The organism is Oligoflexus sp. (assembly GCF_035712445.1).
Taxonomy (GTDB): Bacteria; Bdellovibrionota_B; Oligoflexia; order Oligoflexales; family Oligoflexaceae; genus Oligoflexus.
The window spans coordinates 1-55,518 of record NZ_DASTAT010000070.1 but is presented as its reverse complement, the minus strand read 5'-3'; the positions used below and the strand labels follow the sequence as shown (position 1 = coordinate 55,518).

Below are 55,518 nucleotides of genomic sequence, written 5' to 3'. Positions count from 1 at the left end.
CCGCGGCCGCCGGTCAGATCACGCAGGGCGATCTGAATATCGAATTCTTCGAAATTAAGGGGAATCACCCGGCCCTCGGGAACGCGGGTTAAAGCCATATCAAGCCTTTCCGGCAAGCGGTCGATCACGATGACCCGCTCGGCGCCAAGGAGCAGCGCGCTGCGGACTGCAAACTGTCCGACCGGGCCCGCACCCCATACGGCGACGGTGTCTCCGGCCTTGATCTGACAATTTTCAGCCGCCATGTATCCGGTCGGCAGAACATCGCTCAAAAAAAGAACCTGCTCATCTTTCATCGCGTCGGGTATTTTGAAGGGACCGACGTCGCCATACGGCACGCGAACGAATTCCGCCTGTCCACCGGGATAACCGCCCATCATATGCGAATAGCCGAAAATTCCTGCGGGTGAATACCCGTACATTCTCTCGGCCATGGCCCTGTTGGGGTTGGAGTTATCACAGAGGGCATGCATGGAGTTCTGGCAGAAATAACAGTGACCGCAGGCGATAGGGAAGGGGACGACGACCCGATCACCGACCTGCAGCTTGCGGATGGACGAGCCGATTTCGACGACTTCGCCCATGAATTCGTGACCCAGGATGTCCCCGCTATTCATTGAAGGGATGACGTCATCGTAAAGGTGGAGGTCCGAACCGCAGATCGCGGTGAGACTCACTTTCACAATGATATCGGTCGGGCTCTGGAGGGTCGGTTCAGGGACCTGATCGACGCGAACGTCCTCCTTTCCATGCCACACGACTGCTTTCATGATGTCCTCCGAGCCAAAGATTGCATGGTTCTGACATGAAGATGCGATTTCAGGCGATTCTGCCAGCCGCCGACCGGATCCTTGATGCCATGCGGAAAGCGACTCTGACCGATGGTGATGGTGCCGGTTTCCAAAAGTTGCTTCAGCTTGTGCAGAGCTTCATCCAAAGAGTCCTCGGTCACCGGACTGAACCATTTCATCAGCGTCGATCCCATAATCCCGGCGGGCGGAATCATATGCACGGTGACGGTGACCTCGGTTTCCTCGGGGTGCGGACCGGCTTTGAACTGCAGCGTTCCATTCAGGCGGAAATGCGATTCTGGAAAAGCCGTCCAGGTGATCTGCTCATCGGGGGTTTCATGCGTGATTTCCACGGTGACGGGAATCGACACCAGCTCGGCCGTATCACTGAACATCCAGATGCTACGGTGATTTTCCAATTTTTGAATCTGCTTGACCGTCGGGAAACAGCGGGCGATCTGCTCATGGTCACGGAAGAATTCGTAGGCGTCATGAGGCGAACGCTCGATCGTAATCGTCTGCCGCATTTGAACGGGATGCGGATCGGCCACTCCCCGATGATGCATGCGCCCATTGGGGGTGGTATCGACGCCCAGGGCGGAATAGATCAGGCAGCGGCCGGTCACGGCACGGCCGACAAGGTAGAGCCCGCTGGCGCTCGATAGCTGCCCGGGCAGGGTCAAAAGATTCGGGATTCCATAAAACAAAAGACCGCCACCGACCACGCCGGATGCAAGGCGTTCGTTTCGGGACACATTCTGCTTGGAACTCTCCGGATAGTCCTGCTCGGAGGGTTCCGCCGTCGGCAGGACCTCGGGCACTGGCTCAACGGGAGCGGGAGCCGAAGCCACCACAGTGCTCGGCTGTCTTTTCTTCTGCGCAGAATTCTTCGACATGACAAACTCCTGGTATTGTAAATTTTCGCTAACCTTGCGCGGACCTTAGCATGAATTTTCAAAGATTCCTTCCCAGGGAAAACGTGTAACGGGCACGCCCCATGCATCAGGGCAGCGGTTTTCCAGCTTCTCTCCAGCCCACGGCACAAAGTCCATGCAGGTGTTTGGATACAGGAGAGTAGGTTTTTTAAGGCAGGGATTTTCCTGCGAAAGGTGAAATCTTCATGAAAATGCGTATCGAGACCGATTCTCTTGGCGAAGTTTCTCTGCCCGATGAACGATATTATGGAGCCCAGACCCAAAGAGCGCTGGAGCACTTTCAAATCGGGGATCACAGGTTCCCGCGCGAGGTGATCAAGGCCTTCGGTCTTGTGAAGAAAGCGGCCGCGCTCACCAATGCCGACTTGAATCTTTTGGCTCCATTCAAAGCGGAAGCGATCATCACCGTCTGCGACGAGGTGATCCGCGGGGATCTGGATGCAGAATTTCCCTTGCTGATCTGGCAATCCGGTAGCGGCACTCAATCCAATATGAATGCCAATGAAGTGATCGCCAATCGGGCCAATGTGCTCCTGGGGTCAGGCAAAGGCAAAAAGCAGCCGATTCATCCGAATGATGATATCAATCTGTCCCAGTCATCGAACGATGTTTTTCCTACCGTTATGCATCTTGCGGCTCTGGATCAGCTGCAGAATAAACTCCTGCCCGCTCTGCTTGAAATGGAAGCCGAGCTGGCGAATCAGTCCACGCGATTCGCCCAGATCTATAAGATTGGTCGCACGCATCTCATGGACGCCACACCCATGACATTGGGTCAGGAGTTCAGTGAATTCGCGGCCGAGATTGCTTTCAATCGACAGAATATCGCCGATGCGCGCAAGCCCCTTTACGAAATCGCCCTGGGCGGCAGCGCGATCGGCACGGGACTCAACACCCATCCGGCCTATGCGGAAAAAGTTGCGGAAACCCTGGCAGCTTTAACGGGATTTCCTTTGATCACAGCGCGTAACAAATTTTCGGCCCTGGCCTCGCATCAGGCTCTGGTGCATGCGAGTTCCTGCCTGCGCACGCTCGCGACCGACTGCATGAAGATCGCCAACGACATTCGCTGGCTCGGCAGTGGCCCGCGCTGCGGCCTTGCGGAATTGAAACTTCCAGGCAACGAACCGGGGAGTTCCATCATGCCCGGCAAGGTGAATCCCACCCAGGCGGAAGCCCTGACGATGATCGTGGCGCGCGTGCTGGGGAATGATGTGACGATCGGCTTTGCGGGAAGTCAGGGTAATTTTCAGCTGAACGTCTTCAAACCGATCATGATTTACAGCCTTCTGGAATCCATCACGCTCCTTTCCGATGGCTGCGGGAGTTTCACCGAATTTTGCCTCAGGGGCCTTGAGCCGCGGGTGGATGTGATGAAGCGTTATCTGGAAAGTTCCCTGATGCTGGTCACCGCCCTGTCCCCCATCATTGGTTATGATCGGGCGGCCCAGGCGGTGAAGACCGCCCAGGAGACCCAGCGGAGCCTCAGGGACGTGGTGATCGAGCAGGGCGACCTTACGCCTGAAAAATACGATGAGGTGATTTCCCCGGAAGCGATGACGAGGCCGGGACTTTGAGCGCGTCAGTTCTGCCGTAAACGGTCATTCCTTTGGCACAAAGACTGCAATCCCGCAGTTTGAGTTTCATCCGGGAGGAGATTCCATGATTCATAACGAAGAGCCCATGCAGCAAGGTATCGCGAAATCCAGTCGGCTTCGTGCGATCTTCCGTCCGAACCACAAGGCCCATGATCCCATCGGGCCCGCCCTGAAAGAAAGAGCCAGCGATTGGATGGATGCCCATCCTTGGGGTGTGATCGGGGCCGTGCTCGGCGTCGCTGGAGTCCTTGGCTATAGCCTGGGTGTGCGGTCATGAAGATCGAGAGCGCTGCGCGCGTGAAAGAGGAGATCCAGGATCTGGGGCGCCTGCATGTGACCTTCATCAAGGAACAGGTGAAAAGCTCCAGTTCCAGGCTGAAGCTCGGCGTCCCACTTTTGTTTCTGGGAATCGCGCTGTCCATTTTCGGAATCGTCAGGCTGTTCGATGGCCTTGCGATCCGCCTCATGGACGAAGGTTCCGGCGCTGCTCAATTTTTAAGCGGCGGCCTTCTGCTGTTGGTGTCCATAATTATGCTCGCTATCGCCGCCGGTTCCCTCAAACACATTAAACAATACGCGGGGGAAGTCTCCCGTGAAATACGTGAGGACATCACATGGTTGAAAAGTCTCTTGTAAGCAGCTCGGAAATCCAGGAGGCCATGGCCCAGAAGCGCGCGTCGCTGCGGGAAAACATCTATCATATGGAAAAGGAAGTTGAGAAAAAAGTTCTCGACACCGTTGATCAGGTGCAGCATAAGGTTCTCGCAGCCACGGATGCCGTCACGCAGAAAGTGACCCGGCCGGTTTATGCGGTTCAGGAAAAAATTGAAGCGGTGCCGCGTGCTCTGCACAGCGCGCCGATGAAAACACTCCTGACTGTAGCTGCTGTGGGTGTGACACTTGGGTTTTTGATCGGTCGTCGTGGACGTCACCGTCATCACATGACGCGTGCGCTTTTGGCGACAGCTGCTCCCAAGGCGTTGCAGAAAATTCAGAAAGTGAAAAAACCAGTTGCTGAGAAGAAATCCAAGCTTGCACGGGGATTTTTTGCGACTATCGCGACAGAAGCAGCCCACCAACTCTTTATGAATTCTCTCTCAGGCCTCATGCGCCGCCGCGCTTGAACGCAATCCATGCGTTCTTTTCAGCTTTCCTCTTATTGACAGAAGAGTCTTCTCTATTTAGTAGATAGGAGGACTCATCCACTGACACCCGCCTTTGATCTAGATACCGACGCGTGAGTAAAAGGAGAGATTCATGAGTGGTTTAAATTGGTCGAAATTGCCGGGACTTATCTGTGCAGTTTTTTTGCATGTGCTTGGGGTATTTTTCTTAGTTAAGGCGACCAATCTCGATTGCAATGCCATCGGCCGTGCCGCGGCCCTGCAAAGACAATTGGAAGGCTCGGACTATCGCTACGACCCCGCAATTCGTGAAAGTGAAGTGAAGTGCAATCAGAACATGACGATCCATATCTGGGCGTCCATGGGCTGCTGGTTCTTCTCCCTGGCAGGCCTGGCCCACACCATGGTCCTTCTGCATCGTCGCAATAAGCTACCGCTGTCGGTAGGCGCAGCCTTGGCGAAATCACAGGATGTGAAAAAGCCCTTGGCCGAACCCGATCTTGGTCTCTTCCATTCCATCAAAGATGGTCTGGCCGAACTGGAAAGCGCTCTGAAACAGCAGTCCGCGCCTGTGGCGGCTGGGATTTCGATGCAAATCCATCAGCATAATATCAAAATGCTGCAGTCGCAGACCTCGCAAACCTGTCAGATTCTGATGAATAGTCATAGTCTTTTGGGCAAGGGTCTGACCCGGGTTCAGGCTCTGGTCGCGATGTGCCGGGAAAGTGCGAACTTCACCGCATCGAACCGCATCGAGTGGAAGAAGAACAACCTGTCCGGTGTTCTTTCGCAAATTCGTCAGAATCACGATCAGCTGCTCGATCGTTCGAAGAGCATTGCCAGCATGCATGCCTCGACCATGCGGCTTTTGCACGAAGCCATTCTGAGTGAAAAGATCATTCATCAGAAGGTGAACCGGATCGAAGAGAAGCTGAAGGAAGTCCAGAGCGGATCCTTCTCGGTGCATAAGACCATCGAAAAAATGGTCGAGGCGATCAGCGAATCGCGCGAAGACGTGCACAGCGCCAGCAAGCTGGTGAACAGCTATAAGCAGAAATCGGAAAACATGGGCGTCGTGCTCTCGCGCATCGACGAACTGGTCGAGAAAATGAATCGGCATATGATGTCGATGTCCCTCGATTACGCGCGCAATTCTGATACGCAGAATGATTATTTTTCGGTCAGCTCGGAAATCCGCAGCCTCGCGGTGGAGTTCCACAACTATACCATCCAGCTGAAAGAATACGTGGATGTAGGACAGCCGGAGCTTGACAAGGCTCAGCACTTCCTTCTGGAAGCGGGACAGAAATCGGAGCATGCCTTCGTTTCCGTGAAGCGCATCGAAGAGGCCTATCGCAACGATGTGGCGGCCGCGAAGTATGCCATCTCTGATTTGTCGCTGCTGAGCAGTGAAGTTCATATTCACATGACCAAACTGAACGAAACCCGTGATCTGGGCGACGACACCTCGCGGATTTCCCAGGAGATCCTCGTCCTTTTGGATGCCGTCGGATCCCTGCATCGTCGTTTCAACGAAGAAAGCGGTCACATCACCCTGCAGTGCGAGAAGCTGTCGAACCTTCTCACCAAGCAGCACTTCGAGCTGGGTCACTGTGAAAAACTGCTGATGGAGAGTTCGCAGGCGGTGGCCTCGGCCATTCGTCATGCCAATGAAACCAAGCAGAATGCGGCCACCTGGGTTGTCAGCATGAGCCAGACTTCGATTCAGGAGAGTCGTGATCCTGGAAGCAACACGTTGCCCCCCAACTCGCAGCCGGACAATCCCAATCCGCCTGTCGAGGAGGTGATCGTTCACAAGATCGCTGATTTCAAGAAAATGGTCGCGAGGCTGGAACAAAATCTTGAAGCCGCCGAGCCGGAAATGAAATCGCAGTCGAATCCGAACCGCGTGCCCAAGGTCACGCTGGCTTCCGTGGGACAATAAAAATGGGGCGGGGGGTTCGCTCCTCGCCAAACCCTCTTCTTTCCTGCCTTCACGCCCTTATTTTTTCCGAAAGCCCATAAAAATTTGCCGCAGCTGCCTTTATTTTTAGCAGGAAGCGCCGATTCCTCTTTGGATACCTGTGTTAAAGATCGGAGGAGCTGCGTATGTCCTGCTGGAAACCTGCATTTTTTTTAATCAGTCTCCTGATGCTGATGTCCCCGGCCCAGGGTGCTGATATCGTTCCTATTCCGCTGGATCCTGCCACCGGCAGCAGCCCGGTGGGGCCATCGAGTTTTGTGCTGGTCGATCCAGGCAAGGACATGGATCTCAATGCCGCGATCAAGGCCTGGGAAACCGGGCAGTTTCAAAAGGAAATGGCCCAGGATCCCAACTATGGCTTCACGGGTCATGCCTACTGGTACAGGTTTTCCGCCCAGAATACGGCCGCGGAATCCCGCGAATGGTTCTTCGGACTGGAATACCCGCTCGTGAATCATATCGACCTTTACGTGAAGGCAGCTGATGGGCAGTGGATCCGTCGCGAGGCCGGCAACGCCCTGGATTTCGAAAAACGCGATCTGAAGAGCCGCTTTATCTATTTGAAATATCAGTTCGCAGCCGGCGAGCAGAAAGATTTTTTCCTGCGCCTGCAGACCGATGGCTCCTCGGAATTCCGCATGACCTGGAAGGATCTTCCGACCATTGCCAAGGCGGATCATGATATTCAGTTTTTCCTTGGCCTTTGCCTGGGTCTGCCCCTTATCATTGCCGCCTATTATTTTGTGATGATGATCAATACCCGGCAGGCCGATGCCATGTGGCTCTGCATTTTTCTCGTGGCGCTCTTCCTTTTCCGCATGGTGATCAATGGCTATGCTTATGAGTATCTTTGGCCCCATGCCCCGGACCTCGCCCATGCGGCTGTTGCGTTTACGATCCCTCTGATATTTTTGACCTCGACGACGGCCACCCAATCGTTCCTGCCGATGGCCAACTACCCGCGTTTTCGTTTGGTGCTGCGGGGATTCATGGCCTTGAATGCTGTGCTCATGGTGCTATCCTTCGTGCTGCCCTATCGCATGGTGAAAGTCTATACTCTGGTCGGCATCCTTACCGCGACTGTGATCATTGCTACCAGTATTCATTCGCAGATGAGAGGTTTCCGGCCCGCACGCTACTTCGTATACGCCTGGGCGGCCATGCTGATTGGTTCCATTACCTTCGGCCTGCAAAAATTGGGAGTGCTGCCGGTGACTTTCCTGGGAACCTATGGTCCCGAGATCGCGACCGTGCTGCAGTCCGTTCTGATGTCGCTTGGTGTCAGCGATAAGATCAACGATACCAACCGCCAGCTTCAGATCGCGCAGGAAGAAGCTCTGAAAGCCCAGATCGAGACGAACAGGCTGCAGGAAGTCATGAACACCGAACTGGAAAAGCAGGTGGCTGAGCGTACGGAAGAGCTGTGGAAGCAGACCAAGGGCATGAGCGTTATGCTCGACAATATCCGGCAGGGTATCTGTACGGTCGATGGTGAATTCCGCATCCATCCGCAGCATTCGCGTTACCTTGGGGATATCCTCGGCACGGGGGACCTCGATGGACGGCCTTTAACGGAAATCCTCTTCCAGCACAGCGACCTTGGCAAAGAGCAGCGCGATATGCTGCATTCCACGGTGAATGCGGCCGTGGGCGGGGATAGCCTGCAGCTGGAGGCCAACGAACATCTTCTGCCGCGCTCGGTGCATTTCCGTGCCGCGCGGGATGCGAAGGTGCTGGAACTGGACTGGGCGGGCATCGAGGATAAGGATGGAACCATCGAAAAGATGCTGGTCTCCATTCGCGATGTGACCGAGATTCGCCAGGCCGAGGAAGCCGCAGCGGTCAAGCAGAAGGAGCTGGAAGCCATCGGCAAGATCCTGGATCTTTCCGCCAGCAAGTTCCGCCGCTTCATCAAATCGTCTTCGATACTCCTGGAAGAATCGCGTCAGCGCCTGGACTCGGTCAGCCGTGAAAACTGGGGCGTGATCCTGCGCCATGTGCATACGATCAAGGGCAACGCGCGGACCTATCGCCTGACGGATGTATCGGCGGCCGTGCATGAAGTGGAAAACGAACTCTTTGCCATCAATCCTGATAAGATTACGTCGCGCGAAGTCGAGACCTGCATCCGCGGCCTTTCGCGCATCGAGGCCATGATTGGCTTTTATCAGCGCATTCATGATGAAAAACTGAAACGCGGTGCGGTGGCGGAAACCGAAAATCTGATCGTCCAGGCCTCGCGGATGATGTCCGATGTCTGGAGTGAGCTGAGCGTGGACAAACGCCGCCGGTACCGCCAGACGCTTCAGCGTTTGGATGCCCTGAATACCAATAGCTTCATCAAGGTCATCCAGCCTGTGATCGAATCCCTGCCCGGCCTTGCGCAGCAGCTGAACAAGACGGCCCCTGAAGTCGTCGTGAAGGGGAATGATTTCTTCGTCGAGCCGGATCACCTGAACTATTATGAGGACATCTTCGTTCATATGATGCGAAACAGCCTGGATCATGGCTTCATGCTGGGTGATGTGGGCCGTATCACGATTGAAGTGAAGCATGGGAAGGACGAGACCGAGATCCTTTACTATGATAACGGCCGCGGTTTGAACCTGCCGGCATTGAAGAAAAAGGCTGTGGAAAAAGGCGCTTTGAAAGACACCGCGGATGAACTCACAGTGGCCCGCAGCATCTTCGTCGCTGGGGTTTCGAGTGCCCGCGTGGTGACCGAAATTTCGGGGCGCGGCGTGGGGATGGATGCGGTGAGGGCCTGTGTCGAACGCCTGCGGGGGCGCATTGACCTGAAACTCCTGGGCGAAGCGAATATTCCGGGCTATCAGCGCTGTGAATTCCACATCGTCTTGCCAGCCCAGAATCAGGCCCTGGAAGCGCTTTCGGTGGACGAGGCGGCTTGATCGGCCGCTTCCTCTTTCTCCAGTCAGCGCAGAATCCTTCTGCTTGCACGCTGAGCAAAAAAAATTCCGGGAAGACATTTCCGTAGTCTTCCCAAAAAAAATTATTCCTGCCATAGTCACTCCCAGAGCAAGCCAGATTTTCGTAAATAATTTCAGACTTCCATGGGGATTAACTCAATGCGAACGCTCCTCCGGGCCCTTTTGGGGTTCGCCTTTTTGATCGGCTGCGGACCCAGTCAGACTCCTGATTCCACTCTGGATTTCAGCTCCGGCGAGCATGTGATCCTGGGCGAACAGGGCTATCGCAAGGCCTGTGACCAAAGGGGAGGGCTCTGCCCGGCGTCGCTGGTTCGTGCGGACAGCAAACAGAGCTTTTCCTATGGTGAGCTGGTGGCCTTCAGCGGTGATTTTTATGCGAACCCGGAAGGCATTTATGAGGAACGGGTCGAACCCTTCCTGAAGTGGAACAGGAATGATGTGAACGATGTGAAGGGCCGCTTTCAGAAGGAAATCGAAACGATCGAAAACTTCCTTCATGGACATTCCGATGAAGAGTATCCCGACTTCAATCTCAGCTATGCCTGGAACTATCCTGACTATCTGAATCTCGCTCTCGCCAACGAAGCGCATTTTGGTTTTTATAATATGCTGGCCTATGTGAAATATCACGGGCGGGCCCTGAATCTGGCGCTGGAGGCCCATGCTCTGGCTTTGACCGATAGCCTTCGTTCCCAGCGGCTTTTCACTCAGGCTCTTTTCATGAACGCCTTTGCCGATCATTTCCTGACCGACGGTTTTGCGTCCGGTCATGTTCGTGATCCACGCATTCAAATTCTGCAATGGGGCCGCGCGAACGGGCTCAGTGATCGGGCTGCAGGAACTCTGGCCAAGGTCATCCATGACAGGGACGGCGAGGTTCGCGTCTCGGGCGAGCATGGTCTTCAGGTCACCAACGCGCGCGGTGATAGCTGGCTGACCCGCTGCGATTCGCAGCTTTTTTGGAAGAATACCATGGACGATCCCTCCATCGTGGTTCCTGTGCGTGCGGTGGAAGCCTCCGTGCGCGAGGTGCTGGATGCTTATGACAACGGCGCGGCTGTGCCAGGTGTCTATGCCGCCACCGAAATGGTGCCCTTTCCATCCCGCGTGGAACGTCGTCTGATTGAACTCTTTCCCAAGGATCTGCCCGAGGCCGAGTACGATAGGATCATGAAGCAGATGGCGTTCTATACGCGCATCAAAGCCTTTTCAGGTGTTGATAAAACGGTCCTGAAAAACCTGACAGCCTCGCTGCCAGGCATCATGCAGAACTTCCGAACGGATGTGCAGAGCGAAATCCTTCGTGATCCCATTCTTACGCAAAGGCTGCCTCAGGCTTACCTGGATGCTTACCAGATGATTGAATAGTCTGTGATTTCCGATGTTTATAAGATTCCTATCCCAATTCGATAAGGCCAATCGTCTCTTAGTTGTCGATCAACAGGAGACGATGCCATGAACAATCGAATCGTTATCGCCGGTGGAGGTTACGCCGGACTCTTCGCAGCCGCCCGCTTGAGTCAGTCGTCCGGTATGAAAGTCACCCTTATCGATGCGAGTCCGCAGTTTACCGAGCGGGTCCGCCTGCATGAGTACCTTGCAGGCCGCCCGCTGAAGTCTTATCCCTATCGCGAGATCTGTAAAAACATGGGCCTTGAATTTATCCAAGGCCGCATTACAAAACTGCAGCCCGATCAGCAGTCCCTTATCGTGGAAGGTGCGGAGGGTGCGCGGTCAGTGACTTACGATGGGCTGCTCTATGCCCTTGGCAGCCGCACGCGTCACGCCCCGGATATGCCCGGACTGGATCATCATGCTTTCCGTTTGGATGCCGGTCATTCTTTGGATCAGGCGCGTCTAAGGCTGGCCGCGCTTCCTGCAGGTCGCACGGTGACGGTCCTTGGCGCTGGCCTGACAGGATTGGAAGCTGCCACCGAAATCAAGGAAGCCTACCCGCATCTTGATGTTGCCCTTTGGGAAGCCGGCCTTGCTTTTCAGAACTATGCACCGGGAGCCGCACGCGAGATCAGGGCCGTGCTGGAAAAACTCGGTGTTTCCCTGCATGAAAATCACCGTGCTGCTTGTGTGCGTGAAGACGCCGTGCAGGCAGCCGATGGCAGCTGGCATGCGAGCGCATTCACCCTCAATTGTCTTGGCCTTGAAGTTGCGCCACTCGCCCGTGAATCCGGCATTCGCACCAATGAGAGGGGCCAGATCCAGGTGGATCCCTTCCTGCGATCCTTGAGTCATCCGAATATTCTGGCCCTTGGTGATGCCGCGGAATTGGATTCCCGGTCCGCCCTTTTTCAACGCATGTCCTGTGCCGCGGCCTGTCCCATGGGGACCTATGCCGCGGATGTGCTCCAGCGTTTGCAAAGCGGCAGGAAATTGCTACCCTTTCGTTTTGGGTTCACGGCCCGCTGCCTTTCCCTGGGACGCAAGGCTGCTCTGGTGCAGATGGTGAACGTGCGTGATGAACCCCGGCGCCTTTATTTCCGCGGCCGCCTTGCGGTTTGGATCAAGGAAATGATCTGCCGGGCCACGGTGAACGTTCCGCTTTGGGAGGCTCGCTCGGGTTTGGCCTTGAATCAGTGGTATCAACCAAGGGAACTGAAATGAACGAAAGGTTGAACGATTATCTGCGCGAACGGCCCATGCTTTTGCGCATCGCCTATAAAATACTGGGTTCACAAAGCGAGGCCGAGGATATCCTGCAGGATCTTTATATGAAGATCATGGCCCAGGACGGGCAGGAGATTCAAAACCCGCGGGCCTGGATGATACGCCTCGTGGTCAATGCCGCGATCGATCAGAAACGGGGTTTTTATCGGCAAAAAGTCGATTATATCGGATCGTGGCTGCCTGAGCCTTTCGTCGATGCGGGGAAAAGTGAACGCGAGGTGAAGGACGATGTATCCATGGCTTTCATGGTGCTGCTCGAACGGCTGAATCCCGTCGAGCGGGCGGTTTTTGTGCTGCGGGAGACCTGTGAACTTCCCTATCAGGAGATCGCGCCCATCCTCGGCATGACGGAAGCCGCCTGCCGCAAATCCTGGCAGAGGGCGGAAGCCGCCCTGGAGCAGGGGCGCAAACGATATGCCCCGGATCCGAAAATGCATGAGAGCATGACGATGGCCTTCCTTCAGTACTGGGCTCAGGGTCAGACCGAGGAGCTGATCAAACTCCTTCAGGCGGAAGCTGTGCTGTATTCCGATGGTGGTGGCAAGGTATCGGCGACGGCCGTGCCGATTGCAGGCGCATCGCGTGTTATTAAGTTCCTCTTCAGCCTTCTCCGTGCTGCGGGACCGAATGTCCAGGCCAGCGTGAAATTTCTGCCGCCGGATCAGGCCTGTTTACTGGTGGATGGCAAGCTTGCGACTGTGATCTGCCTGGAAGCGGATGGGGAGCGGATTCGGAATCTTTATTTCATGAGAAACCCGGATAAGATGGCTCGGATTCGGGCGCTGGTGGAGGCTTAGCGTTTATTCTGCGAACAGATAGCAGCAAAAGAGTTCGGCCAGCTCCTTCTTCACCGTATCAACCACAGCATCGGCGCTATCGTCCTGCACCAGATCTTCCAGCACGCCGTGAACACAGCCCACGATCAGCCTCGCGGCCATCTGGGGGGCTCGTTTGGGGATGTGGCTGGAAAATTCCTCCAGCACGTTTTCAATCTCACGGCGAAAGCGCTGCCGCGACTGCACCAAAAACTCCAGGGCGCCCAGCTGCGGCGCGTGACTATAAAGAACCATCACGAGCTTGCGCCGCTTCATCACAAGGTCCACGATCGCACCGACCACCGGCTCCACCCGCTCCCGCGGCGGCAGGTCGCGGACCGAGTGCAGGGCATCGCGCAGCTGCTGCCGATGATTTTCCTCGACGCGCTGGATCAGCGAGATGAAGATGGCTTCCTTGTTGGGAAAATAGCGATAAAGCGAGCCGATGCTGACGCCCGCGAGTTCGGCGATCTTGTTGGTCGTGGCGCGATCAAAGCCAAAATCGGGAATGAGTTTGGCGGTGGCTTCCATCACATCGTCCACCAGACTCTGGGAGCGTTTCTGCTTGGGAGCTTTGCGAAATGGGGTCATATTAACGCTCCATGCAAACCGGAGTAAAGCCGAAAAAACCGTCAAAATCAGCCGGCGTTTTTCCGAAGATTCCCAAGGTATTCCAATGGGATAAGTTCAGCCGCAAACGTGAGTTGAACGCGAGTATCCGGCGCGATTTTGCCGATATATACTGGCTAAGTTGGGAAATTAAAACACCGAGGTCACGTCGATGCATTCCATGCTCACGATTCATCCTGTCCCCGTGCGTGCCATGAACCTTCCGCGGCTCTGGTACCAGAATAATCCGGTGAAAACTCATTTCTTCAATGCTCTATCCACGCTCTTCCCGCAAGGTGAAAATTTCTTTATCGCCTCGGTCCGTGCCTTTGAACACTGCGCCCGGACCCCGGCCCTGCAGCAGCAGATTCGCGATTTCGTAACCCAGGAAAAAAACCACGCCGCCATCCACAAGGCGTACAATCGTTGCCTCGCTCGCGCCGGTTACGATGTGGCCTGGATGGAAAAGCTGCTGCATGAAAAGATCAGCTTTGGTCAGCAGCACGTGCCGCCGCTCATTCTTTTGGCTGTGACGGTCGCGACGGAACATATCACGGCGGTGTTGGGCGAAAAGGTCCTGCAGGGCGATCTCGTTCCCGAGGGCATTGATCCTGAGCTGCGCAAAATCTGGATCTGGCATGCCCTGGAAGAGGTCGATCACAAGGCGGTGGCCATGGACCTCTTTCAAGCGGCTGGCGGTACCTATGGACAGCGCGCGCGGGCCATGATCTATGCCGCGTGTGGCCTTGCCTGGGATACTTCGATCCGCATGTTCCATATGCTGAAGCGCGATGGGATCCTTTGGAAGTGGAAAACCTGGTGGCAGCTCACGGAGCTTTTATTCGGCAGAAAGGGTCTTGTGCCGCTGATCACCCGCGACATTCTCCGCTTTTATGCGCCCGGGTTTCATCCCGCGCGCCATGACAACTACGAACTGGTCGCCCATGGGCGCCGTCTGCTCGGTTCCGAAGCGGCGGCAGGGAATTTCCAGTAACTTTGATTGACTGAAGGGAAGCGCCCGCTCCTATCGGGGAGGCGGGCGTGTTTATCATCCCAGTGGAAGCCCCGCTTCCTAGAGTGGCCGCATCTTCGCGATATCCTCAGCTGTAATCCCACGACGATCAATCTCTTTCTGAAAATAGGCCCGGAATCTCTCCGTATCCGTGGTCGGCGCTCCGGTCTGGGTGCGGTCGAAGCCGAAGTTATCTTCCGGCGGAATCTGCCCGAAGACGGCCGAGGACACCTGCCCGCCCAGGATAGCCACGCCACGCGGCGTCAGCTGGTCGGTCCAGATATAGGGTTTATTGATATCCCAAAGAGCATAATCACTCATCTTTGATGTGTCGTGGCAGCATGCACAGCCGCACGAGCGAACCTGCTTTGTGATCCAGGCCACCTCTTCCATGAACTGAGGATCCTGCAGGCGTGCATCATTCGGATCAGGCTCTCGCGGCGCCGGAATAGGGCGAAACGGACGGCCCTGCTTCCGCACCACCTGGCAGCTGACGTCTTCTGCATAATTACGGCCTTCGATCGTGCAGCCCTGAATGGACACATGCGGTTTCGGGAGTGTCTGACTCCAAAGGGAAAAAGGCATGAAAACCAGGGCACCAACCATCCAATTCTTCATGAGCATCTCCTTCATTGCAAATGCCGCCTATTCTAGCCCGCGTCGTCTCCGCCCGCCATGACCCGAAAGGATGTATCGCTTTTAGGGTGGCCCTGGAATTGCAATACATTTGCGCCGTCATTGGCAACAACAAGGAGAATCAGTCCATGGCAAATCAATTTCTTAAAGGTCGTCGCGTCGCCATTCTTGCAACAGATGGATTTGAACAGTCGGAGCTTTTCGAGCCTAAAAAGGCTTTGGAAGCCGCCGGAGCCGAGGTGGATGTGGTGTCCCCCAAGGAAGGCTCGATCAAAGGCTGGAGCGGCAAGGACTGGGGTAAATCCATTGATGTCGACCTCATGCTCTCGGAAGCCGATGCAGATGATTATGCAGCGCTCATGCTTCCCGGTGGCGTGATCAATCCTGACAAGCTGCGCATTGATGAAGACGCTGTGAAGTTCGTGCAAAAATTCGTCACAGCGAAAAAACCGATCGCCGCCATCTGTCACGGACCCCAGGTGCTGATTGAGACCGGCATCGTCAAAGGCCGGCAGATGACCTCATGGCCTTCCCTGAAAACCGACCTTATCAACGCCGGCGCTCATTGGGTCGATGAAGAGGTCGTCACCGATCAGGGGCTGGTGACGAGCCGCAAGCCGGATGATATCCCGGCCTTCAACAAAAAGATGATCGAAGAGTTCGCAGAAGGCAAGCACGACCGTTCCCGCAGCCAGGGTCGTTCGGAATCCATGGAAACTCATGCGTAAAGATCAAGGGTGAAGGAGGACTTATGGATACTGACGCCATTCCCGAATTCTTCAAGGAACCATCGAGCGGCGCGGAGGCGGAAATCCGCGCGATCGAGCATGAGCTTGCCCTGGCCATCCGCGCCGGCGACCTGCGCAAAATCATGTCCTTTTACAACGAGGATGTGCGGGCTTTCGATATGATGCCGCCCCCGCAATTCATCAATAAGATTTCCTATCAGAAAGAAGCCTGGGAGAATTGTTTCACTCAGGTCTTTCGCTTCCCGGTGGAATTCGAGCAGCATGATCTGCGCGTGCATGCCGAGGGCGACGTGGCCTATAGCCACTGCCTCATCCACATGCGGGGCGAGACGCTGGATGGCCAGAGCATGGAATCCTGGTGCAGGAATACCACGGGTTGGCAGAAAATCGGTGGGCATTGGCTCATTGTCCATGAGCACAATTCCGTGCCGTTGAATAAGGAAAACGGTTTCGCGTTAATGAATCTTGCGCCCTGATTGTGCAAGCCTTCGCTCGCTGCGGGCTCGGTTCGTGAACGCCCCCCGCAGCGGCCCGCCCACCTCTTCTCATCAAAACGAATCGTGCTGCTCTGACGGCTCATCAGAGTCAATTGCATCCGTGAGAAAAATAATATAGAAGTGAAAATAATGCAGCGTCATAGAAGAGGGAGCATCACGCGATGGACGGCCTCGAACTATATGGCAGCGAATATCTTCATATTCGCTTTCGTTCGGCTTTACTCGAAAAGGTCGCCAAGCTGGAAACCAAGGCTCAGAGTCTGGCCCAGTCGCGATTGTCGCGAGCGGAGTTCGCGGATAAACACGCCCTGTTGGTCGGACGTTTTCTTCTGGGCGTTCAGAATCTCCTTGCGGCGACCAGCACCGAAAAAAATGATTACGTGCTCTGGACCAGCCGCCTTTCCAATCAGGATTTCGCCAAACTGATTTGGGATTTTTATCAAGTTCCGCATAAGCTCGACAAAGTTTCTGTCCTTGCGCAGTTTTTGGAAAGTTGGAGCGCCCAGCAGCCTTATTTTTCACCAGCCGCCCTCCGCAGCCTGACGATGCTCGCAAGGATGCTGGACCCAGCGAACTGGGGCTTTCTCGGCTGGCGAACGCTCGCCTGTCTCGGTTACCATTCGATGACCGAACTGAAGCAGGTGCGCCTGCATAATGCCCAGAGCGAGGTTCAGGACGAGTTTGCAGCCGTGACGGCTCAGGATATCGTCGCTGCGATGGAGCGCATGCGGACTCTCATCCGTAAGGACCTGCCGACTGCTGCCAGTGTCGCGGCTGCTCTTTACTGTATCAGTCTGGATCTTTGGCCCAAGGAGGCTGACTACGAACGCCCCGATCCCTTGGCCAGCTTCGTTCATACGACCTGTGAATCCCACGCCGCCACCGTTTAAGACTAGACTCTTTGTGCGAGGAATCATAAAGTGCTGCGCTGTCAGGAACGTGACAGTTGTCAGCGGTTTTACCCCGGCTTCTGCCCTTTAACCACCTGAAAAAATTAAAAAAATGGGAATGAACACCTCTTGCAAAAAGACGGGGCCGACCCGGTCCTGGTGCCTTTCCCTTTGTTGAGGATGAAGCGAATGATGAAGAAGCTGCTGTCTCCCGGCCTTTTGCTGCTGGCCTCCACCCCTTTCCTGGCCTGTTCCCCGCAATCCAGTCAGACGAACAGCCAAAAAGGCCAGACGGTGCACCGCTACGTGCACTGGAACATCAAGGAAATCGACAGCACCAAGATTGATGCCTATGAAAAATCGCGGAGCGGCATAGCTTCGCAGGATCGCAACGCACCCGGGAAAGCGCTGCAGGTGAAGTCCGCGCTTCAGCTTTTGAATGAGCTGAAACCCGAATATATTTCTTTGAATGAAATCCAATATGATGTCGATAAAATGGAAAGCGCGATGGCCGCTGCCACCTGCGATTTTTCGCAGGTCGTGGCCGAGCGTCGCCGTCTTCCCAACACCCAGAATCATGATTTCATGCTGGAACGCGTGGAAGGCGCGCGGTGGGACACGACCTTCTGTCCGGCGAATACCGGAGCCATGGCGAAGCGCGATGGCGAAAACTTCCTAAGCGATCGCCCGAATGAAAGCGATTCGGAATTCGCGCGGAAAGATGCCCTCATCGATAAGGTGAACTTCGGCTGGACGCCGGGTCAGTATTCCACCGTCTTTGCCAGTTCGACGCCGATTCAAAAGCGTTTTGTCAACGCCGGCCTTATGTGGGCGGACTGGGATCCGAACATGGATATCACCGGCTTTGACCTGGGCTTCACCAACATCAACTATCGTGACCAAACGCTGACCGAAGAGAAGATCCAGGCCATGGCCCGCGCTGCGAACCTGGACGGAGATCGCTATAAGACCTATCCGCTCTTCGACAAAAACTTCAATGTGAGCTGGGTGGTCATTGACGGCCGCGATGTGGCGATGGTGACCTTCCACACCGTGCCGGCCTTTGGTTTTGATCGTGAAGGCAAGATCGTGAATCCGAATCCTGAGCGGAACAAGGCTCAGCTGGAATTTTTGGAATGGTACCTCCTTGGCCAATGCGAACCGGAATCGAAAAGCCGCGTGCGCAGCTGCCAGACCGATATTCGGCCTTTGGACGCCGGCAGTTCCTTTATCGCCGTCGGTGATCTGAACGTCGCCATAGATTCGCCGATCTATCCCGGTTCGAAAGTTCTGCAGCGCATCCTGAGCCATGCGGGAACTGCGAATGCGCGCCTTCTGGACAGAAAATTCGGTCTTCCCATCATTTCCCGCGAAAACCTGCCGGCGGAAGTCCTGGCGAAGATGGATGCGGGAACCTATAACGCAGCGGAATTCGGCGGCTTCCATGAGTATACGACCTTCATTCCCTACGGTTTCGATTACCGGGGGCGCGGCCGCAGCAAGACTGAGCAGCTGGATTATTTCATCGTGTCCCAGGACCTTGAGATCAAGCGCCTGGAAACCTTTTTCGTGAATCCTGAATTCAAGGATCATGGCTGTTTCACGGATGCGGCGGCTGCCGACGCCGTGATCGCGGCGGAAAAAACCGCGGGTCGCGCTGTGGATGTCTTCAAAAAGGATAAGACCACGACCTGCGTAAAATCAGGAGCGGCCGCTTACGGAACCCTGCGTGAAGGGAGCGATCACCTGCCCCTGATTCTGGAATTCAGTTTCCGCTAAGACGACTTTATGATATCCCCCTTTCTGTCCGGCACGCACGCCGCACCAAGGGGGAAGCATGAACGCCAAGGCCCTGATTTTTGACTGTGACGGTACCCTGACGGATTCCTTGGGCCAGGCCCTGGAATCCTTCCACTATGCCCTGGATCGTCTGGGCGAACCCCGCAGCACTCCTGATGTCATCCGCTACTTCGGTGTCTCTGCCGATCGTATCCTCTTCAATCTTTTGGGTGATGCCGCCCGCGCGCAAAAAGCCTATGAATTTTATAAAGAGCAGCAGACGCGTCTGGCTCCAGGAACGCTGGTTTATCCGGGTGTGACTGCACTTTTGGAAAAGGCGCGCAAGGCTTCCGTTCCCATGGCTGTCGTCACGGGTCGCCATCGGCAGGACCTTGAGATCCTGCTTCAGCCGCTGGGGCTTTTGGATTTTTTCTCCGTGATCGTCACCGACAATGAATTGGCCGAACCCAAGCCTTCACCGGAAGGACTTTTCAAGGCTTTGCAGCTTTTGGGGCTGAAGGATGGATCGCAGAGCTTTTACATCGGCGATTCCCTGACTGATATGCAGGCCGCGCACGCCGCGGGGATGAAGCCGATCGCTGCCCTTTGGGATTCAAAGGTCGCGCGGGAAAAACTCCTGAATGCTCAACCTTACGCCTTGGCCGAACATCCGGATGATGTTTGGACGACCTTCATGGCTCAAGTCTGATAAAATAGAGAACGGCCGTCGCCACCCCTGCGCCTACGACCTATACGGCTCTGATGCTCCGCAGTGATGGGGTGCCGCTGGCCGCTTATAACCGCCGTTCCGTGGAAGAAGGCGCGGCCTTCAATGCCTCGCTGAAGGGCGATGAGAATTTTTTCAAGATCGTGGCGAATGAGGATGGATCATTCGAGCTGACGGAAGGCGCGCCCGATTCCACCGCAACGCCCACCTATCGAGCCTTCCAGCCGAAGGATCATACCGGCGAGCGCCTGATGCTGAATGGGATCGACATCGCGCCTTACAAGGCCACGCTGCTGCCTTAAGGTTTGATTTCATTCCGCAGGATTTCATGCAAGACGCGCCCTTCGCTCCCAGTCGGGGGAAGGGTGCCCGCAAAGAACGCCAGAGTCGGCGCGATATCTATAATCTCCGCTTTTTGTCCATACACACCGGCCTTGATCTGTGGCCCGACCAGGGCCAGCGGCACCATGCGATCATAGGAATAGCCGCTCATATGTTCGGCTGTGGAGCCTGGCATCACGTAGTTGGGTTTCAGGATCATGACCACGTCTCCACTGCGACCGGCTGTGAAGGTGTTCTGAATCTGTTTTTGAAACATGCCGGGCGGCAGGGTGTTCAGGCGAACATCAGCAGCGGAAAAGACGTGAAGAATTCCGTTACGGATGCTGCCTTCTTCGCGATAGAAACGGGCCAGACGGTTTGCGACGTCCTCCTTGTTCAGCTTGCTGTACTGCTTCAAAGCCTCGGGATTCAGATAGAAATTGAAATTCGCCTGGTAGGCGATCCAGTTCCCGCCTTTCACGGATCCAAAGGTCTTGGCCAGAAAGTTTTCGCCTTCCTCCATCAGCTTGTCTTCATCCACGCGGCCGGCATCCAGCTTATGGGCATGAAGCCACTCGGCATTGGGCATGCCGCCGTGATCGCCGGTCAGCACGATGATGGTATTTTCAAGTCCCACGGTTTGCTTGATGGCTTTCAGGAAACGCGCGATCTCTTTGTCTTCGATGATGGTCAGCTCTTCAACCTGACGACTGTTGGGGCCGAAGCTGTGCGAAAGGTTATCATGAGTCGAGAAGCTGACGCCCAAAAGATCGGTATCGGGACCGCGACCGAGTTTCAAAGCCTGCAGAGCAGCGATCGCCGTGTCCACGGTCCAGGTCGTGCTTTCGGGAAAATAGCTGGCATAGGTGTTGCGGCCGGAAAGCTGATGCGGAAAATCGCGGCCCATGGCTTCGGTGGCCTTGGATTTTTCAACGAAGCTGTTGTCGGTCCATGAGGTGCCTGTGCCTTGACCCTCGGGGCGGTTCCAGCTGAGCGTGGCCTTATGATTTTTATGAAAGGCCGCGTTCACATCCTGCACCCAGGTCGGCAGCTTGCCCTCTGGAAGATAGTAGCGGCTTGAGACCCAGTTCTGCGATTCCCGATCAAACCAAAGCGCAAGGTCTGCGCGCGATCCGCCCAAGAGCACGGCGGCTCTGTCCTTCAGAGCTAAGGTTACGACGCGGGAACCATAGCCGGAATTTTTCAGCTCGTCGCCCAGAGTCGTGCCGCGGAAATTTTTCGGCGACACGCCGCGCTGGGATCCGGGATCGGCGACGCCCACCTGGGGATAGCCGGAGTCCTCGACGCAGTACATCGGTTTTTGAATACTGGCATCGTACCAGATATTGCCGGAAATCCCATGCTGATAGGCATAGGCCCCGCTCAGGATAGTGGCATGGCCGGGACAGGTCATATTCTGCAGGAGTCCGAATTCAGCCAGCGGATAATAGGCGCCTCGCTCGGTCAAATAACGGAAGCCACCGGGTTCGCCCTGGGGACCGACCGGCGGCAGGAAGCGGTTCTGAAAGCGCGCCACTTGATCCGCGCGGAACTGATCGACGACAAGGGTCACTATCAACTTGGGTTTTTTGATGCGGGAAAGCTGGGCCCAGGCAGGTGTTGCGGTCCAACTGACAACGCAGGCCATGTATACCAGAATTAAATTGAAGCGACGCAGCATGATCACGTTTCCTTTATTGACTCCTAAGTGAGCGGAGATTGCCATTAAATGTCGAGGTTTGTCGAGTTTTTCTGGGGCTGGTTTGGAAAAAGATGACGGCGGAGTATGGGGCGGCGGAGCAGGGGGCTTGGAAAAAAGATGAGGCCTGTGCAGACTGCACAGGCCCCCAGGGATCAGGAGTTGGCCAGCTTGCGACGGCGTCTTGCGTCGACCACAAGCGAGAGCACGATGGAGGAACCGATCAAGAAGGAGATGATCATGAGCGACCAGCTGATGGGGAATTTGCCGCCAAAAGCTTCATTCAACCAGACCATCTTGAGGCCCACGAAAACCAGGACGGAAGCCAAACCATACTTGATGTAAGCGAAGCGATCCATGACACCAGCCAGCATAAAGTACATCGAACGCAGACCCAGGATCGCGAAGATATTCGAGGTGAACACGATCAGGGGCTCCTTGGTCAGAGCGAAGATCGCGGGCACCGAGTCGATGGCGAAGATGATATCGCTCAGTTCCAGGAAGACCAGGGCCAGGAACAAGGGCGTCACGTAACGCAGGCCGTCCTTTTTAATGAAGAACTTATCGCTTTCAATGACGGGATGAATCCGAAACACTTTCTTCAGCCCGCGCACCACGATGTTCTTATTCAGATCCGTCTGCTCGGTGCCGGCAAAATACATTTTGATACCAGTCAGGATCAGAAGAGCACCGAAGAAAATCACGACCCATTCATAGCGCATGAGCACCGATCCCATCGCGATGAAGATCGCGCGGAACAGCAGCGCACCGAAAATACCCCAAAACAGCACGCGGTGCTGATAGACTTTGGGGATGCCGAAGTAGGCGAAGACCACGGCGAAGACAAAGATGTTGTCTATGGCCAAGGATTTTTCGACCACAAAGCCTGTGAGAAATTCGAGCGCGACCGACTCCGCCTGCTGCTGCGCATTGAAACCCGGTATCGTAAAATACTGGGGATCCGTGGAAAAACGCCAAAGCGCATACTGATAGAATCCGAAATTGAAAAGAAGCGCGAGACTGATCCAGATCGCGGTCCAGATGGACGATTCCTTGAAGGAAACTTCATGCGCCGTCTTATGGAAAACGCCCAGGTCCAAGGCCAGGACCAAAAAGACAAAACAGGTGAAAGCGAGATAAAACCACCAATAATCTGCGAATGTGAAAAGTACCATAGGTCCTCCGTTCTCATCCGAACCATTATCGGGATGATTTTTGTATCTCTCAAATCAATAAAAATGTTATCTTGCAGTGTTTAAAGCAATGCTAAAAGCGAAGGATCGCCCCATGAATCCTTGGATCAATTACCACCATCTCTTTTATTTCAAGACCATAGCCGAAGAGGGCTCCGTCTCCAAGGCCGCGGAAATACTCAGGATTGGGCAGCCAACCCTCAGCGCCCAGCTCAAACTTTTTGAAGATACTATGGGGATACAACTTTTCGAGCGCCAGCACAAAAAACTCATCCTGACCGAGCAGGGTCGGGTCGCCCTCGACTACGCCCGGAACATTTTCAAGATGGGCTCGGAAATGTATGAAGTCCTGCATGATCGTCTGAAGCCCATGAAAACGTCGCTGCATATCGGGGCGATTGATAGCATTCCCAAACAGATCATCCTTGAACTCGTGAAGCAGGCTGTGCAGCTGGGTCCTTGTCAGATCACTCTGTCGGAAGGAAAACCGGATGAACTTCTGCGGGAGCTGAGCGCGCATCGCGTCGACCTCATGGTGACGAACTTTCTGCCGGCGGGTGTCGATGCCAAGGGCCTCAGTCCGCGCAGCATCACCAAAAAGAACGTCGCGTTCTATGCGAGCCCCGCCTTCCTTCACCTGCGCAATGATTTTCCGCGCTCGCTATCGGGCCAGCCGGTGATCCTTCCCACCTACGACAGCAAACTGCGGCAGGATCTGGAACACTGGGCCCACATTCATCATGTGGACTGGGATATCGTGACGGAAAGCCAGGACGTGTCGGTGAAAAAACTCCTCGCCATGCATGATCTGGGACTGATGGCCGCGGCGGCTCACACGGTGACGAGACAGGTGAAAGAAGGGGCTCTGGTCGAGATCGGCATTCTGCAGGGCGTGCATGAAGAGCTGTTCCTGGTCACCGCCGCCAGGAAAATAGAAAATCCGATCGCGATCCAGCTGCACAAGGATTTCATGATATAAGTTAAAGCGATGCAAAAATGCTTTTTTATGAATTTCAGCCGCGGGCATTCTTTTCCGTAGGATATCTTCATAGGCCGGAATGGGCGTTGTCCCAGTAATGCCAAGGAGGATTTATGATCACGGAACGTCGGTCCATTCTTGAACCCCTTTTTTCGTCCCAGGAAGGTTTGCATCTTAGCATTTACCTTGTGAATCGCGGCGATCCCAATGATGTGAAGTCGCAGCTGCGGCGCGCTGTGAATCATGCTCGGGAGTGCCTTGAGCCGGTTCAGAGTGAGGACGCTCTGGAGAAATTCCTGAAGCCGGTCCTGGGACTTCTGGCGGATGCCCGGGTTTTGCAGGATGTCAAAGGCCACATAGGGATTTTTCGGAATGAAAATTCCTTCCGCATTCTCAGCATCCCGATCGAAGTCGACTTCCTTTGCTCGGTGGCGACCACCTTTCACATCAAGCCGCTCTTGCGCTGGCTGCAGATGGATCGGGAATTCCTTCTGCTCGGTTTGGAGCCCGGCGTCTTTCATCTTTACCAGGGAAGTCAGCATGCCCTCAGGCGGCTGGAAATCCGGCGGCGACCGCATGGAATGGACCACGAGGCTCCGGGCGCGACCGGCTCGCACCGGCCGCATCGCGAGCTGATGCAGGAGGTGATGGACTGGCTCAACGAATGGCTCAACCGCGTGCCCAGCGAGGTTCGGCCGAAACTCTATGTAGTCGGCGAATCCACGCTCTGCGCTGCAGCTTTCAAACGTCTGCGCGTGGGACGTGCGGTGCGGCTGGCCCATTACGCGTCCTTTCATCAGACGAAGCTCGCGGATATGTGCCAGGACATACGGCGTGCCCTGAAAAAAGAGGCGAGGCAGGAGCTGGAGCGAGCCTTCATCGAATATCGCTGCGCCGCCGAGATGAATCTCACGACCAGCAACATGGATCAGATCGCTCAGGCCGCGATTCAAGGGCAGGTCCGCAAGCTCATCATTGCCGATGGCCTGCACATCTTCGGCAAGTTGCATCCCGAGACCGGCCGCCTTACGCTGCATCCGCGGGATATGGATCACGAGGACGACGACATCCTCGATGATCTGGCGCAAGCGGTCTTAGCGCATGGTGGGAATGTGCTGGTGGCTTCACGTCATCAACTGCCGCAGGGACGACCCGCTTTGGCGATACTTGACCACGAGCGAGCCGCTGCAGCCATGCCAACCCCGGTCAATGTGCCCTTTGCTGCCTATATCGGATAATCTGTGACAGTAGGCTGCGTGTCCATTATACTCCCGCCCTATAACTATGCACGCGGGGTTGTATGCAGAGGTTTGTTCGACTTTTCCTGCCGCTGCTTGGGCTCGGGTTTGTTATCGTGGGGATGTCTTTTCTGTCCCCGGGCACAAGCGGCGTCCTTACTACCTTGTTGGGATTGGTCACGAGTGCTGTGATTTTTCTGGCCTACGAGCTGAGGCGCGAACGCGTTCGCTTTGCTGAGCTTGAGGCCAGTGAGCAGCTTTATAAAGACAGCTTCGAACGATCCAATGTCGGTATCGCCCATGCGACCGAGGATGGTCATTGGATACGGGTGAATTCCCGTTTTGCCCAGGTCCTGGGTTGCTCGCGCGAAGAGGTGATGGGTTCGACTCTTCGGGACTTTACTCATCCTGACGATCGCGCGATGGATGACGAGCTGACCCGCAAACTCTGGAGCGGCGAGCTTGCCTCGGCGACTCTGCAGAAACGTTTTATTCGGAAAGATGGAAGCATCGTCTGGGTGTTCCTGTCAGCGACTCTGTCCACGGCGCGCCCGGGGCAGCCGCGTTATATCCTTCGCAGCATCAAGGACATTACAGCCTGGAAACAGGCCGAAGCGGCTCTGACCGAATCGTCCTTGCAGTTGCGTCTGGCGACCGAGGCCGCGCAGCTCGGCATTTGGGAGCAAGATCTGCAAACCGGCAGAACACGCGGCAATGATCTCTTCTGGGACATGCTGGGCCTTGCGAATCCTGGTCCGACCGGGACCACGGAATTGAATCGCTTCATCCACGATCTGGATCGAGCGGCAGTCCTGGAGGGTTTTGAGGAATCCAGGCGGACAGGTGCGGACTACATGTGCGAGTACCGCTTCCTTAAAGGTGAAGGAACGAAGATCTGGCTGGAGACGACAGGCAGCCCCATTCGCAATGAAAAAGGCGAGATCATCCGCTTTGTTGGGGTGACGCGCGATATCACCGATCGCAAACTCGCGCAGCTTGATTTTCAGCGCTGCGTGGATGTTTCGCCTGCCATACTCTGGATCACGGAAGAGGGAGGATCCTGCACGTATCTGAGCCAGCAGTGGTTTTCCTTTACGGGGCAAACCAGGAGTGAGGCGCTCGGGTTTGGCTGGCTGGATGCCGTGCATGACGACGATCGCGAGACGGTCCGTCAGGGTTATTTGGAAGCCACTGCGCGGCGCAAGCCTTTTTACATGGAATATCGTCTTCGAACCGCGTCGGGGGCTTATCGTTGGGTGATCGACGCCGGTCATAGACGCTTTGATGCCGATGGCGTGTTTTTGGGATACGCGGGTTCCATCTTTGATATCCACGATAGGAAGGAAGCCCAGGCGAAGTTGGAGGAAGCCGTCCTGCAGTTCAAGGCCCTTGCCAACTCCATTCCGCAATTGGCCTGGATGGCTGATGCTCAGGGATACGTCTTCTGGTACAACGATCGCTGGCTTCAGTTCACAGGCTCCAATTTGGAGGCGATGAAAGGCAATGGCTGGTTGGACGTCCATCATCCTGATCACGCGCAGCGTGTCTTGAAAAAATACCAGGACTGCCTGCAAAGCGGCCAGATATGGGAGGATACCTTCCCGCTTAAAAGCGCCGACGGCACCTGGCGTTGGTTTCTCTCGCGCGCCATTCCCATTTGCAACGAAGCGCATGAGATCGTGCAGTGGTTCGGAACCAGCACGGATATCACCGAGCTGCGGGAATTCCAGAATGCTCTCCTGGAATCCGAAGCCCGTTTCCGCGATCTGTCGAACTCCATGCCGCAGCTGGTCTGGACATCGAATTCCGCCGGCCAGGTGGATTACTACAACGAGCGTGCGTTCGAGTATGAAGGTTTCCAGAAGGACAGCGAAGGACTCTGGAATTGGCAGCCCGGACTTCATCCTGATGACCTGGATGCGACGGTCAGGGCCTGGCGTGCTGCGGTCGAGAACAAGCATCTTTATACCTGCGAGCATCGCGTGCGCATGAAGGATGGCCATTACTGCTGGCATCTCAGTCGCGCGCTTCCCGTTTTTCAGGAAAATGGCGAGGTCAAGCGATGGTATGGAACAGCCACCAATATCCATGAATACAAGCTCGCCCTGGTGGAACTGGCCAAGGCCAAGGAAAGCGCGGAAGAAGCGAACAAGGCCAAAAGCCGCTTTTTGGCGAACATGAGCCATGAGATCCGTTCCCCGATGAGCTCCGTTCTTGGTTACGCAGACCTTCTTCTGGAACGCGGCCTGCCCGAGGCCGATCGCACCGCCTATGCCGCCAGCATCAAGGCCAGCGGTGGCCATCTTCTGGCTATCATCGACGACATCCTGGATCTTTCCGCGGTGGAATCGGGGGAATTCAAAATAGATCGTCATGCCTTTGCCATGGTCGACCTCGTCAGCGAGACTGTGAAATCCATGGAGGTCCTGGCCCAGCGCAAAGGGATCAGTCTTCAGGTGGAATTCAAGAATCCTGTGCCGGGCTATATAGATTCCGATCCCCTGCGCTTCAGGCAGATCCTCCTCAACCTTCTTTCGAACGCGATTAAATTCACGGAGAAAGGTCGCATTCGGATCAGCCTCAGCTTTCAGAACGAGGAGCTGATGCTCGAAGTGGAAGACAGCGGCGTCGGCATCGACGCGAGCAAAGCGCATAAACTCTTCCGAGCCTTTTCCCAGGTCGATTCCAGTATCAGCCGACGCTTCGGCGGCACCGGCCTTGGCCTTCATCTGTCGCGGCGCCTGGCCGAGGCGCTCGGCGGTGATTTGGTTTTGAGCTGGTCGATCCCTGGCGTCGGCAGCTGTTTTGCTTTGACGATCAAGGTCGGGCCGGCATCAGGCCCTTATATTGAATCCCTGCAGGACAGTCAGAGGATTATTGCGAAAGCCAGTCCTCAGACGATGCCTGCCGGTGGGCAGTATTCGGTGCTGCTGGCCGAGGATTCGCATGACAATCAGATCCTGATCAAGATCTTCTTGAAAAAACTGGGCGCGCGAGTCGACGTCGCAAGCAATGGGGAAGAAGCCATCCGTCTTGCACGGTCGGCGGATTACGATATCATCCTGATGGATATGATGATGCCGGTCATGGATGGATTGGAAGCGACGAGGCGCCTGCGGTCGACAGGCTATCGGCGGCCTATCGTGGCGCTCACGGCCCATGCGCTCAAGGAAGAGGTGGAAAAATCCATCGCTGCCGGCTGCGATCTTCACCTGACCAAGCCCATACAGATTGATGTTCTGCGGCGCACGATCGAAGTCCTTCTCCTGAAACGTCGTGATCATGATCACATGCTGGATGCCGGCTTGCATTGAAAGCGGTTCGCCGCAAGGGCTTTCATCCTTCTAAAAAAAGGGCTTTAAACAGCTGAATTCATGGGCCCGCCGTCCCTTTTTAAAATAAGTCCACGAAGGTTCCGATACCTTGAGCAGAACACACTCGCACGTGGGGCTTATTATGTTTCAGCGTAAGAAACTTCTTTCACTCTCTCTGGCTCTTGGGCTTGGGGCCTGCAATGCCAACCCCGCGATGCATCGCGCACCCGAGGCGACGGAAGCCCAGGCGGTGGTCAGCGACAACCGTGATGCCACGCCTGTGGTGGAAGAAGCGCCTCAGCCTTCCGCTGCCCAGGACGAGATGGCGGAAGAATCCAGCATTGCCCTGGAACCCACTGCGATCGGCGGCGCGTTCCTGACCTGCCGATATCCCGATAATCAAAAGCAGGGTGAGGCCACCTATCGCATGGACTGTGCTCTGACGCCCGAGAAGCCCATTACGGTGACGAGCGTGACTGCATCCTTCCGAAAGGTCGATGCCGCCGGGCAGAAGTATGATCTGGCCGTGATGCAGGAAAATATGAGTGGGCTCAGTTGGGTGATCGCGGAGACGCCGGCCACACTCTTCTATCGCACGGTGGAGGCGACGATCAGCATCAATGGCAGCGCGCCGACGATCTTCCGCGCGGATATCACAGGTTCCATGACTCTGGATCGTGTGGCCACGTATTGGCTGGGCGGTGAGCCCAACAATGCGCCGGGACCGAATGGCGAAGACGAGGACTGCGCGGAGTATGAAAATCTCGCTGGCAAAAATAATCATGCAGGCGTCACAGGCATGTCGAGCGGCGCCCTCGGCCGTTTCAATGATACGATCTGCACTTTGAATCGACCTTTCCTTTGCAAGAATATTACGGATAAAACCCGACCGAAGTGGGCTGTCAGCGCAGGCATGGGACCTTTCAGCGCCAGTGCCAACGCCTGCCCGCAGGGTTATCGTTTCGCCTTGCCTTTGGGTGATGCAGAAGGACAGGAGGTCAATGCCATCATTGATCAAAGGACGGAAATCCTCAAAATATGGGTGCCGCTGTCCGACCGCCTGAAAGAGGGTGAATTCCGTATCAGCTTTTGATTGATCGCTTCTGACAATTATCTTCCTTCACTTTCCATATTTGCCTTTCCCTTGGATTTGCGTCTGAATATAAAGGACGTGATAATCACTTAGGGAAAGGAATCCATACATGAAAGCCGTCGTCGGAATTGATGCTTCTCCCGAAGCCCTGAATTCGGTCAGAATGTTGGCACGCCTGCAGTTGAGCCAGCCTGAGCTGCAGCTGGTGCATGTCATCGAACGGCTGTCACCTGAAGAGTGGGCGAAAAAACCCCAGAATGCCAACGATCTTTTGACTCAATTTCTGCGGCTTCAGGAAAAGGAAGGGCAGCAGAGCCTCGATCAAGCGTCAGCTTTGGCGCGTGATCTTCAACTGCCGGCGGAGTCCGTTCTGAAATATGGAAGCACGGTGAGCAATCAGCTGCTGCAGGTGGCGCAGAATTCCCAGGCGGATCTGATTGCCATCGGCTCGCGCGATGAAAGCGCCCTGGGCAAATTACTGATAGGCTCGGTGGGACGTAAACTTGTGACCAGTTCACCCACCAGTCTTTTGATTTCAAGGACTGAGCTGACCCCCCAGGAGCCCGTGGAAGCGGTTTTTGCCACGGATCATTCCGAATATGCGGCGCGCTGCGTGGATACGCTTCTGCACCTTGCGCCTCGGGGTTTGAAACGTCTGACCATCATGACCGCTTATCCGCGTGAAATGGTGCGCTCCCTTCGCAATTTCAGCCCCCAGGTGCCGCCGCATATCGGACAATGGCTGGAGGCCCATCTGAACGAGCAGAATCAGAAAGTGGAGCAGCAGCTGAAAGCTTTGGGTGTGGCCGTGCAAAGCCGGGTGATCGCCAGTGATCCCGATACGGCGATCGAGGAAAGCATGAAGGCGAGCGGTTCCAAACTCCTCATCATGGGCGCTCAGGGGCATGGTTTCTGGCAACGCCTGGCCACCGGAAGTCATACCTTCCGCCAGGCTGTGTCCGGGAAACATTCGGTTTTGATTTTAAGGGCTCGCGAGTGAAATAGAGCGATCCGCTCGGGTGCGAGCGGATCTCTTCCCCCTGGCGAGGTTTACCAGTCCCAGCAACGGCAATCAGGCCCCGCCCTTTGAAATTACATTAAAATCCGCCTCTTGATGCGTGTGAAGCTGCCTTGTCTTGACAAAGTGGCATCATAAGTGCAAGGAATCGCATGGTATTTCGTCCAGCGCGTGAGCTGTGGCGACATAAATAGGGGGCGAAATGGCAGATCATCCGACGCGGGCTTTTTCATTGGGAGACCTTATTGATTATGAAGTCCAGCTGGCTCTTGATAGCCAGGCCCGTCCCGAGGATCTTGCGCAGCGGGATAAGAACGTAAGGATCGACAGTGCGATTCTGAAAAAAGGCAAGGCCCATGGCCTTAAGCTTTGGCTGCGGAAGGTGAGGGGGCCTTATGGTGAAGCGTTCATGCAGGCGCGAGCGCTTTTGAACCTTGGGCTCATCGCGCTGGGGGCGCTGCTCGGTTGGGGGACGATACGCGGGCTTCTGACCTATAACGGTCTGCATCCGGTGAATGTGCTGCCGTTTTTCGCGATCTTTGTGCTCCTTCCTGTGACGTTTCTGCTTTTCCTCTTGCTGCGTGGTTTTGTTGCGCGTCTGTTCGGAAGACTGCCGGGAGGTTGGGTCGCGGCCTCGGGGCATTGGCTCTTGACGCGCGTCATGAAAAAAAATCAGCGGGATCTGCCGCTCGCCGATGTGTGGCATCGTTTGAAATCCATGCATCCGCGGGTTTTTACCTGGCAGGCCTGGATACTTTCGCAGAGCTTTGCGTTCGCATATTATCTGACGGCTTTGGCATCCCTCCTATTTTACGTCAGCGTTCACGATTATGCCTTTGCCTGGCAAACGACGCTGCGCCTTGGACCTGATGCTCTTTTTTCCCTGGTTCATGCCCTGGCTTTGCCTTTCGCGTGGCTCGGCCCCCTCTTCGTTCCCACCATGGATGTCATTCAAACGACGCAATACGATCGCTTCACGGCCAGCTATGTCTCGGGCCAGGGCAGTGCGATGGCGGCGGATTGGTGGCCTTTCCTTGCGGCTTTGATCGGATTTTATGGGCTTTTGCCGCGACTCGTCCTTCTGCTTCTCTTCAAAAGTCGACTGGCCCTTCATCTGCGTTCGCTTCGCTTCGATGATTTCGCCAGCGAGGAAGTCTGGCTCCGTCTGCAGCGCAGCGGCATCAGTTGGCAATCGGCGGCAGGGACCAAGGAAATGGCTGCCGCGGCTTTGCCCGAGCCGATGAGCATGACGAGCCCGCAGCCTTTGCTCATCGTGCGGTGGCGGCAGGCGCCCTTTTCCGAGGCCGAGCTTCGGAACTATTTTGAAGAGCGCGGGCATAGGGTCGGTTCGATTCTGGATGCGGAAGGACGCGATAGCGAGTTTCAGAATATTCTGCAGACGCTCCAGGATGGTCAGTCGCTGGCTCTGGTTTGTGATCCCTGGGAACTTCCTGGCGAGGCTTTCAACCGTCTGCGGCTCGCCATGCGCGAAAAGCTGCCTGTGCGGACGCCCATCTTTCTCGTGCCCCTCCTGCATGATGAAACAAAAGGAGCCGTGGAAACCGCGATCGAGGACCGACCGCTTTGGGAAGCGAGCCTGAAAGCCTTTCGCGATCCTTATGTTGGACTTTTGCTTGAAGGGAGTCATGCCCGATGAAATTTGCAGTGGTCGGTCGATCGAATAAAGGCAAGTCCAGCATCGTCGCGACGATCGTGGAAAATGATGAGATCCTGATCGCGCCCACGCCGCGCACGACCCGAATCAGCCAGGAGTTTGAGCTGAAAGTCGGCGAGCGCATCCTATTCAGCATCATTGATACGCCGGGCTTCGAAGAGGCGCCGGCGGCTTTGGAATGGCTGAAGCGTGAGAGCGTGGCCGCTCACCAAAGACGGCAGCGCGTGCAGGCGTTTTATGATACTTTCCAGGGATCGAATCGTTTTACTTTCGAGTGCGAGCTTTTGAAGCCTATTCTTGAAGGCGCAGCGATCCTCTACGTGGTGGACGCGAGTCATCCCTATCGACCCAACTTCGAAGCCGAGTTTGAAATCCTGCAGTGGACAGGTCAACCCTCGCTCGCGCTTTTGAATCAAACCGGCGATGGGCGTTTTGTGCGTGACTGGCAGGCGGCCCTTGGTCAATACTTTCGTAAAACCCTCGTCTTCAATGCGCATACCGCGCGCTTCGAGGAAAGAATTCGAATCCTGGAGGAGCTGCGTTTTCTGTCCGATGAAACCCGGCCGGTGCTGGATGAAGCGATGGAACTGTTAAAATCACAGCATCAATCGCGCCTGCGGGCGGCGTCTTACATCCTCGCGGAATTCATTTCGGAGGCCATGCATTACCGGAAGAAAGTCGCGGTCGATGATGATGGCAGCGTCTCGGAACAGGAAAAGGGCCGCTACATGGACGAATATTACGATCACATCCGTAAGCTGGAAAAGAACAGCCGCAGGGCCCTGGCCGAGATTTTCAGTTTCAAGAGCCTGGATAGCGAAGAAACCGAACTGAGTCCCAAGGGCCAGAGCGATGATCTTTTCGGTCGTGAAACCTGGGAATTCCTGGGCCTTTCCCGAACGGAACTCATTGCCACCGGAACCGCGGCCGGAGCCTTGGCCGGTGGTGCGATCGATGCCTCGGTCGGCGGCGCCTCGATGATGGTCGGCACGGGACTCGGGGCTGTCCTGGGAAGTCTTGGGACGGGATACCTGGCCTTTTCCGATCCGCAGGTTGCAGGCTTTCGCCTCGCCCGCAAGGCCGTGACCGTCGGACCTATCAAAAGCCCCAACTTTCCCTGGATTTTGCTCGATCGCGGGCTTTTATTCATGGTGGGCATCCTGAATCGCACGCATGCGCAAAGGGGGCGTCTTTTGGTGGATGAGAAACACGGTGGTCCCAGTTCGCGCCTCTCCAAAACGGATAAACGGCTGATCGCCTGGCATCTGCAGAAAATCCGCTGGATCGGGCCCAGCGAGGGTTCCATCAGTCGGCTTTCCGACGAGATTCGCAAGGCTATGGAAAAACTCTGAAGCAGGCGAGAGTCCTTGACTTGCGTGCCGCATGATTCTAGAAATCAGGGCATGCACCTTGTGGAGGACCTTGCATGAAACTCGCTTGCCATCGCTATAGTCTCGGATTGGCTCTCTCGCTCCTGACCCTGGCGCCCCTCGCGCACGCCAGGAAAATAGATCCGGCCCCCTTCCGTCCGGAAAAAGCCCCAGCTCTGGTTGGCCCCTATGCACCGAATGAATACCTGGCGTCTGCAGAAAGACTCGGCGGCGGCCAGCTGCAAGGTCCCGAGGAAATCGCGCTGGACGCGGAAGGCTTCGTTTATACCGGGACGGCCGATGGCACGATCAAAAAAATCTCCCGTGCTGGCGACGTGACCACCTTTGCGCAAACGGGTGGACACCCACTGGGTCTTGATTTTGACGCGGACGGCAACCTTCTGGTGGCCGAACCCTATTCCGGGCTCTTGCTGGTGAATACCCAAGGTGAAGTGACCACTTTGGTGAAGGAATTTGATGGTCAGAAACTGGGTCTGGTCGATGACGTGAAAGTGGCTCGCAATGGGCTCATTTATTTCACCGAAGCGAGCCGCAAATATCCTTTGGATCAGTATCAGCTTGATTTCCTGGAAGCCCGTCCTAACGGTCGTCTCTTCGTATACAATCCGGCCACGAAAGAGACCAGCCTTGTGATGGATCAGCTTTACTTTGCCAACGGCATCGCGCTGTCGGCGGATCAGGATTTCCTGGTCGTTGCGGAGACCTCGCGCTATCGCCTGACCCGCTTCTGGCTGGAAGGTCCGCGCGCGGGTGAACGTGAAGTGTTCCTCGACAATCTTCCTGGACTGCCCGATACGATTTCCTCGAATGGCCAGGGCACGATCTGGGTCGCGTATTTTTCGGTTCGCGATCGTTTGATCGATGGTCTTCAGCCATATCCTTGGATCAAAGGCCTTCTGGCCAAGCTGCCGACTCAGCTTTTGCCGAAGCCCAAGGCTTACAGCCTCGTTGTCGCCTATGATGAAAACGGTCAGGTGCTGCAGTCGCTGCATGATCCGAGCGGCAAGAATATTGGCAACATCACATCGGTCGAAGAGTATAACGGCGAGCTTTATATGGGATCGCTCGGTGGTGACGCCATCGGCGTTTACACTTTGGGTGTGGCCGAAGCCAGTCTCTGATATTTTCGCAAATCCACCTTACCAAACGCAGACACCTGGTGTTCCTCCCATGGAACCCAGGTGTTTTTAATTTTTGTGAATGTGTTTCTTCCTCCTTTCCTGTCTAGATTCAAAACCAGCCCATGCTTTACTAAAAATTCATCGTATTTTTTTGAGGGGAATTTCTTATGCGGAAATTGAAAGTCTTATGGCTTGCGTTCGTGCTGTCCGCCTGTGGAGCCGGAGACCATTCCATGCCGCTGTCGGTGGATGCATCCTCGGCAGATTTGAGTGAACGTCTGAACCTTCCTGATCCGGGCAAGCTCGGCCCTTATCAGGTACGGACCTACACGCCCAAGGCCAGTTCTAGCGGTTACAAGTCAGCGATCATTTATTATCCGAGTGAGAGCAGTGGGAATCTCCTTCCTGCGACGACGCTTTCGGGTGGGTTCACGAATACGAAGGAGCAGATGTCCTGGCTCGGCAAACACCTTGCGAGTCATGGTATCGTCACCATCGTCTTCACGCCCACCAGCAACATGGTTGGCAACGCTCAGATTTGGGCGAATGGTCACAAGGCTTCGCTCGAGACTTTGGTGAAAGAGGAGGCCCTCGGCTCCAGTCCACTGTATGGTCGCATCAATCTGAAACGCATGGGCGTCTCGGGTTATTCGTATGGAGGCGCGGGAGCGATCCTGGCCGCGAATCAGTCGCCTGAGCTTGTCGCGGCTGCGATTCCGCTTTGTGCTTACCAGCCCGCGCGGCCTGCGACGCGGATACCTTATCTCTTCGTCACCGGCACCCAGGACTCCGTGGCCTCGCCTGCCGCAATCCTGAATGTCTTCAAGAGCACCAACACAGGCGAGCCGAAAGCCTTCGCGCGATTCCGCGGCGTGTCGCATTTCGATTTGATCAATGGGGGGCGTTATCAGGCTTCCATCGCGCGTTACGTTACCGCTTGGAATCTGCGTTTTCTTGGGGATAACCTGGATTACAGTGCTTATCTGAATGGTGATCTTGCGAAGCAGAATGCTGCGGATAAGACCGTGTTTGCGAGTGCCGGCGATTACATCTACGAAGAATGATGGAAAGGCCCGGTGCTGACGCCGGGCCTGCTTATTTCTTCGCGGCCGTGTGTTGCCGTGAGTGCCTGTGCGTGTCCCACTCACGCCGGCGTCTCTTCGCTGTCTGCTTTCGCCGGCCCGTTTCCGCTGTCTAAACACCCCAACCGCGGTCCGACTCATCAGCTCCGCTGTCTCTTGAGCGCTGATTCCATCCCACTGAAAACGCTGATGTTTTAATTTTTAAAAGTTTGTGCGCCCATCGTTCTTAAGTCCTGCTGTGTCAGAACCCATCACCAGCCGCAATGGCACATATCTCGCCCATCCATAGTCCGAAGCACCTCGGCCGCTTCAAGCTGCGCCGCTGAACTGTCAAAACTCTGGACATTAAGCCTGGGAGGATCCACGCTCGAAATCAAGCAGCCTGCGCGAGGTCGCGGGCTCTCGTGCGCGTTCTCCCTCAGCTTTTTCCGCGCCTCTTCAAAAAATTCAAGGCATCGAGCCCGCTTGCCGAAAAACGCTGTATAGGCATTTTATTTGCATATTTGAAGCGCACCCACCAACGCTTCAGGAGTATTGCGCCATGCGCAGAGGCCTTCTCATAACACTGTTTGGAATGCTCATGCTTTCGATGAGCGCCTGTCAGAAATCCAAAGCCGACGACACCGCGCCTTTGGAGGAAGCGGAAGCGGAAGCGGTGACCTCGAATGCTGATGTGAAAACGCCGGAACCCGCTGCGCCGGTGACCTGTCGCTCGCTGAATATTCCAACCTACGAACTGCTCATCAAGGATCTCAGCGCCCTGCGCTGCGACAGCTGTCACAACGAGACGTTCGCCTGGAAAGGCATCGTGCTCACGCAGTACGACGCCTGGCAAACCTATGTGAAGCCCATCCGCAATCGCATTTTCTATAATCTCCTGACCCAGCCTCTGGAACCAGGCGAGCAGGAAATCTTCCTGAGCTGGATTGATAACGGCCTGCCGAAGACGGATGCCGACTGCACGGCGAAGAAATAAAAAAAAGCGGCCTGGGAGGGCCGCTTCGAACATAGGGTTATGGACGCACTCCCGCGCGTATCAATAGCCGTCGATCAATGAGCAGTAAAGTTCCATCCTTCATTCCATCCAGCACACGATAGGACCGCCTGATGCCCTGACGATTGATGGCATTCACATGGTATTCCTTCGGCTCCAGCTTCCGATAATCGGCCGGCGCCAGCGCCACAGTTTCCGGTGACGGCGCCTTGCTGGTCAGAAGCATGGCCGGCACAAGCGATTTATCAAGGCCAAGACCGTAGCTCTCTTCATCCCAGACAAAAAGCGCAGCGCGACCCGCCTGGGTTTTCAGCATGGAATCGAGAAGCTCGCGACTGGGTGGACCGCCGCCACCGGCGAGCCCTCCAGCCAGGGCTGCGCTGGTCATGGACAGTGTAGCGATAAGTGCCGAGCCGAGGAACGGAACTATTTTCATGATGGACCCTTCTCCAGAACGATGCCACAGGCAAGGTTAAAAATCATCAAATCCGGCCCGCGATAGTCCGGGTTTTCCAGGATGGAGCATAGCTCGTGCGATGCCTGTGCCATGGTGTTGTAGGCTTTTCTCAAGCCTTCCTTGTTCACGCCGCGGTGGAAACTCCGCATAAGCGAACCGGCATCCGCGAGATCAATCATATCCACGTGAAGATGCGCCATCCTTTTGACGAAAGTGTCCGGAGCATTCACCACGACACTCAATGTGCCTTGGAAAGTGCCGTCAGGGTTGAGTTTGAGAGCTTGCTTGGCCAGGAGTTCATCCAGAGTCTTCATCCCGCTGCGGCCGAATTCCAGAGCGACCCTGTCCCGATCCGCCCCCTCCGTTTCCGAAGCGAACAGATAAACGAGGTAACGCTGCTCCGACGACAGAAGGAACTCGACAGCCTCCATGCGATCATCCAGATCCTGCTGGGTAAAGCCGGAATCGGTCAGATCACGGACTTCCTCGGGGAAGTATTCCTCCAGCACCTGCTTGAAACGGTCAGGCTCGACAAAGCGGGCAATGCGCCTTGCATCGAAGAAGGATAACGATCGCAGGTCACCAGATTCCAGCCGATAAAGCTTCTGATAATCCACATTCGTTTGCTTCGATAGCCAGCGAATGCTCTCCCCACTCTGGCTTAACACAGCTTTCACCCGCTCGCGCAGGTGAATGCAGACTGGATGAACCATCGACCACTCCCTAAGTTTTCCATCATGACTTTTGCATTCACGATAGTGGGGGGTCTTCAGGATGTCAACATTCTCTCGCTCACCGTGAAGAATAATGCATCATCACTCGCCTAGGTTGCGGCATACAGCAGGGATTTTTAAAATTAAAAATTGAGCAGAAAGACGGACCAGTCATGTCAGCCGTAATTTTAAATTCGATAATTCCTGAAACGCTGTCCCTGTCATCGATACAATGGGAAATGGCGTTGGAGCGTGCGTTTTCAATCTTTCAAAATAAAAAAAATTTTGAGGCCATGCATCATAACACCTTGCTCACATATGGCAGGCACTGTTATTCCAAAATTATTCGTTTGATGAAGGAGCAAAGTTTTCCGCATCGGAAGACGCGACCCTTTATGTGTTTTTGCTGATTTCCGGTTTAAACCACTTCTCGGGTCGCGGGCTGCTGCTCGCGATCCTATTCTCCTGACGATCCAATAGTGTGCATTAGCTGCAAGACAGGATGTTTTGCATTGAGGAGGTTATTGTCATGAGTGTCAAAGCTTTGCTTGAGCAGTTATCCAGGGAAGGATTCAACATCGTGAGGAGTGGGAATGCGTACAAGGTCATGCGCAATCAGCTGCTGGGGTCTTTTACGACTTTGAACGGGCGTCCCGTGAATTTCTATACGGTCAATCCCCGCATACCGAGCGAATACTGCGAAGGGTATCAGCCAGGCACGTTCCATTACAGCTGCACGCGATTTTTGGCAGCTCTTAAACAAGCTGGTTGAAAGGGGCAGGCCATGATGTTGGAATCAAGGAAACCTCGGCTTTTCGCTGTGCCCAAGGATGGACCGGCGGTCAAGGTCGTGTGGAAATCGGAATTTTCTGACTATCGCCTTGCGCCCTGTGACCTTTATGAAAGAGCTTTGGATATCGAGGCCGCCGATCACCTGCCGATCTCGTTCCGGCGCGAAGAGGACGGCAGTTTCATCGCCGCCATCTATCAGAAAGTGGACGATCCCCGGCAGGAGGAAAAAGTTCTCTATATGATTCTGGATCTGAGTCACGAACAGAAATACTGCCTTGAGGATTTTTCAATCTTCATCCGGCAGTCGCGGGCCATGATGAAAACCGTGCGCATGCGTTCCTTCCACAGCATCTCGAAAGTTCGCATCTGGCGAACCTATAAAAAGTCCGAAGGCTGGGAATATCTGAACGCCTGTGAGATGGACGTGCTGGAGGCTCTGCACGCGCCGGCCGCCGCCCAGGATTTTTGAAGAAAACCCTTCACGCCAGGCTCTGCCTGGCCTCCTGCTGCATCCTTTCTGCGACATCGTCTGCTCGACATGCATAAGCCTTGAAGTTTTTCATGGGAACCTTGATCCGTGGATCAGAGATTGCAATGTCTCGCGCGTGGAATAACCAAGACCAAGGAGGCAACTTATGAAACTTCTATCAATGTTGACAACAGCTGGTATCGGAGCGGCTCTGGTTTACCTCTATGATCCGGTCAGTGGCAACCGCCGCCGCGCCGCTGTGCGCGAAAGGGCCAGCAAAGGCCTTCAGGACGCGCAAAGATTTCTGGATGTATCCAGCCGCGACCTTCAGAATCGCTCGCTCGGCATGCTGGAGGAGATGCGATCGCGTCTGGCTGGACAGAAAGTGGATGATGATAAACTCGTGCGCCGCGTCGCGTCGAAGTTGGGCCATTATATGAGCCGGGCCAAGGACGTTGGGATTACAGCCGAGGATGGAATCGTGACTCTGCAGGGGCCGATTATGAGCACCGAAGTTGACAACGTGATGCGCGCGATTGCCCGTATTCCGGGTGTGCGCGAGGTTCACAATCAAATGGAATTGCACGAGGCCTCGGCGGACATGCAGCGCAGCCTGCGTAAAAAGTGGACGCCCGCCCGCCGTCTGGCTGTCGGTTCCGCAGGATTGATTCTTGCGGCATCCACGCGATCTTTGATGCGCGGTCGCCGCCGTGCCTGAATCAGAGGGGCGGCCGCGAGACGACCGCCCGATCTCTCATACGCGGCCGCGAGAAATCCGTCCGATTCGCGAGGGGCGGCCGCCGTCCCTACGCCGAATGCCTCAAAAACGATTCGACTGACACGACACTTCGTGAGCTGGAAAACTCCAAGCCAACGTGGGTTCCTGCCATTGTCCAACCTGGAAGGCCTTGACCCCCCAGCGGGACAGCGTCACGATCTGATCGCCGAGTCGATAGACGCGATTGATGTCCAGCGACGGACGCTGATCCTGCCACCAGCGCCAGCTATCGAGTTCGCTGCGGCATGCATCCGCAACCCATTCCACGTGACTGATGCGGGCGGCTTCTGATAGTCCCGAACCCTCAAGTTTCAGGATCAGGGCTCCGCTGAAGTCACGCGCCGTTCCCCATTCGCCAGCTTCTTTCAAAGCGATAATCGGCACTCCGATCAGCCCGGACTTTGAATCATAGAAGAAAGCCTTGGGATCCACCGCCACTTCTGAACTCGAACCGCGAATGCCGTAAATTTTAGGCGACTGCAGCTCATTGATGTGAGTCGGGTCAGCGATTCCGAAAAGGGAAATCTTCACGCCTTGAAAAAGCGAATAGTCGCCCTGATCCAGTGCATCAAAGCCAACTCCCAAAAGACGCCCATCCCCCAGAGGATGCATGTAGGTGGAAAAGCCGGGAATCTTCAGCTCACTCAAAAGCCTGGGGTGAAGAGGATCGCTCAAGTCGAAGGCGAACAGCGGGTCGGTTTTTTCGAAGGTCACCACGTAAGCATAATCCCCGAGATAGCGAACGGAGCGTATATCCTCGCGAGGCGCGAAATTTTCCAATGAGGCCCTGATACGGAGCTGAACGCCGGCATCCGGAGCCACGATGAAGAGATGATTGCTGGCCACCTCGCCCCCGATTCCGCCCAAAAATCCCGTGGTGGTGGCAACCGCCAGATAACGCCCCTCCTTCAGCTCATGCAGGGACCAGCGGTCCTTGATACGACCCCGCAGCTGGCCCGCGGCCCGGGGCTGTAAAAATCCGTTCTGAAGGCCAATCTGCTGGATACGCAGTCTTTCATCCTGCGGCTGCGGTCTTGCGATCGGCACAGGTCCTCCCCACCATATGGGCGAAAACCACTGCACCTGCTGTTTGAGGACATACATATTACGGGTGGTCACATAGAGTTCATCCGTGGAACCGATCAGGCCAAGGGCCTCGGGCTTTTGTCCGGTCAGGGCCTTGACATCGCGGATATTGATCATAAGAGTCTTGCTCAGCTGCAGATCCCAGTCGCGAACGGGCCGCCTTATGTAGCGTTCGCAGGCCACACCCTGCAGTTCCCCATTCCGAATCGGCGGCAGGATGCGGCGCTTCAGTTGATCCCGCATCTGATACATCCTCTGGCGTTTGTTCGGATCCGAGAACCAGGGTTCGGTTTGGAATTCCTTGAAAGGGACCGGGACACGGATATCGGGGATGCTATCACTCAGAAGGAGCAGAAGCTGGTCACCGATCAGCCGACTCGTAAACAAAGATCCCAGGTAACGCTGCTCTTTGATCAGAGCGGGATACGCATCGGCCGCGGTTTCATACACGCGCACAAGGCTAAAGGCCTGGGCATCCTTGCCCGCCATCTGTCCCAGAATCACAAGCCGACCGGGGGCTGTGAGCAGCTGGGTATGCATGAGTCCTGGAATGTGAAGGCTTCCCATCGGCTGCAAAGTCTGACGATCGAGGATCTGAATGTATTCATCCGAACTTAAGGCAAAGACCTGTTCATCACCCACCCGAAAACGATCGGCTTCGTCCACGCCGCGTTCCTGAACATTGGTCGCGCCTTCGACGCCGGCATCAGTCCCGGCCGGCTGCGCGTTTTCAAGCTCCTTATCCACACCGTAAATGGGCCGATCCATGCCGATCGCCGACGACATCCAGGCCTTGTCCTGAAGCCACATTTCGTCAAAGCTGCTTGCAAGGTCTTCACGCAGGGCGGCACAGTTCGGATAATAATCCATGCCAGCGTATTCCTGCGGCTTCGTTTGCAGAGCCTTGTTCAACGCCTCCTGGGCGGACTCGGCAAAGGCCTTGTTTTCAAGGGTCGAAAGCGGTCCCAGCAGGACCAGTGAGAGGAAAAACCTTAGGTAAAGATCTGCATATCGCATAACAAAGCTCCTTTATGAAAATGAGCTGTTCCCTGCGGACGCCATGCAGTTGTCATACGCTTCCTGCAGCAGGTTTCAATCTCAATTCAGGAGAACATGAAGGCGATTTCTTGCGCTGAACGATCGGTGAAACTCATGTACGGTCATGTCGAAGGGGAGTTTCCCGCAGGATCGTGGCCACGAGTTCACTTAAACCGGCGGGTTTGGCCAGATGGGCCGTAAAACCCGCCGCCAGGATCTCGGCTTTGTCATCCTCTGTTCCATAGGCGGTCAGAGCAATGGCAGGAATCGGCCTCCGTCCCAGCATCTCTTCACGACGACGCCAGGTTCGGATCAGATCAAAACCGTTGACATCGGGCATGCCGATGTCACTGATCAGAAGATCGAGAGGCCGCTGCTCCAGCTCGATCCAGGCCTGGGTCGCAAGGCTCGCGGTGATGACGTCAGCGCCGAGCATTTCGAGGGAACGCTTCAGCAGAGAGGCCGCTTCAATTTGATCATCCACGACCAGGATGCGATACGAAGGGAGGCGTGGCGCGAGATCATCCATGGGTCGCGGGCTCGTCTGATGAGGGGCCGCAGCTGCATCATGCACATCATCCACCACGGCGACCACAGGGATGGAAAGGGTGAAGGTGCAGCCTTGATTCTTACCGGGACTCGCGGCCTGCACCGAGCCGCCGTGGAGTTCGGCGATGTGCCGGACGATGGCGAGCCCCAAACCGAGTCCACCATATTTACGGCTTTTGGAGCCATCTTCCTGATTGAAGCGATCAAAGACATAAGGAAGGAACTCGGGCGTGATGCCTTGACCTTGATCCCTGACGCTGAATTCCATGTATCCTTTTTGGAGTCGGACGTGGATGAAAACCCGGCTGCCTTGCGGCGAAAACTTCACGGCATTGGCCAGAAAATTCCAAAGCGCCTGCTGGATCCGGCCGCGGTCACCGTTGATCATGCCGGCCCTGGCCTCGATATCATAGTGAAGGCGGATGGATTTCGCATCCGCTGCGAATTGAATGGCCCGCATGGCATCCACCACAATATCCTTGGGATCGAAGACGGATATGTCGAGCAGCATTTTCCCGGTGATGATGCGGGAGACCGAATTCCGGCGTCCCCGGCGTTTCCAATCGCAGCAGCTCGGTGTGCCCTTGAATAATGTTCAGGGGCGAGCGGAGTTCATGGGAAAGCGTCGCAAGGAATTCATCCTTCCGTTGCGACGCTTCAGCCAGCTGCTCGGTCTTGATGCGCAGCTGGTCTTCCATTTTCCGGCGTTCGGTCACGTCGACGACCACACCGATGAGGCGGGTGCCCTTGACGCCATCCCGTTCCATCACGCGGCCCCGCGCGGATACCCAGCGGAGAGGCTGGCCTTCGCCTTCGATGCGATACTCCGCTTCATAGGCCTCTCTCGATTCCAGGGACTTTTGAATTCGTAGTCTCACCGCATCACGATCGTCCGGGTGGATGGCGTCCAGAAAAGTCTCGACTTGGCCACCGTCCGCATCACATGCGGCGACGCCGAAGAGGTTGGCGAGATTGTGATCCGCATAGACGCGATTGGAGTCGATATCCCACACCCAGGTGGCGATGGCTCCGATTCCAAGTGCGGTATCCATGCGAAGCTGGACATCCTTCAGTTTCTGGCTGGTCGATTCGAGGTTTTTGATATTCTCCAGCGCCATCACCGAGGCCGAGGCAAACTTGCAAAGGCTTTCGAGACAGCGCAGATCGTCCTGAACGAAATGCTTGTGATGATCATGCGCAACCACCCAAAGCGTGCCGACAGCCTTTTCGCCGTTTTGAAAGGGTACCAGCAGGGCCTCGCAAAGGTCCAAACCAAGCTCCAAATCAAGGCCTGATAGACTTTGATAATGAAGGACGGGGTTTTGGATCAGGAGCGGTTTGTTCCCATCGACGACATCGCCGCAGGGTGAGAAATATCGTGGCATTGTGCAATTGACGAAGGGCTCCAGTTTTCCCTGAATCGCCCGCCAACGAAATACGGGCTGGCCGTTTTCCTCGTCCAGAAGGCTGATGCCGGCCGAATGTGCCCCGCAAAGAGTAAGCGCATGCTGCGCGAGCCTTTGAAAGATATCATCGGAACGGTTGGCGAGAGATTCGGCCAGCGACACCAGAGCTTGATTCTCCGCCGCGTAATCGGGGGCGCGCTGCGGTCGTGACAGCAGCTCAGTCACATTCAAGGTGCCCAGCGGTAGACGTGAACACTCTGACTTCGGGATCATGTGCTCTGACAGTTCCATCTTTAACCTCGGGCAACGTGGCGTCTCGGGCTCTTCAGAGTCTTAGCATCTGGCCGTTTCAAAGGACATGAGAATTTAACCAAGATTGGCAGAAGGCGGAAGTTGGCAGGATTTGAATCCTTTTGTCCTGTAGGTTTTCAAGAACACGTCAGCTTGAAAGATTGAAGTCTGATATATTTCAGGGGATTTTTTTTGCAAAACCTGGAAAAGCCGGTGCTTCCCTGTGCTTCGTGCGGAATCACGCCGCAGATATCATGATATTGCGCTTAAACTTCCGGCCCGAATCGAGTAAAGAATGGTAGGATAGAAGTGGCATGCAGTAGGCTTGCCGGTTCTTTTGCATGAAATCTCCACTCATCCGGGTCAATAGCATGAATTCTCCAGAGCCAGGCTCCGATAGCGTCATCAATACCTTCGCCTTATTCGCGGGGGCCGTGAAGGATTACGCAATTTTCCTCCTGGATGCCCAGGGCTATGTTCAGACCTGGAATCCGGGAGCGGAGCGGATGCAAGGCTACAAAGCGGACGAAATCATCGGCAAACACTTTTCGACCTTCTATCCGCTCCATCTGATCGAGCGGCGTCATCCTCAGTACGAGCTGAAAATGGCGGCTGAAGAAGGCAGCTATGAAGAAGAGGGCCAGCGTCTGCGTAAGGACGGTTCTTCTTTCTGGGCTGCCGTGACGATTACGGCTTTGAAGGATAACGACGGGCAGCTGATCGGTTACGCGAAAATCACCCGCGACATCACCGATAAGAAGGTCACCGAGCAGCAGCTGCGCGAGAGTGAAGAACGTATGCGGCTCTTGATCGAAGCGGTCAAAGACTACGCGATCTTCATGATCGATCTGGATGGTCGCATCATGAGCTGGAATTCAGGCGCCCACCGCTTGAATGGCTACACGGCGGACGAGGTGATCGGCAAGCCCTTGGATATCTTTTACACCCAGGAAGCCCTGGCTTTGGGATATCCGCACTGCGAACTGGAAGCGGCCATGCGCGATGGTCATTACGAAGAGGAAGGTATTCGCAAGCGCAAGGACGGATCCACGTACTGGGCGAATGTCGTCCTTACCTCCCTGCGTGACCATGAAGGCCAGCTGCGCGGTTTTGCCAAAGTCACCCGTGATATCACCGAGCGAAAAATCGCGGAAGAAGAGCTGAAGAACGCGCACAGCGATTTGGAGCGCCGCGTTCAGCAGAGGACGTCCGAGCTTTTGGGAGCTGTGGAGCGACTGCAGAAGGAGATTCAAGAACGGAAGGCCGTGGAAGAGGAGCTTGTGAAAGCCAAGGAGGCTGCGCTGGCATCGAACGTCGCGAAAAGCGCGTTCCTGGCGAATATGAGTCACGAGATCCGAACGCCCTTGGGGGCCGTGCTGGGTTTTTCCGAACTCTTGCTGCAGCCGGATTTGCCAGAAGAGGAACGCACGCTTTACCTGGAAACTTTGAAGCGGAATAGCAATGTTCTTCTGACCATCATCAATGACATCCTCGATCTTTCCAAAGTGGAGTCCGGTAAATTCCAGGTGACGAAGACGACTGTCGATCTGAAGGATTTCCTAAACGAGGCCGTGGCCGTCCTGAGTCTGAAAGCCGATGAAAAGGGTTTGGAATTCCTGGTGGAAGCCGAGGGGTCCATGCCGCGCACCATTGAAACCGATCCTGTGCGTTTGAAGCAGATACTTTTCAATATAGTCGGCAATGCCATCAAGTTCACAAGCAAGGGTAGCGTGACCCTGACCGTGAAATCCTTGACCCAGCTGCGCGGTGCCCCGCATCTGGCGATTGACGTCACCGATACCGGACCGGGCATTTCCGCCGAAAACGTCAAAAATCTTTTCGAGCCCTTCGTGCAGGTGGACTCGTCCCTTACGCGGCAATTCGGTGGAACCGGCTTAGGCCTTGCGCTGTCCCGCCGACTGGCGCAGGCGTTGGGCGGGGATGTGGTGCTGACCGAATCGACTCCAGGGCAGGGCAGCACGTTCACCATCACGATCGATTCGGGGCATACACCGAAGCGAACCCGACTTTTCCAAAGTTCGAAGGGTGAGACCCCGGCGTCGCCTTCGGGCACGGCGGAGAGTCGACCGCAGAGAGAGAGTCTCAAAGCGACCAGGGTCCTTTTGGTCGAAGACCTTGCCGACAATCGCCTGCTGATCGGCAGCATACTCAGAAAGCTGGGCTTGGAAGTCGACTGGGCCGAGAACGGCTGCGAAGGCATGGAAAAAGCCCTGAGCGGCAACTATGATGTGATCTTCATGGATCTTCAGATGCCTATCATGGACGGCTACGAAGCCACCCTGGAGCTGCGAAAACGCGGTTATGGAAAACCCATCGTCGCGGTCACCGCCCACGCGATGAACGAGGATCGGGAGAAGGTGATGAGATCGGGATTCAACGCCCATCTCACCAAGCCTATCGATCAGCAGACCTTATGGAATAGCCTTGTGGATTTGAACACGCGGGAAGGTTAGCTAGTCCATTGACGCTTCGTCAAATGTCCTCAAGATGCACAGAACTCATGGCGGCGAAGATCGAATCAAACTTGTCGATGATCACGTCCTGATCGAGCGCCGCGGCAAGGGCGAATGGTGAATACTGACTTCCGAGCCCCGGTTTCGTTACGAGCACGAGCCAATAGCCCAATGATATCAGAATGAAGCCAAACTTACCAGCAGGTCATGATCCCCTGAGGAAGCGTCTCGGGCCTCAACGCCCTTTGCCCAGTTTCCTGACATTCGCGTTTTGAAGGCTCTTTTTTATCATTTGTTTCAGGTGCTTGCAGGCGCTTTTGAGTGGAATTTTTATTGCATGAAAAGCAGTCTGACTTTAAAAGGGACACACCATGCACGCACGTCTTGTTCTGGCAGGAATCTGTCTTCTCGCCCTCGGATCGGGCTGCCGCTCGAAAAAAGTTCAGGACCAGGACACGACACCGGAGTCGGTCATCACCGAGAATAAAACCCTGGAAGGCGTGCCCGAGGCCGATGCAGAGAAAAAGAAAAAGAGCAAATTCGAACTCTATCCTCCGATCTTCACGATATATCCGCTCTCGCAGCCGGAACCCGGACATCCCTTTCATTATGGTTACGCGCCCGACGCGGAACGACCCTTTCAAACAGTCCTTGCGTATGTGGTGGCCGTGGAACCCAACTTCAACTATGGCGAAGCCGCTCCACCCGTGCTTTTGGATCCTTTTGCCTTTGAAGACTTCATGAACGACTGGGCCGTGGATTTTCAGCGTCATCCCGAGCTTGTTCAGCAGCTCCAGGACCTCGCAAAGAATTTCGCGTGGCAGGTCGATAGCGAATATTTTGAAGACAAAGCCGAGCCCGTCCCTCCGAACGTCCTTGATGATCAGCCGCTCTACATGCAATCCACCCAGATTACCCTGGCCCGACGCCTGACCTTTAAAAAGGCCGGTTCCACCGTGATCACCGGCGATATCAAGGGCACGCTGCTCAAGATCCCTTTTGCGATCAAAGAGTATTCGAAAGCCCAACTCGATCTTGGCAAGGCCCGCTACGAGAAAATCGACGACTCCTGCACCCGCTGCCATGCCGGTCCAGAGGCGACCCGTGGGGCTTACCTGAAACACTCCTCGGATTTTCTGTCATTCTTCACGGATGCTCAGCTGATCGAAATGTTCAAAAACTCAAGCAACCCCGATGGCGGTCCTTTCCTGGGCGGACTGCATGTGAACGTCTTCACGGATATCTCGGAAGAGGAGGGCGTCGTAGCCTATCTTCGCAACATGCTCCCCTGGTTTGATAAGGCCCAGAGTTTCTAGAACTATGCGCCTCCTCTCATAAAAGGAGGCTTTCGCGATGCGAAAATTGACCTTCAAAAAAGAACTCGGTTCTAATTTTGTTTCATCAACTTGAATTGGGATATCCATTTTTTTTCGGGTATTACCAATGCGGCTTTTTATTTCCACAGGAACCTTGCCGATCCCCATGATTAGGATTTTCTCTAAAAATCGTCATGAGGCACGGTCATGCAATTGCTCCTCGGAAAGCGAAATGCACTATGGTTCGGCGGGATCCTGCTCGTCCTGCTGGCCATCGGAATTCTTTCCTATGTCGGAGCTTTAACGGTCAACTCCACGACCGCCGCTCGCGGCCAGTCCCGGCTTTACATTTACCTTACGGAATCCCTGCTCAATGCCCTTTCCGAAGCCGAGTCCAGCCAGCGCGGATTTCTTCTGAGCGAAGACACCGTCTATCTTAAACCCTTTGAAGAGGCCCGACTTCGCCTTGAACCTCTGATGCAAAGGCTGAAAGACTTCGATGGCACGGAACGCAAAGCCAGCCTTCAGAAAGTCGAAGAGCTGATCGCCGAAAAATTCCTGGAGATGGATCAGACGCTGCAGCTGGCCAGGACGGGGCACAAGGACGAGGCCATGAAAGTCTTCGCGGATGGGTCCGGTCGCATCTATATGATCGGGATTCGCAGCGAGCTTCTGCGCCTGAAGGCCGATGAAGAGATTCGGCAAAAAAGCCTGGCGGAATCCGTCGAGACTCTGCAGAAGCGCATGACCTTTTGGGTCTGCGGAGGATCTGTCTGCGCTTTTGTCCTCGTGATCGTGGCCTTTGCGCTGGTGAATCGCGAGCTGCTGCAACGTAAAACGATTGAATTGCACCTCCGTGATCAGGAGGCGCAGCTGCAGGAGGCGCAAAGCGCGGCTCACCTCGGCAGCTGGGTGTTCCATTCGGCTACGGGAAAATTGGAATGGTCGCGCGAACTGTGGCGGGTGCTCGGGCTGGAACCCAGTGATGCCGAGCGCACGCTTGATGATTTCATCCATCTCGTTCACCCCGATGATCGAGCTTTTTTCTTTCAGCTTAAAACACGCATTCAGGCCCATGATCTTGAGCCCTTTCAGCAGGATCTTCGGATTCTTTGGAGTAACGGCCAGCTGCGCCATGGGCTGGCCACGGGCCGCATACGGAAAGATGCTGCGGGGAACACGCACGGCCTGATCGTCACCGTACAGGACATCACCGAACGTAAAAGAATCGAAGAGGAACTCCAAAAAGAGCAGGCGCGGCTGGGGGCCATCATAGCCACGCAGTTCGACATCGCCACCGCGGGCCTAAGCCTCGATAAAGTCATGCGCAAGGTCGCCTCCCGCACGGAGACTTTAACCGGCGCTGACGGGGCCGTGATCGAGCTTTTGGAAGGTGATGAGATGGTCTATCGTGCGACCAGCGGCATGATAGCTGGACGTGAAGGCCTTCGTTTGAAAGCCGGCGACAGCCTCTCCGGGCTTTCCGTCCGGGAAAATAAAATTCTGATCTGCGATGACAGTGAAACCGACCCGCGCGTGGATAGGAATGCCTGCCGCACCCTGGGTGTGCGGTCGATGGTCGTGTTCCCGCTTTGCTTCGAAGAGAAGACGGTGGGTGTTCTGAAAGTGATGTCGCAGCATGCTTCCCGCTTCCGTGATCGTGATGTCGAAACCCTGCAGCTGATCGGCGGTCTTTTGTCCAGCTCCATGGCCTATGCGTCCCAGTTTGAAGCCAAGCAGGCCGCCGAGGAAGTGGCGAACGAGGCCTCGCGCATGAAGTCGGCTTTCCTTGCGAACATGAGCCATGAAATCCGCACGCCCATCAATGGCATCATCGGCATGAGCAGTCTTTTGGAGGACACGCAGCTCGACGAGATGCAGCGCGAATACATGTCGACCATTCAAAGGTCCGCCGAGGCCCTTTTAACCATCGTGAATGATATCCTCGATTTTTCCAAGATCGAAGCCGGCAAGCTTGAATTGGAAGTGATCGACTTTGATCTGGATCAGGTGATCTCGGATATCGGAAAGTTGATGTCGTTCACCGCCCGGCGCAAGGGTCTGCAGTTCCTCGTCAAGAGTCCGAAGGCATGGCCCAGCCTTTTTCGGGGCGATCAGGGGCGACTCCGCCAGGTGCTGCTGAATCTTCTGAGCAATGCGATCAAGTTCACTAGCGTCGGCCGTATCGAGCTGCGCATTGCCCAGTCGGGCGAACAGGATCGAGCCGTCCGCATCCGCTTTGAAATCGAGGATACGGGCATAGGGATCGCCGAGGACAAACAAAAGCTTTTATTTCAGGCATTTTCCCAGGCCGATGCGTCCACGACAAGGCGCTTTGGAGGAACGGGGTTGGGTCTTTCCATCTGCAAGCAAATCGTGGAGCTGATGAAAGGCCGCATCGGTATGAGCAGCCGCGAAGGCCGGGGCTCGATCTTCTGGTTTGAAGTTGAATTGGAAAAGAGTTGCGTCCGCGACACGCCGACTCCGGATAAGCTGGCGGGAGTGAAATCGCTGTCCACGTCGAAGCGCATTCTGATCGCGGAAGATAACGCGGTCAATCAGAGAGTGGCCCTTGGGTATCTGCAAAAGCTCGGCTACCGCTGTGATGCGGTCGGGAACGGGCAGGAGGCGATCCAGGCCCTTGAAGAGCATAGGTATGACCTTGTGCTCATGGACTGTCAGATGCCAGAGATGGACGGTTACGAAGCCACTCAGGCGATTCGTTCGCGCACGACGGCTTTTGCCCAAATTCCCATAGTTGCCATGACCGCCAATGCTGTGAAAGGCGATCGGGAACGCTGTCTCGAAGCCGGAATGAACGATTACATCACCAAGCCGATCAAACTGCGGGAACTGTCCCTGGCCTTGAAACGCTGGCTGGACAATGAGTCGTCAGAAGTCCCGGTGACTGACGCGGCCGTTTCCGATTCCTGTGCCGTCCTTGATCGTGATGTTATAGAGAGCATTCGTCAACTGGCTGCGACGGCGGGCAATAATTTTCTGGAGGAATTGATCGGCATCTTCGTTTCGACCACACCGCCGCGCATTGAGCTTATGTTGCAAGCTTTGCAGGATGATGTGCGCGTGACGATTCGTAAAGAGGCTCATGGCCTGCGCAGTGCATCCGGCCATCTGGGATTGGTGCGGATGGAAGCCCTCTGTCAAGAGATTGAAGAATCTGCGGAAGACATGGAGAAGGCGGCATTGCAAAGCCTCCTCAGCAAACTGCGTCAAAGCTATGAAGAATCGCGTCTTGCCTTGCAGGAGCTCGACAAAGCCAGTTGAAGGGAAGGAAACGTATCATGACTCATGTCGTACTCATAGCGGAAGATGATCCCATTAGCCAGCGTATGGCCGCGGCCGTCGTGGAAAGCTGTGGCTATCGAGCGCACATCGTTCAGCATGGCGGTCAGTGCCTTGAAATCCTGCAGAAAGGTCTGCAGCCGGACCTTCTCCTGCTGGACCTGGAGATGCCGGTGATGGACGGGATACAGGTCCTGCGGGCCATGAAGCAGGCAGGGGGCGTTGAGATCTGCCCGATCGTTGTGTTCACATCGCATCACAATGAGCAGACGGTGATGGAAGCGATCAAGCTGGGCGCCGATGACTTTATCGTCAAGCCCTTTCATCCGCATGAACTGGGCCAGAGGATGAGTGACCTGATCTTTGAGATTGATGACGCGCAGCTCAGGGTCCTGATTGAGAAGCTTCATTTCCAGGATCCTTCCCTGGCCGATCAACCCTCGCTGAAACCCCATGTGGGCCAGTCCTTCAATCTCTATCCTGTGATGCATGGCCAGCGTTCCATCTGCGTCGCCATCCCCCAGGGTCTTTCTCCGCAGGCTATTTCTCGCATGAGTCTGCCCGAGATCGTGATGAAGATCATGATCTTTCGCAAGTGCAGCACGGGCTGGCGGAAAGTGTGGCCCAGGGCGCATACGCTGAGCGTTCTGCGGCCTTCGTCCAAACGTCAGGCGCCTGGGTAATCCGAATAGGGTTCGTTCACCATCCCGCTCTGCTGAAAGAACCAGATCACAACCACGAGCACGATCAGGATGACGAGAACGAGGAACGTGATCTTCCAGATGCTCAGGGGCGCCTTGCCCTGCACTTCACCGGTTTGACCATTGACCAGGAATTGAAACGTCCTCTCCCTGTAGCGATAGGCTGAAATCCAAATCGGCAGGAGGACATGCTTGAAGCGTTCCTCGGAAAATTCATTCTGCACGTGAAGCCCGCTCTGGGTATCACCGGGAACATCGCCCGAGCAGCGGCGCATCTGTTCCTGTTCCATGAGCGCCACGGCCCTTTGCCAGGAATCGTTCAAGCCGATCTGATATTCCTCGGCGCACCAGCCCACGAGATATTCGGGTTCATAAGGTTTTAAGAAGGAGGTGTCAAAGGTCTGCAGGCGCGCCGCCAGGTCCTGGGATAGACCTTGGGATGCGCAGATCAGGAATTCATCATAGACATCCGTGCGCGACCCGGCCGCGGGAACCCAGCGGACCTTCTGCACCTGGCGGGTCTTATGTTCGATTCGGCCATCGGCGGCTCGCTCCGTGTAATGCTCGGTCTCATAGTAATAATAACCGGCCAGCGCCTGCCAATCAGAATGAACCTTGGCATCGAAAACCCAGTAAGGAATATAAACACCGCGGACTTCGCTGATCCGGGCGAGGCGTTTCAAAGCATTCGGTCGCAACCAAAGCGAACGCACCCAGCGGGAAAAAAGCTCATTGATGACCTTTTCACCGATGGAGAACGGCACCACCGATTCCGGTCGAATCACCTGCCGGTGATCCTTCAGCTCAAGCACCTGGTTGGAACTGCAAAAACTGCAATGGGTCGCCGTCAGATGAATGTCGAGGCTGACGATCGCACCACAGTTCTGACAGGATACGGTGCGGGTTTCGAGTCCATAACCACGCACGGCATCGCGGGCCAGTCCATCTTCAAGCTTATACTCCACGATCGAGTGGGTCACGCTTTCCTGGGGAATCGCCTGCAGCTGCTGACAGGATTCACAGCGCAGCTGCTGCGCAGCGGGATCAAAAACCAGGCTGCCCTGGCAACGGACGCATTTGTAATTTTGGCTGCCTGGGTTCCCACTCACCTGAAACCTCCTGTCCTTGCTGTCTATACCCCACTCTGAATGACAGCTTAAAAATCAGAAGTACTCCAGGACAATCCCCGGGTATACTTCTTTTCATTTGCGTGAGGTTCCTATGCTTGATGATACCTGGGATGGAACGCTGGTACTGGAAAAACTCGCAGCGATCGACAAGGTCGATGAATTCTTCGAAGCCGTCGATGAGGATGATTTCGCTCTGGCTGAGAAGCTGATGAAGGCGGCGCGGGTCGATGCGGAAACGATAGCCCATGTTCTCCGCATGATGGCGGAAGCGGAAGGTTAAACGCCAGGCATAGCCCTATACTTTTGTATGGATTCGCCCTGAGCTGAACCCAGGCGATCCGAGGGAAGGACAAGAGCAGCGCGCGCACTGTCCCTGTTCCCTTCGACTCACTTCAGATTGATCCAAACTTTGATATTGCCGTTTTCCTGGGACCGATTGAGTTTCAGATACAGTGGTTTTCGCAAATCGACATGATGAACGCCTTTCGCGCAGGGATTCACACCTTCCGTGACCTCCTTGAAACGATTGTTCCAGTGCTGCGACGGACAGGCATCATAGATCACGGCGTTGGAGGCTATGGATTTATCATCCGAGTAAACGTTGACTGCCTTGCCGCAGGGAACATTGCACGCCGGTTCGCGGACCATTTTCTGACCATCGACGTAGCGCTTCACATCAGCCGGCATCCGATCCCACTTATCGAGGCAGTCGGGATCCGAGCATTTTGCCCAATTATCGTTCATGCATTCACCATCCCAAAGCGGAGATCGCTCGGTCACGGCAAAGTAATAGCCACCATGATTGTCGGCTTGACCGCAGGTGGTTTGCGCGAAGACCTCACCACGATAGGGATAATAGGTCGCCGAGAAGGAAAGTATCCTGACCCGACAGCTGCGACCATTCTCCCAGCCCCAGCCATCACCGTCCTGATCATTGCGCGCGTCGTCGCAGATGGGAGGCATCCAGCAGCTGTGATTGTCCTCCCAGCTCCATCCGTCTCCATCATCATCCGTCGCAGCGAGCGAGCACATCGGATGCCCATCCCCTTGAAGAACCGATGCTGACGGTCCTCCGCAGGCCCCCAGGCAAAATCCTGCCATGAGCCAAAAATATGGCCCGAGTCGCTTAAGTTTCATTGTGTCCCCCTTGAGCAAATGGATGTCATGCAAGTCGCCCATGCTCCGTGGCGAGCTGCTTTTGAAGGTTTCAAACGGCTTCACGATAGTTTGTAAGACGAACTCATTAACTGCAGAATTTAAGCGTACCCTCTGCGTTTGTGAAGGCATGAATGATTCATAAAAACTAAAGTTCAATGCGGGTCAATGCAATGGGGGACAAGGCCGAGAGGCAAGTCCCTTAATTCGAAATGATGATAACATTCGGGTGAGGTTTCGCACGGCAACGCCGTCAACATGGTCGCGGTGTCCTGGAAAGCGCCATCTTTCGTTCTGCCGATGGAAGATCGTATTCACAAACGCCGGCTAATGTTTTACGAGAGAGGGGAGAACTCGCCAATCGGAGATACAACGTGCTGGATATCAAGACCCACTATGCCGGAAGCCCCAAGGCCCTGCCATTCGCCGATCCCAACGCCGACCTCGGCTTTGGAAAGTTATTCACCGACCATATGTTTGTCAGTCGGTATGCCGAGGGCCACGGCTGGTCCAGTTCGGAGATTATCCCCTATGGTCCTTTGGAGATGGATCCTGCAGCCTCGGTCCTGCATTATGGGCAGGCTTTATTTGAAGGCATGAAGGCCTTTCGCAGGGATGACGGCAGCATTTGGCTCTTTCGCCCGGAATACAACTTCAAGCGAATGGGTGACGGCGCCGATCGGCTCTGTCTGCCGCAGCCATCACGCGCAATTTTTATGCAGGGTTTGAAGGCCCTGCTGCAATTGGAGCAGCGCTGGGTTCCGCCGGCGCAGGGCAGCTCGCTCTATATCCGCCCCACTCTGATCGGAACGGAGGCCTTTTTGGGGGTGAGGCCGGCGGCTGAGGCCCTCTTCTTCATCATCCTTTCGCCGGTGGGCTCCTATTATGCCGAAGGGGTGAAGCCGGTTAAAATCTGGCTGGAAACCAGCGATGTCCGGGCGTCGGTCGGTGGACTGGGTGCGGTTA

Annotated in this window: 48 protein-coding genes and 1 pseudogene; 35 read left to right on the top strand and 14 right to left on the bottom strand. The window is 55.3% G+C overall.

Features of this window, described 5'->3' with window-relative positions:
• Together VFO10_RS15660 and VFO10_RS15655 are read right to left on the bottom strand one after the other, a co-directional pair.
• The coding region (locus tag VFO10_RS15660) for an alcohol dehydrogenase catalytic domain-containing protein (protein ID WP_325141784.1) at nucleotides 1–770 on the bottom strand (770 nt) is incomplete at its 3' end.
• Nucleotides 767–1,687: an SRPBCC family protein gene (locus VFO10_RS15655; RefSeq protein WP_325141782.1), complete on the bottom strand. Its 921-nt coding sequence runs from the start codon at nucleotides 1,685–1,687 to the stop codon at nucleotides 767–769. The genes VFO10_RS15660 and VFO10_RS15655, both read right to left, overlap by 4 nt.
• 224 nt (nucleotides 1,688–1,911) lie before the next feature.
• Here VFO10_RS15655 and fumC point away from each other — a divergent pair, with 224 nt between their 5' ends.
• From fumC to VFO10_RS15610, 9 genes are all read left to right on the top strand, one after another.
• Nucleotides 1,912–3,303, top strand: coding sequence for a class II fumarate hydratase (gene fumC, locus VFO10_RS15650; protein ID WP_325141780.1), 1,392 nt, complete (start codon nucleotides 1,912–1,914; stop codon nucleotides 3,301–3,303).
• Between the two features lie 85 nt (nucleotides 3,304–3,388).
• Nucleotides 3,389–3,601, top strand: coding sequence for a hypothetical protein (locus VFO10_RS15645; protein WP_325141779.1), 213 nt, complete (start codon nucleotides 3,389–3,391; stop codon nucleotides 3,599–3,601).
• Nucleotides 3,598–3,960 (top strand): phage holin family protein, encoded by a 363-nt coding sequence (locus VFO10_RS15640; protein ID WP_325141777.1) that lies wholly within the window; start codon nucleotides 3,598–3,600, stop codon nucleotides 3,958–3,960. The genes VFO10_RS15645 and VFO10_RS15640 overlap by 4 nt, the downstream gene beginning before the upstream one ends.
• Nucleotides 3,939–4,448 carry a hypothetical protein gene (locus tag VFO10_RS15635; protein WP_325141775.1) on the top strand — a complete coding sequence of 170 codons (510 nt, stop codon included), beginning with the start codon at nucleotides 3,939–3,941 and terminating at the stop codon, nucleotides 4,446–4,448. The genes VFO10_RS15640 and VFO10_RS15635 overlap by 22 nt, the downstream gene beginning before the upstream one ends.
• Nucleotides 4,449–4,581: 133 nt before the next feature.
• Complete coding sequence (locus VFO10_RS15630) at nucleotides 4,582–6,393, top strand: hypothetical protein (RefSeq protein WP_325141773.1); 1,812 nt, start codon at nucleotides 4,582–4,584, stop codon at nucleotides 6,391–6,393.
• A gap of 164 nt (nucleotides 6,394–6,557) precedes the next feature.
• Nucleotides 6,558–9,341: a 7TM diverse intracellular signaling domain-containing protein gene (locus VFO10_RS15625; RefSeq protein ID WP_325141771.1), complete on the top strand. Its 2,784-nt coding sequence runs from the start codon at nucleotides 6,558–6,560 to the stop codon at nucleotides 9,339–9,341.
• A gap of 177 nt (nucleotides 9,342–9,518) precedes the next feature.
• Nucleotides 9,519–10,748: a hypothetical protein gene (locus VFO10_RS15620; protein WP_325141770.1), complete on the top strand. Its 1,230-nt coding sequence runs from the start codon at nucleotides 9,519–9,521 to the stop codon at nucleotides 10,746–10,748.
• Between the two features lie 87 nt (nucleotides 10,749–10,835).
• A complete protein-coding gene (locus VFO10_RS15615) occupies nucleotides 10,836–11,999 on the top strand; it encodes an NAD(P)/FAD-dependent oxidoreductase (RefSeq protein ID WP_325141768.1) in 1,164 nt (387 codons plus the stop codon).
• The gene (locus tag VFO10_RS15610; protein ID WP_325141766.1) at nucleotides 11,996–12,859 is read left to right on the top strand and encodes a sigma-70 family RNA polymerase sigma factor; all 864 of its coding nucleotides are present in this window, start codon (nucleotides 11,996–11,998) and stop codon (nucleotides 12,857–12,859) included. The genes VFO10_RS15615 and VFO10_RS15610 overlap by 4 nt, the downstream gene beginning before the upstream one ends.
• Nucleotides 12,860–12,862: 3 nt before the next feature.
• On the opposite strand, the gene VFO10_RS15605 is transcribed toward VFO10_RS15610, so the two are convergent.
• Nucleotides 12,863–13,468 carry a TetR/AcrR family transcriptional regulator gene (locus tag VFO10_RS15605; protein ID WP_325141764.1) on the bottom strand — a complete coding sequence of 202 codons (606 nt, stop codon included), beginning with the start codon at nucleotides 13,466–13,468 and terminating at the stop codon, nucleotides 12,863–12,865.
• Nucleotides 13,469–13,658: 190 nt separating this feature from the next.
• Here VFO10_RS15605 and VFO10_RS15600 point away from each other — a divergent pair, with 190 nt between their 5' ends.
• Nucleotides 13,659–14,480: a metal-dependent hydrolase gene (locus VFO10_RS15600; RefSeq protein WP_325141762.1), complete on the top strand. Its 822-nt coding sequence runs from the start codon at nucleotides 13,659–13,661 to the stop codon at nucleotides 14,478–14,480.
• Nucleotides 14,481–14,558: 78 nt separating this feature from the next.
• On the opposite strand, the gene VFO10_RS15595 is transcribed toward VFO10_RS15600, so the two are convergent.
• Nucleotides 14,559–15,116, bottom strand: a complete 558-nt coding sequence (locus VFO10_RS15595; RefSeq protein WP_325141760.1) for a hypothetical protein — start codon at nucleotides 15,114–15,116, stop codon at nucleotides 14,559–14,561.
• A 146-nt stretch (nucleotides 15,117–15,262) separates the two neighbouring features.
• Here VFO10_RS15595 and VFO10_RS15590 point away from each other — a divergent pair, with 146 nt between their 5' ends.
• The 6 genes from VFO10_RS15590 (at nucleotide 15,263) to VFO10_RS15565 (ending at nucleotide 20,078) form a co-directional block, all read left to right on the top strand.
• Nucleotides 15,263–15,862, top strand: a complete 600-nt coding sequence (locus tag VFO10_RS15590; RefSeq protein ID WP_325141758.1) for a type 1 glutamine amidotransferase domain-containing protein — start codon at nucleotides 15,263–15,265, stop codon at nucleotides 15,860–15,862.
• Between the two features lie 23 nt (nucleotides 15,863–15,885).
• Entirely contained in the window at nucleotides 15,886–16,359 is a 474-nt protein-coding gene (locus tag VFO10_RS15585; RefSeq protein ID WP_325141756.1) for a YybH family protein, read from the top strand.
• 182 nt (nucleotides 16,360–16,541) lie between these two features.
• Complete coding sequence (locus VFO10_RS15580; protein WP_325141754.1) at nucleotides 16,542–17,270, top strand: hypothetical protein; 729 nt, start codon at nucleotides 16,542–16,544, stop codon at nucleotides 17,268–17,270.
• 189 nt (nucleotides 17,271–17,459) lie between these two features.
• Entirely contained in the window at nucleotides 17,460–19,049 is a 1,590-nt protein-coding gene (locus tag VFO10_RS15575; RefSeq protein ID WP_325141752.1) for a hypothetical protein, read from the top strand.
• A 58-nt stretch (nucleotides 19,050–19,107) separates the two neighbouring features.
• Complete coding sequence (locus VFO10_RS15570; RefSeq protein ID WP_325141750.1) at nucleotides 19,108–19,758, top strand: HAD family hydrolase; 651 nt, start codon at nucleotides 19,108–19,110, stop codon at nucleotides 19,756–19,758.
• Between the two features lie 53 nt (nucleotides 19,759–19,811).
• Nucleotides 19,812–20,078: a hypothetical protein gene (locus tag VFO10_RS15565; protein WP_325141748.1), complete on the top strand. Its 267-nt coding sequence runs from the start codon at nucleotides 19,812–19,814 to the stop codon at nucleotides 20,076–20,078.
• Here VFO10_RS15565 and VFO10_RS15560 read toward each other — a convergent pair.
• Both VFO10_RS15560 and VFO10_RS15555 read right to left on the bottom strand, forming a co-directional pair.
• On the bottom strand, nucleotides 20,075–21,778 hold the full coding sequence (locus tag VFO10_RS15560) for an alkaline phosphatase family protein (protein WP_325141746.1): 1,704 nt from the start codon (nucleotides 21,776–21,778) through the stop codon (nucleotides 20,075–20,077). The genes VFO10_RS15565 and VFO10_RS15560 overlap by 4 nt on opposite strands.
• A gap of 173 nt (nucleotides 21,779–21,951) precedes the next feature.
• A complete protein-coding gene (locus VFO10_RS15555) occupies nucleotides 21,952–22,971 on the bottom strand; it encodes a TerC family protein (protein ID WP_325141744.1) in 1,020 nt (339 codons plus the stop codon).
• 112 nt (nucleotides 22,972–23,083) lie between these two features.
• Between VFO10_RS15555 and VFO10_RS15550 the strand changes: the two genes are divergently transcribed.
• The 10 genes from VFO10_RS15550 to VFO10_RS15505 all read left to right on the top strand — a co-directional run bounded on the left by VFO10_RS15550 (nucleotide 23,084) and on the right by VFO10_RS15505 (nucleotide 36,876).
• Nucleotides 23,084–23,968, top strand: a complete 885-nt coding sequence (locus VFO10_RS15550) for a LysR family transcriptional regulator (RefSeq protein WP_325141742.1) — start codon at nucleotides 23,084–23,086, stop codon at nucleotides 23,966–23,968.
• Between the two features lie 113 nt (nucleotides 23,969–24,081).
• Nucleotides 24,082–25,206, top strand: a complete 1,125-nt coding sequence (locus tag VFO10_RS15545; RefSeq protein WP_325141740.1) for a hypothetical protein — start codon at nucleotides 24,082–24,084, stop codon at nucleotides 25,204–25,206.
• A 62-nt stretch (nucleotides 25,207–25,268) separates the two neighbouring features.
• Nucleotides 25,269–28,520 carry a PAS domain S-box protein gene (locus tag VFO10_RS15540; protein ID WP_325141738.1) on the top strand — a complete coding sequence of 1,084 codons (3,252 nt, stop codon included), beginning with the start codon at nucleotides 25,269–25,271 and terminating at the stop codon, nucleotides 28,518–28,520.
• Between the two features lie 142 nt (nucleotides 28,521–28,662).
• Nucleotides 28,663–29,613: a hypothetical protein gene (locus tag VFO10_RS15535; RefSeq protein ID WP_325141736.1), complete on the top strand. Its 951-nt coding sequence runs from the start codon at nucleotides 28,663–28,665 to the stop codon at nucleotides 29,611–29,613.
• 109 nt (nucleotides 29,614–29,722) lie between these two features.
• The gene (locus VFO10_RS15530; protein ID WP_325141734.1) at nucleotides 29,723–30,613 is read left to right on the top strand and encodes a universal stress protein; all 891 of its coding nucleotides are present in this window, start codon (nucleotides 29,723–29,725) and stop codon (nucleotides 30,611–30,613) included.
• A gap of 220 nt (nucleotides 30,614–30,833) precedes the next feature.
• Nucleotides 30,834–32,288 carry a DUF2868 domain-containing protein gene (locus VFO10_RS15525; RefSeq protein ID WP_325141732.1) on the top strand — a complete coding sequence of 485 codons (1,455 nt, stop codon included), beginning with the start codon at nucleotides 30,834–30,836 and terminating at the stop codon, nucleotides 32,286–32,288.
• Nucleotides 32,285–33,658 (top strand): GTPase/DUF3482 domain-containing protein, encoded by a 1,374-nt coding sequence (locus VFO10_RS15520; protein WP_325141730.1) that lies wholly within the window; start codon nucleotides 32,285–32,287, stop codon nucleotides 33,656–33,658. Before VFO10_RS15525 ends, VFO10_RS15520 begins: the two co-directional genes overlap by 4 nt.
• A gap of 74 nt (nucleotides 33,659–33,732) precedes the next feature.
• Complete coding sequence (locus tag VFO10_RS15515) at nucleotides 33,733–34,818, top strand: SMP-30/gluconolactonase/LRE family protein (RefSeq protein WP_325141728.1); 1,086 nt, start codon at nucleotides 33,733–33,735, stop codon at nucleotides 34,816–34,818.
• Between the two features lie 167 nt (nucleotides 34,819–34,985).
• On the top strand, nucleotides 34,986–35,882 hold the full coding sequence (locus VFO10_RS15510) for a hypothetical protein (protein ID WP_325141726.1): 897 nt from the start codon (nucleotides 34,986–34,988) through the stop codon (nucleotides 35,880–35,882).
• Between the two features lie 559 nt (nucleotides 35,883–36,441).
• On the top strand, nucleotides 36,442–36,876 hold the full coding sequence (locus VFO10_RS15505; RefSeq protein WP_325141724.1) for a hypothetical protein: 435 nt from the start codon (nucleotides 36,442–36,444) through the stop codon (nucleotides 36,874–36,876).
• 37 nt (nucleotides 36,877–36,913) lie between these two features.
• Here the strand turns inward: VFO10_RS15505 and VFO10_RS15500 are convergent, their stop codons facing one another.
• Nucleotides 36,914–37,330: a hypothetical protein gene (locus tag VFO10_RS15500; protein ID WP_325141723.1), complete on the bottom strand. Its 417-nt coding sequence runs from the start codon at nucleotides 37,328–37,330 to the stop codon at nucleotides 36,914–36,916.
• Nucleotides 37,327–38,064, bottom strand: coding sequence for a hypothetical protein (locus VFO10_RS15495; protein ID WP_325141721.1), 738 nt, complete (start codon nucleotides 38,062–38,064; stop codon nucleotides 37,327–37,329). The genes VFO10_RS15500 and VFO10_RS15495 overlap by 4 nt, the downstream gene beginning before the upstream one ends.
• Nucleotides 38,065–38,593: 529 nt before the next feature.
• Here VFO10_RS15495 and VFO10_RS15490 point away from each other — a divergent pair.
• The 3 genes from VFO10_RS15490 to VFO10_RS15480 all read left to right on the top strand — a co-directional run bounded on the left by VFO10_RS15490 (nucleotide 38,594) and on the right by VFO10_RS15480 (nucleotide 40,043).
• Entirely contained in the window at nucleotides 38,594–38,836 is a 243-nt protein-coding gene (locus VFO10_RS15490; protein ID WP_325141719.1) for a hypothetical protein, read from the top strand.
• A gap of 12 nt (nucleotides 38,837–38,848) precedes the next feature.
• Nucleotides 38,849–39,325 carry a hypothetical protein gene (locus VFO10_RS15485; protein WP_325141717.1) on the top strand — a complete coding sequence of 159 codons (477 nt, stop codon included), beginning with the start codon at nucleotides 38,849–38,851 and terminating at the stop codon, nucleotides 39,323–39,325.
• A gap of 166 nt (nucleotides 39,326–39,491) precedes the next feature.
• Nucleotides 39,492–40,043, top strand: a complete 552-nt coding sequence (locus tag VFO10_RS15480; RefSeq protein ID WP_325141715.1) for a BON domain-containing protein — start codon at nucleotides 39,492–39,494, stop codon at nucleotides 40,041–40,043.
• 102 nt (nucleotides 40,044–40,145) lie between these two features.
• Here the strand turns inward: VFO10_RS15480 and VFO10_RS15475 are convergent, their stop codons facing one another.
• The 3 genes from VFO10_RS15475 to VFO10_RS15465 form a co-directional block, all read right to left on the bottom strand.
• Complete coding sequence (locus VFO10_RS15475; protein WP_325141713.1) at nucleotides 40,146–42,206, bottom strand: beta-propeller domain-containing protein; 2,061 nt, start codon at nucleotides 42,204–42,206, stop codon at nucleotides 40,146–40,148.
• 133 nt (nucleotides 42,207–42,339) lie between these two features.
• Nucleotides 42,340–43,236, bottom strand: a complete 897-nt coding sequence (locus VFO10_RS15470) for a hybrid sensor histidine kinase/response regulator (protein ID WP_325141711.1) — start codon at nucleotides 43,234–43,236, stop codon at nucleotides 42,340–42,342.
• Nucleotides 43,184–44,473, bottom strand: coding sequence for a PAS domain-containing protein (locus VFO10_RS15465; protein WP_325141709.1), 1,290 nt, complete (start codon nucleotides 44,471–44,473; stop codon nucleotides 43,184–43,186). Before VFO10_RS15465 ends, VFO10_RS15470 begins: the two co-directional genes overlap by 53 nt.
• A 341-nt stretch (nucleotides 44,474–44,814) precedes the next feature.
• Here VFO10_RS15465 and VFO10_RS15460 point away from each other — a divergent pair, with 341 nt between their 5' ends.
• Nucleotides 44,815–46,947 carry a PAS domain S-box protein gene (locus tag VFO10_RS15460; protein WP_325141707.1) on the top strand — a complete coding sequence of 711 codons (2,133 nt, stop codon included), beginning with the start codon at nucleotides 44,815–44,817 and terminating at the stop codon, nucleotides 46,945–46,947.
• A gap of 19 nt (nucleotides 46,948–46,966) precedes the next feature.
• On the opposite strand, the gene VFO10_RS15455 is transcribed toward VFO10_RS15460, so the two are convergent.
• On the bottom strand, nucleotides 46,967–47,104 hold the full coding sequence (locus VFO10_RS15455; RefSeq protein WP_325141705.1) for a hypothetical protein: 138 nt from the start codon (nucleotides 47,102–47,104) through the stop codon (nucleotides 46,967–46,969).
• A gap of 214 nt (nucleotides 47,105–47,318) precedes the next feature.
• On the opposite strand from VFO10_RS15455, the gene VFO10_RS15450 reads away from it, so the two are divergent.
• The 3 genes from VFO10_RS15450 to VFO10_RS15440 all read left to right on the top strand — a co-directional run bounded on the left by VFO10_RS15450 (nucleotide 47,319) and on the right by VFO10_RS15440 (nucleotide 52,249).
• Complete coding sequence (locus VFO10_RS15450) at nucleotides 47,319–48,263, top strand: hypothetical protein (RefSeq protein ID WP_325141703.1); 945 nt, start codon at nucleotides 47,319–47,321, stop codon at nucleotides 48,261–48,263.
• Between the two features lie 207 nt (nucleotides 48,264–48,470).
• The gene (locus VFO10_RS15445; protein WP_325141701.1) at nucleotides 48,471–51,548 is read left to right on the top strand and encodes an ATP-binding protein; all 3,078 of its coding nucleotides are present in this window, start codon (nucleotides 48,471–48,473) and stop codon (nucleotides 51,546–51,548) included.
• A 17-nt stretch (nucleotides 51,549–51,565) separates the two neighbouring features.
• Complete coding sequence (locus VFO10_RS15440) at nucleotides 51,566–52,249, top strand: response regulator (RefSeq protein WP_325141699.1); 684 nt, start codon at nucleotides 51,566–51,568, stop codon at nucleotides 52,247–52,249.
• Here VFO10_RS15440 and VFO10_RS15435 read toward each other — a convergent pair.
• Nucleotides 52,234–53,376: a hypothetical protein gene (locus tag VFO10_RS15435; RefSeq protein ID WP_325141697.1), complete on the bottom strand. Its 1,143-nt coding sequence runs from the start codon at nucleotides 53,374–53,376 to the stop codon at nucleotides 52,234–52,236. The two genes, VFO10_RS15440 and VFO10_RS15435, sit on opposite strands and share 16 nt — an antisense overlap.
• A gap of 112 nt (nucleotides 53,377–53,488) precedes the next feature.
• Here VFO10_RS15435 and VFO10_RS15430 point away from each other — a divergent pair, with 112 nt between their 5' ends.
• Nucleotides 53,489–53,677, top strand: coding sequence for a hypothetical protein (locus tag VFO10_RS15430; RefSeq protein WP_325141695.1), 189 nt, complete (start codon nucleotides 53,489–53,491; stop codon nucleotides 53,675–53,677).
• A 107-nt stretch (nucleotides 53,678–53,784) separates the two neighbouring features.
• On the opposite strand, the gene VFO10_RS15425 is transcribed toward VFO10_RS15430, so the two are convergent.
• Entirely contained in the window at nucleotides 53,785–54,534 is a 750-nt protein-coding gene (locus VFO10_RS15425) for a carbohydrate-binding domain-containing protein (protein WP_325141693.1), read from the bottom strand.
• A gap of 392 nt (nucleotides 54,535–54,926) precedes the next feature.
• Here VFO10_RS15425 and VFO10_RS15420 point away from each other — a divergent pair.
• Nucleotides 54,927–55,518, top strand: a pseudogene (locus VFO10_RS15420) (branched chain amino acid aminotransferase); the annotation flags it as partial.

Coding starts and splice junctions, on each gene's coding strand:
- VFO10_RS15460 (WP_325141707.1), top strand. CDS start 44,815: ATGAAATCTCCACTCATCCGGGTCAATAGCATGAATTCTCCAGAGCCA.
- VFO10_RS15640 (WP_325141777.1), top strand. CDS start 3,598: ATGAAGATCGAGAGCGCTGCGCGCGTGAAAGAGGAGATCCAGGATCTG.
- VFO10_RS15535 (WP_325141736.1), top strand. CDS start 28,663: ATGTTTCAGCGTAAGAAACTTCTTTCACTCTCTCTGGCTCTTGGGCTT.
- fumC (WP_325141780.1), top strand. CDS start 1,912: ATGAAAATGCGTATCGAGACCGATTCTCTTGGCGAAGTTTCTCTGCCC.
- VFO10_RS15655 (WP_325141782.1), bottom strand. CDS start 1,687: ATGTCGAAGAATTCTGCGCAGAAGAAAAGACAGCCGAGCACTGTGGTG.
- VFO10_RS15490 (WP_325141719.1), top strand. CDS start 38,594: ATGAGTGTCAAAGCTTTGCTTGAGCAGTTATCCAGGGAAGGATTCAAC.
- VFO10_RS15575 (WP_325141752.1), top strand. CDS start 17,460: ATGATGAAGAAGCTGCTGTCTCCCGGCCTTTTGCTGCTGGCCTCCACC.
- VFO10_RS15605 (WP_325141764.1), bottom strand. CDS start 13,468: ATGACCCCATTTCGCAAAGCTCCCAAGCAGAAACGCTCCCAGAGTCTG.
- VFO10_RS15625 (WP_325141771.1), top strand. CDS start 6,558: ATGTCCTGCTGGAAACCTGCATTTTTTTTAATCAGTCTCCTGATGCTG.
- VFO10_RS15495 (WP_325141721.1), bottom strand. CDS start 38,064: ATGGTTCATCCAGTCTGCATTCACCTGCGCGAGCGGGTGAAAGCTGTG.
- VFO10_RS15590 (WP_325141758.1), top strand. CDS start 15,263: ATGGCAAATCAATTTCTTAAAGGTCGTCGCGTCGCCATTCTTGCAACA.
- VFO10_RS15630 (WP_325141773.1), top strand. CDS start 4,582: ATGAGTGGTTTAAATTGGTCGAAATTGCCGGGACTTATCTGTGCAGTT.
- VFO10_RS15560 (WP_325141746.1), bottom strand. CDS start 21,778: ATGCTGCGTCGCTTCAATTTAATTCTGGTATACATGGCCTGCGTTGTC.
- VFO10_RS15440 (WP_325141699.1), top strand. CDS start 51,566: ATGACTCATGTCGTACTCATAGCGGAAGATGATCCCATTAGCCAGCGT.
- VFO10_RS15635 (WP_325141775.1), top strand. CDS start 3,939: ATGGTTGAAAAGTCTCTTGTAAGCAGCTCGGAAATCCAGGAGGCCATG.
- VFO10_RS15620 (WP_325141770.1), top strand. CDS start 9,519: ATGCGAACGCTCCTCCGGGCCCTTTTGGGGTTCGCCTTTTTGATCGGC.
- VFO10_RS15500 (WP_325141723.1), bottom strand. CDS start 37,330: ATGAAAATAGTTCCGTTCCTCGGCTCGGCACTTATCGCTACACTGTCC.
- VFO10_RS15645 (WP_325141779.1), top strand. CDS start 3,389: ATGATTCATAACGAAGAGCCCATGCAGCAAGGTATCGCGAAATCCAGT.
- VFO10_RS15540 (WP_325141738.1), top strand. CDS start 25,269: ATGCAGAGGTTTGTTCGACTTTTCCTGCCGCTGCTTGGGCTCGGGTTT.
- VFO10_RS15600 (WP_325141762.1), top strand. CDS start 13,659: ATGCATTCCATGCTCACGATTCATCCTGTCCCCGTGCGTGCCATGAAC.
- VFO10_RS15550 (WP_325141742.1), top strand. CDS start 23,084: ATGAATCCTTGGATCAATTACCACCATCTCTTTTATTTCAAGACCATA.
- VFO10_RS15480 (WP_325141715.1), top strand. CDS start 39,492: ATGAAACTTCTATCAATGTTGACAACAGCTGGTATCGGAGCGGCTCTG.
- VFO10_RS15520 (WP_325141730.1), top strand. CDS start 32,285: ATGAAATTTGCAGTGGTCGGTCGATCGAATAAAGGCAAGTCCAGCATC.
- VFO10_RS15475 (WP_325141713.1), bottom strand. CDS start 42,206: ATGCGATATGCAGATCTTTACCTAAGGTTTTTCCTCTCACTGGTCCTG.
- VFO10_RS15465 (WP_325141709.1), bottom strand. CDS start 44,473: ATGGAACTGTCAGAGCACATGATCCCGAAGTCAGAGTGTTCACGTCTA.
- VFO10_RS15595 (WP_325141760.1), bottom strand. CDS start 15,116: ATGAAGAATTGGATGGTTGGTGCCCTGGTTTTCATGCCTTTTTCCCTT.
- VFO10_RS15585 (WP_325141756.1), top strand. CDS start 15,886: ATGGATACTGACGCCATTCCCGAATTCTTCAAGGAACCATCGAGCGGC.
- VFO10_RS15470 (WP_325141711.1), bottom strand. CDS start 43,236: ATGCGGGCCATTCAATTCGCAGCGGATGCGAAATCCATCCGCCTTCAC.
- VFO10_RS15555 (WP_325141744.1), bottom strand. CDS start 22,971: ATGGTACTTTTCACATTCGCAGATTATTGGTGGTTTTATCTCGCTTTC.
- VFO10_RS15610 (WP_325141766.1), top strand. CDS start 11,996: ATGAACGAAAGGTTGAACGATTATCTGCGCGAACGGCCCATGCTTTTG.
- VFO10_RS15545 (WP_325141740.1), top strand. CDS start 24,082: ATGATCACGGAACGTCGGTCCATTCTTGAACCCCTTTTTTCGTCCCAG.
- VFO10_RS15425 (WP_325141693.1), bottom strand. CDS start 54,534: ATGAAACTTAAGCGACTCGGGCCATATTTTTGGCTCATGGCAGGATTT.
- VFO10_RS15430 (WP_325141695.1), top strand. CDS start 53,489: ATGCTTGATGATACCTGGGATGGAACGCTGGTACTGGAAAAACTCGCA.
- VFO10_RS15515 (WP_325141728.1), top strand. CDS start 33,733: ATGAAACTCGCTTGCCATCGCTATAGTCTCGGATTGGCTCTCTCGCTC.
- VFO10_RS15505 (WP_325141724.1), top strand. CDS start 36,442: ATGCGCAGAGGCCTTCTCATAACACTGTTTGGAATGCTCATGCTTTCG.
- VFO10_RS15445 (WP_325141701.1), top strand. CDS start 48,471: ATGCAATTGCTCCTCGGAAAGCGAAATGCACTATGGTTCGGCGGGATC.
- VFO10_RS15580 (WP_325141754.1), top strand. CDS start 16,542: ATGGACGGCCTCGAACTATATGGCAGCGAATATCTTCATATTCGCTTT.
- VFO10_RS15615 (WP_325141768.1), top strand. CDS start 10,836: ATGAACAATCGAATCGTTATCGCCGGTGGAGGTTACGCCGGACTCTTC.
- VFO10_RS15485 (WP_325141717.1), top strand. CDS start 38,849: ATGATGTTGGAATCAAGGAAACCTCGGCTTTTCGCTGTGCCCAAGGAT.
- VFO10_RS15525 (WP_325141732.1), top strand. CDS start 30,834: ATGGCAGATCATCCGACGCGGGCTTTTTCATTGGGAGACCTTATTGAT.
- VFO10_RS15510 (WP_325141726.1), top strand. CDS start 34,986: ATGCGGAAATTGAAAGTCTTATGGCTTGCGTTCGTGCTGTCCGCCTGT.
- VFO10_RS15565 (WP_325141748.1), top strand. CDS start 19,812: ATGCTCCGCAGTGATGGGGTGCCGCTGGCCGCTTATAACCGCCGTTCC.
- VFO10_RS15450 (WP_325141703.1), top strand. CDS start 47,319: ATGCACGCACGTCTTGTTCTGGCAGGAATCTGTCTTCTCGCCCTCGGA.
- VFO10_RS15530 (WP_325141734.1), top strand. CDS start 29,723: ATGAAAGCCGTCGTCGGAATTGATGCTTCTCCCGAAGCCCTGAATTCG.
- VFO10_RS15570 (WP_325141750.1), top strand. CDS start 19,108: ATGAACGCCAAGGCCCTGATTTTTGACTGTGACGGTACCCTGACGGAT.